Source organism: Polymorphum gilvum SL003B-26A1 (assembly GCF_000192745.1).
Lineage (GTDB): Bacteria > Pseudomonadota > Alphaproteobacteria > Rhizobiales > Stappiaceae > Polymorphum > Polymorphum gilvum.
In genome coordinates this window covers 551,013-607,349 of the sequence record NC_015259.1, presented here as the reverse complement: position 1 = coordinate 607,349, position 56,337 = coordinate 551,013, and the positions used below count along the sequence as shown (strand labels likewise).

The following is a 56,337-nucleotide window of genomic DNA, read 5'->3' as shown; positions in this document are numbered from 1 at the left end:
GTCAGGACCGGCTCCGCGTGACAGACGAGCCGGGCGCCGGCGATGCGGGCATCGAGACCGATCGCGACCAGCACGTCAAGCGGCCGACCCGAATAGCCGACCGCGCCGGCGATCTCCCAGGTCGAGCCGATGTACCCGACGACGCGGCCGTCCCGGCGCACGGTCCAGCCGGGAACGCCGTCCTCGTCGCGAGAGATGGCCACCGGCCCGGGCACCCCAACGAGGACCGCAGCGAGGGCCGCATCGGGTCCCGCGGACTCCGGCATGGCCGCGTCGCTCGCCACGCAGGGCGAGGCCGACAGCAGTAGGCAGAAGGCGGCGAGACGCAGGAAGAGCATGGTCCGGACCCTGCGGCGCAGAGCCTCCGGCTGCCTTAACGAAAGTCAAGGAGATGCAGGCCCTCAGGGCGCATCGTCCGGATCGCCTCACCAGCGGAACGGAGACCCCGTCATGAAACGCCAGCCGAATTCAGTCAGGAGCGGACTGCTTGCCAGCGCGGCCCTGGCCATCGTTCTCGCCACGGGCCCTGCCCTGGCGCAGGACAAGCCCGCCGGGCACGGCGATACGCCTGCTGCAGCATACGAGCCCAGCATGACCACCCTCGGCCAGATCAAGGTCGAGATTCCTGGCCGCAGGGCAGACGACCCGGTGATGACCGCGGACGAATTCCAGCGCGGCGCACAGATCTATTTCGAGCGCTGCGCCGGTTGCCACGGCGTGTTGCGCAAGGGTGCCACCGGCAAGGCACTGACCCCCGACATAACCCGCCCGCTCGGCTACGAGCACCTGCACAACTTCATCACCTACGGCTCGCCGGCCGGCATGCCCAACTGGGGCACCTCCGGTGAACTGAGCGAGGCCGACATCGATTTGATGGCCCGCTACGTGCTGATGGAGCCGCCGGCGCCGCCGGAGTTCGGCATGCCGGAAATGAAGGCGAGCTGGAAAGTGCTCGTCAAGCCGGAAGACCGGCCGACCAGCAAGATGAACGACATCGACATCGACAACATCTTCTCGGTCACCCTGCGCGATTCCGGCCAGGTCGCGCTCATCGACGGCAAGACCTACGACATCCACGCCATCATCGACACCGGTTATGCGGTTCACATCTCGCGCATTTCGGCTTCCGGCCGCTACCTGCTGGTGATCGGTCGCGACGCAAAAGTCAACATGATCGACCTGTGGATGGAAACGCCAGGGACCGTTGCCGAGATCAAGATCGGCTCCGAGGCACGTTCGGTCGAGACCTCGAAGTTCGAGGGTTACGAAGACCGGTATGCCATCGCCGGCGCCTATTGGCCGCCGCAATACGTGATCATGGACGGCGACACCCTGGAGCCGCTGAAGATCGTGTCGACCCGCGGCAACATCTACGACGAGCAGACCTACCATCCGGAGCCCCGTGTCGCCTCGATCCTGGCGTCGCACTACAATCCGGAGTTCATCGTCAACGTCAAGGAAACCGGCAAGATCCTGCTGGTCGACTACTCCGACCTGAAGAACCTCAAGACCACGGAGATCGAGGCCGAACGCTTCCTACATGACGGCGGGCTGGATTCGACCCACCGCTACTTCCTCGTTGCCGCAAACGCGCGCAACAAGATCGCGGTGGTCGACACCAAGGAAGGCAAGCTGACCGCCCTGATCGACACCGAGGGCCAGACGCCGCACCCTGGTCGCGGCGCGAACTTCACCCATCCGGTGTTCGGCCCCGTCTGGGCGACGTCGCATCTCGGCGACGAAAGCGTCGCACTGATCGGCACGGATCCGGAAGGCCATCCGGACAATGCCTGGAAGCTGCTCGACAGCTTCTATGCGCTCGGCGGCGGCTCGCTGTTCATCAAGACGCACCCGAACTCCAACCATCTCTACGTCGACGCGACGCTGAACCCGGACGCCGAGACCTCCGCTTCGGTCGCCGTGTTCAAGATCGATGAGATGACGGCTGATGCGGATCCCGACTACGTGACCCTGCCGATCGGCGAATGGGCGGGTATCGCGGATGGCCAGCCGCGCGTCGTCCAGCCCGAATTCAATAAGGAAGGCACCGAAGTCTGGTTCTCCGTCTGGAATGCCAAGGACAAGGAATCCGCTCTCGTCGTCGTCGACGACAAGACGCTGGAACTCAAGAAGGTCATCAAGGACCCACGCCTGATCACTCCGACGGGCAAGTTCAACGTCTACAACACGCGTGGCGACGTCTACTGAGCCCGTGCGGCGACGACCCCTCGGGGGAGGGCCCGCGCCCTCCCCCTCTCAGCCATCCCTTCGGAAAGCGAGAGAACCCATGATCGGCAAAGTCCTTCTCGTCGGCGCAGGTCCCGGAGATCCGGAGCTCCTGACACTTAGGGCCGTGAAGGCGATCCAGAGTGCGGACGCGGTGGTCTTCGACCGGCTCGTCTCGCCGGAAATCCTGGCGCTTGCCCCCACGCGCAGCCGCAAGATCAGTGTCGGCAAGACGGCGAAGGCACACAGCGTGCCGCAGGAGCAGATCAACGAGTTGCTGATCGATCTGGCGCGCGACGGCCTCGCCGTGACCCGTCTGAAAGGCGGCGATCCTCTGATCTTCGGACGCGGCAGCGAAGAAGCCGCCGCGCTCGCCGAAGCGGGCATTCCGGTCGAATACGTCCCGGGCATCACCGCCGCGCAGGGCGCCGCTTCGTCGACCGGCATCCCGCTGACGCATCGCGGCCTTGCGACCGGCGTGCGCTACGTTACCGGTCACCGTGCGAAGGACCAGCCCCTCGATCTCGACTGGTCGAGCCTTGCCAACGAGGAAACGACGCTGGTCGTCTACATGGGCGTCGCCAGCATCGCCGAGATCGCCGCCGCCCTCATCGCCCACGGCATGCCCAGGCACCTGCCGGTGATGGCTGTGGCCGATGCGACGACCCCGCGCGAACGGCGCCTGATATCGCGCCTGGACGAGATTTCGCAGGCCCTCGCCAAGGCCGGCCTCACGGCTCCGGTGCTGTTCATCATCGGACATGTCGTCACGCTTTACCGCGAGCTGCCCGTCTGCCTGCCGGCCGGCCTGTTCCTCGATGACACGCGGATACGGGTCCATGCTTAGGCTGCTGCTCGTGCTCACGCTTGCCGCCGGGCCGGCCGCGGCCGACGGCCTGACGGCCGACCATGCCCGGCGCCTTGAGCATCTGGTCGTTCAGGACTGCGGCTCCTGCCACGGGCTTACCCGCAAGGGCGGCCTCGGCAGTCCGCTGACCGCCGAGGCGCTGGCGCATTTCGAGCCCGAGGGCATCGCCATGGTCATCCTCGACGGCGTCCCGGGTACGGCCATGCCGCCCTGGCGACCGCTGCTGAGCGATGAGGAAGCGCTGTGGATCGCCGAATACCTGTTGAAGGACGACGACAAATGACCCGACTCGCCGCGCTGCTGCTCACCCTAGTCCTCGCCGCTCCCGCCGTGGCCGAACCGTCCTACCGTGCGACCGGCGACCTCGGCCTGATCGTCGAGCGCGCCAGCGGATCGCTGCTTGTGATCGACCAGTCGGAGCGCGCGGCGATCGGACGCATCGAAGGCCTCGGCGACCTGTCGCACGCAAGCCTGGTCTATTCTCCTGACGAGCACTTCGCCTTTGTGTTCGGGCGCGACGGCGCCCTGACCAAGGTCGACATCCTGAGCCGCGAGATCGCCGGCCGGGTGATCCAGGCCGGCAATTCCATCGGCGGCGCGATCTCCGACGACGGCCGTCTCGTTGCCGTGGCGAACTACGAACCCGGCGGCGTCCGCGTGTTCGACGCCGACACGCTGGAGATGGTCGCCGACATCCCGACCGGTTCGAAGACCATCGGCCTGGTCGACATCCCGGGCCGGCGCTTCGTCTTCAGCCTGTGGGATGCCGGAGAAACCTGGATCGCCGACCTGTCCTCGGAGGAGCCGCGCATCACAAGGATCGCCGGAATCGGCAAGAACCCCTACGACGCCCTCGTCACCGGCGACGGGCGGACCTACATCGCCGGCCTGTTCGGCGAGGACGGCCTGACGGCGCTCGACCTTTGGGACGACCAACCGGCTCCGCGCCGGATCCTGCCGGAATACGGTCGGGGGCAGGAGGATCTGCCGGTCTACAAGATGCCGCACCTGGAAGGCTGGGCTCTCGCCGGCGACCAGTTCGTGCTGCCGGCCGTCGGGCAGCACGAGGTGCTGTGGGTCGATGCCGGGACACTCGACGAGGCGGGGCGCACCCGGACACATGGCCAGCCCGTGTTCGCCATGGCGCGACCCGGCGGACGCCACGTCTGGGTCAATTTCGCCCCGCCATTCAACGACACGCTGCAGGTGATCGACACCCGGACCCATGCGGTGATCCATCAGATGACCCCGGGGCCGGCGGTCCTGCACATGGAATTCACCGCGCGCGGCACGGAAGTGTGGGTGTCGGTGCGCGACGCCAACCGGGTCGACATCTACGACACGGCCACGTTCGAGAAGCTTGGCGAGATCGCCGCGCAAAGCCCCTCGGGGATCTTCTTCACCGCGCGTGCCCACAGGATGGGACTGTGACCATGGACTCCCGGCTCGATTCGCTCGACCAGCGCCTGCTGAACGACTTCCAGCGCGACCTGCCCCTGGTGCCGGCGCCCTTCGCAGCCATCGCCGAACGTCTGGGCGTTGCGGAAGCCGCAGTGCTGGAGCGCCTGCAGGCGTTGCGCGCGCTCGGCACCGTCGCCCGGGTCGGCGCCACCTGCCGGCCGAACACGGTCGGCGTCTCGACGCTCGCCGCGCTGCGCGTCCCCGAGGACCAGGACCTGGACCGGATCGCAGCGATCGTCGGCGCCGAGCCGGGCGTCAACCACTCCTATCTGCGCGAGCACGAGTGGAATCTGTGGTTCGTCGCCACTGCGCCCGACGCCGCGGCGCTTCGCGACAGCCTGGCGCGGATCGAACGGCTGACCGGGCTGGCGGTCCTCGACCTGCCGCTGATGCGCGCGTTCAACATCGACCTGGGCTTCCGTCTCAACGGGCCGCGCCACACGCTGCCGGACGACCGGCCGGCCGACATTGCCGCGCTGCAACCGGGCGACGCGCCGATCATGCAGGCGATGGCGGACGGGCTAGACCTGGTTCCCCGTCCGTTCGCCGCACTCGCGGCACGGCTGGGGCGTCGCGAGGATGATGTGCTCGCCCGCGTCGCCGCGCTGCTGGACGCCCGCCTGTTGACGCGGGCCGGCGTCATCGTCCGCCACCGGGCGCTCGGCTGGCTGTCCAATGCCATGGTCGTCTGGGACGTCCCTGCGGACCGCGTCGAGGCGGCCGGCCGCGCCCTGGCCGCCCTGCCGGGCGTGACCCTGTGCTACCAGCGCCGGACGGTGCCCGGGCTCTGGCCCTATGCGCTGTTTTCCATGATCCACGCCCGCAGCCGGCCGGAAGCCCACGAGGTGCTGGCGGCGGCAGCGTCTCTACCCGAACTTGCCGGCGCTGACCACGCGGCGCTGTTCTCGCTGCGCTGTTTCAAACAGACCGGCGCGCTCGTTCACCGGGAGGCGACGGAATGAGACGCGCACCCCTGCCTGCCGACGCCCTGGACGAGACCGACCGGCGTATCCTCGCCGCCCTACAGGAAGGATTTCCGATCACCCCGCGGCCCTTCGCCGACGCGGGCGCAACACTCGGCATGGGCGAGACAGACCTGCTGGAGCGCGTCGCGCGGCTGCGGGAGATCGGCGCGATCACCCGCTTCGGCCCGTTCTTCGACGTGGCCGCGATGGGCGGCGACTTCTGCCTGTGCGCCATGGCCGTGCCGGCCGGGCGCTTCGAGGCCGTCTTGTCGTTGGTCAATGCGCATACGGAGGTGGCGCACAACTATGAGCGCGCGCACCGGCTGAACATGTGGTTCGTGCTCGCAGCCGAGAACCCTGTCGACATCGAGCGGACCGCAGCCGCCATCGAGGCGGAAACCGGACTGTCTGTCCTGCGCTTTCCGAAGCTCAGGGAATTCTACATCGGATTTCGGGTGCCACTATGAGCATCGACGCGATCGACCGGCAGATCATCTCGGCAACGCAGGCCGGCCTGCCGCTGACGCCAGCGCCCTATGCCGAGGTCGCCAGCTGGCTGAACCTCGACGAGGCGACGGTCATCGCGCGGCTGGCGGCGATGAAGGAGCGTGGCATCGTCCGTCGCATCGCCCTGGCTCCCAACCACTACGCCCTCGGCCTTGTAGCGAACGGCATGAGCGTGTGGGACGTCGAGGACGGCGAGGCCGAGCGGCTCGGCGCCCTGGTCGGCGCCCTCGACTTCGTCAGCCACTGCTATCTGCGTCCACGCGCCCTGCCCGACTGGCCCTACAACCTGTTCGCCATGGTCCACGGCCACAGCCGCGACGAGGTGGAAGCCAAGCGCCGGGAAATCGCGCGGCTGCTCGGCCCTGCCTGCCGCGCGCAGGACATTCTCTATTCCACCCGCATCCTGAAGAAGACCGGACTGCGGCTGAAGAACGCGGAGGGCTGAGCCATGTTCCGCCTGACCCAGTACATGCACGAACTGGTCGCTCCGACGCCGGTGCGCCTGCGCCGCGGCGACGGGCCGGTGAAGCCGGTGGTGATCTGGAACCTGACCAGGCGCTGCAACCTGCGCTGCCGGCATTGTTACACGACCTCGGCGGACGTGCCGTTTCCCGGCGAACTGAGCCACGACGAGGCGATGGCTGTCCTCGACGACTTGAAGGCGTTCGGCATCCCCGCGCTGATCCTGTCGGGCGGCGAGCCGCTGTCGCGCTTCGACTTCTTCGAACTGGCCGAGCGCGCGCGCGATCTGAAGTTCCGCCACCTCGCGCTGTCGACCAACGGCACCAGACTGGCCGGAGCGAATGCCGACCGGGTCGCCGGCCTCGGTTTCGACTATGTCGGTATCTCGCTCGACGGGATCGGCGCGACCAACGACTGGTTCCGTGGCATCGACGGCGCCTTCGCCGAGGCGCTGGCCGGCGTGCGCGCCTGCAAGGAGCGGGGCATCAAGGTCGGCCTGCGCTTCACCATCACCGCCGATAACGCTGACCAGCTTCCCGCCATGCTCGACCTGTGCGAGGCGGAGGGCGTCGACAAGTTCTACCTGTCCCATCTGGTCTATGCCGGTCGCGGCGACAAGCACCGCGGCGAGGACACCGAGCACGACCGCACCCGCCGGGCCATGGGCCTGCTGATCGAACGCGCCTGGTCCGCGGTCCGCCACGGCCGCCCCCTGGAGATCGTCACCGGCAACAACGACGCCGACGCGGTCTACTTCCTGCGCTGGGTCGACGAAACCTTCACGCCGGAGCAGGCCGGGCACGTGCGCAGGCATCTGGAAGCCTGGGGCGGCAATTCCTCCGGACTCGGCGTTGCCAACATCGACACCCAGGGCAGGGTCCATCCGGACACCTACTGGTCGGACTACACCGTCGGCAGCGTCAGGCAGGCGCCGTTCTCGGCGCTGTGGACCGGCGACGACCCGATGCTGGCAACGCTGCGCCGACGCCCGCGGCCGCTCAAGGGCCGTTGCGGCGCCTGCGCCTACAAGGACGTGTGCGGCGGCAACACGCGCATCCGCGCCCTTCAGCTGACGGGCGACCCCTGGGCGGAGGATCCCGCCTGCTACCTGACGGCCGCCGAGATCGGCCTCGCCGCCGACGCAGAGCGGCTGACCGTCACGCCATTCCGGGGAAAGAGCCATGATCCGGTCCATCGTTTCCTGTAGCCTTCTCGCCCTTGCCGCCGCCCTGCCCGCGCGCGCCGAGCCGGATGCGCCGGCGCTCTACGCCGAGCATTGCGCCGCCTGCCATGCCGAGAGCCGTCTCGGCGGCACCGGCCCGGCGCTCATTCCCGAGACGCTCGGCCGCATGCGCGGACTGGTGCTGGAGGATGTCATCGCGCACGGGCGCCCGGCGACCCAGATGCCCGCCTTCGACGGCCTCCTCGCGCCGGACGAGATCGCCGCCCTCGCAGCCTTCGTGAACACGCCGCTGGCGACGGTCCCCGCCTGGGGGCCGCAGGACATCGCCGCGAGCCGCGAGATGGTCGCAGACTATACGCCCGCCGCCGCGCCGACTTTCGATGCGGATCCGATGAACATCACCCTGGTGGTGGAGACCGGCGACCATCACGTCAGCGTGCTGGACGGCGACACCTTCGAGACCCTCGACCGCTTCGCGACGCCCTTTGCCGTCCACGGCGGCCCGAAATACAGCCCGGACGGACGCTTCGTGTTCGTCATGTCGCGCGACGGCTGGGTGCAGAAATACGATGTCTGGTCGCTCACGGAGGTCGGCCGCGTGCGCGCGGGCCTGAACTCCCGAAACATCGCCATGAGCCACGACGGCAAGTGGCTGGCGGTAGCCAACTATCTTCCAATGACCTTGACCATCCTGTCGACCGACGACCTGAGCGTGGCAAGGGTGATAGACATCGTCGGCCGCAACGGCACGGCCTCGCGCGTGTCCGCCGTCTACCAGGCGCCGCAGCGGCGCAGCTTCATCCTCGCGCTGAAGGATGCTCCCGAGATCTGGGAGATCGCGACCAGCGAGGACGCCGGACCGTTCCACGACGGCTTCGTGCACAGCCACGAGGCGGGCATGAAGGAGGCGCTCGGCGCCGAGCAGGGCCTGTTCGCGCGCCGGCGCATCATCGTCGCCGAACCGCTCGACGATTTCTTCTTCACCCCGGACTACCGCAACCTCATCGGCGCCAGCCGCGACGGGGAACGCGGCGTCGTGGTCAATCTCGTCGTCGGCCGCGAGATCGCCGATCTTCCCTTGCCCGGCATGCCGCATCTCGGATCCGGCATCACCTGGACCAGCCAGGGGCGGCGCGTGATGGCAACGCCGCACCTGAAGGAGGGCAAGCTTTCGGTGATCGACATCGACAGCTGGCAACTGGTGAAGACCATCGAGACGGCCGGCCCCGGCTTCTTCCTGCGCAGCCACGAGACCTCGCCCTACGTGTGGGCGGATGTGTTCTTCGGCCCAAACAGGGACGTCATGCATGTCATCGACAAGGAAAGCTTGGAGATCGTCGCGACACTGCGGCCACAGGACGGTGCCACCGTCGCCCATACCGAGTTCACCCGCGACGGCCGCCACGCACTGGTCTCGATCTGGGAGGAGGACGGCGCCGTGATCGTCTACGACGCCGCAACGCTCCAGGAAGTCCGCCGCCTGCCGATGCGCAAGCCGTCCGGCAAGTACAACGTCTGGAACAAGATCAGCTTCTCCGATGGCACGAGTCACTGACCCCCGCCCGGCGGCGCTGATCGTCGCCCACGGCTCGCCCAGCGATCCCGCCCCGCAGGAGCGCGCATTGAAGGCGCTGGCCGTGCGGGTGGCGGAACGGCTTGCGGGCTGGACCGTCCGCGGTGCGACGCTGGCCGCCGACAGTGCCCTGGAGACGGCGCTCGACGGCCTCAACGCGCCGCTCATCTATCCCTTCTTCATGGCCGATGGCTGGTTCACGCGCATCAACCTCCCCCAGCGGCTGATGCGTGCGGGGGCCGGATCCACCCGTTGTCTTGCTGCCTTCGGCGCGGATCCGGTCCTGCCCGCCTTGCTTTCCCGCGCTGCGCTGGACGGTGCGGCGGCCGCCGGCCTGCGACCGCAGGACACGGCTTTGCTGCTGGCCGCCCACGGTTCCCGCCGGTGTCCGGGGTCGGACGCAACCACTTGGGCAGCCGTGCGCAGGCTGCAAACGCTCACACCGTTCCGGACGGTGACGGCCGGCTTCGTCGAACAGGCGCCGGCTCTCGACGACGCGGCAAGAGACCTCTGGCCGGCACTCTGCCTGCCGTTCTTCAGCCTGCAGGCCGGCCATGTCCTCGACGACGTCCCGCTGGCGCTGGAAGCGGCCGGCTTCGCCGGCCCGCTCCTGCCGCCGATCGGCCTTCATTCCTCGGTCCCCGGCCTAATCGCCATGGCGCTGGCCAAAGCCATCCAAAAGGAGCCCGCATGACCCGTTCCTCGACCGTTTCGGCCAACACCGACCGCAGGCCGCAGTGGAAACTCGCCGTCCTGCTCTATCCCTTCACCGCGGCAGCCGTGGCCGTCAACCTGTTCATGCTCGCCCTGATGGGGCAGGCGGTCGGCCTGAATGCGCTTTCCCCGCACGCCGCGCTGGCGCTGTCGGTTGTGCTCGGCGTGCCCGCCACCTGGGCAGCGGCGCGGTGGGTGCGGCATCTGCTTGACCAGGCGGAAGAGCGCCCTCCCCGGCGAAACCTCTGACGGGCTGCGACAATCGCGGATCGGCTTACGAAGATAGATTTCAATCGTGCAATCACCTATTAATTGATTGTTTTAAATTCATGAGTTCATTCAAACCATTGATATAGCTTGCAATAAAAATTTTTTGATTGATTATTATCAATGCAAAGGCAGACCTTAGCGACCAGTCTCGCGAAAAGCAGAAACGCATCAAAGCCGGAGCCGAGTGTTGGTCGTTAAATTCGCGGAACCCTTCCTGAAAGCAGCCTTGCTGGTCCTGCTGCTTGCCGTTGCGCCGGCAAGAGCACAGACTCCCGCACAGCTGGCGCAGTTCCTCGACCGGGTTCCGGCCGGAGACATCGTGCCCGGAGCCACCGCTTATGGTCCGATCCGCGGCGACCTCCCGGTGGCACCCGCCGTCAAGGGCAACGAGACGCTCGGCTGGGTGTTCCTGACCTCCGATTTCGTTTCCACCACCGGCTATTCCGGCAAGCCGATCCACACCCTGGTCGGCGTCGACGGTGCGGCAGTCGTCACCGGGGTGCGGCTGGTCAAGCACTCGGAGCCCATCGTCCTCATCGGCATTCCCGACAGCGCCATCCAGGCGGTGACGGAGAAATATGCCGGACTCGACCTGAAGGCGGAGGCCGCGCGCGGCGGCTCGGCCCACGATCTCGACATCATCTCCGGGGCGACGGTGACGATCATGGTGATCGACGATTCCATCGTGCGCGCCGGATTGAAGGTCGCCCGTCTGCTCGGGCTTGGCGGGCTTTCGCCAGAAGCCGCGGCAAGCGGACCACGCAAGATCATCGACCAGGAGCAGCGCGAGACACGCGACTGGACGGAACTCACCGGCGACGGCTCGGTGCGCCGCCTGTCGCTCGACATCGGCCAGATCAACGCCGCCTTCGCCGCCCAGGGCGATGCCAAGGCGATCGCCCGACCGGAGCCGGGTCCCGAGACGGACACCTACATCGATATGTATGCCGCCCTTGCCGACGTGCCGACCATCGGCTTGTCGCTGCTCGGCGAGGCGGACTATGCCAACCTGCGCGCCCGCCTGAAGGACGGCGAGCACGCCCTCGTCGTGATGGGCCGCGGACGATATTCCTTCAAGGGCTCAGGCTATGTGCGCGGCGGCATCTTCGACCGCATCCAGCTGATCCAGGACGACATTTCGGTTCGTTTCCGCGACCGTCAGCATGCCCGCGTCGGCACCATCGCCGCGCAGGGCGCGCCGGCCTTCACCGAGATGGATATCTTCATCATCCCGGCCGACGCCGGGTTCGATCCGGCCAAGGACTTCCGCCTCCAGCTCCTCGCCCAGCGCGCCATCGGCGCGATCGACAAGGTGTTCCTCACCTTCGACCTCGGGTACCGGCTGCCGAACTCGTATCTGGCGGTGGATCCGGACGCCCCGGGTTCACAAGCTGAGACTGCCGTCATGGCGGCTGTGGGCGCAGACCGGCAGCAGACCTTGTGGAAACGGATCTGGCAGGACCGGACAACGGACATTGCTGTCCTCGGCGTCGCCCTGGCTGTTCTGACCGGCGTGTTCTTCTTTCAGATGCAGGTGACGCGCAGCGAACGCTTCACCTTCTGGTTCCGCATCGCCTTCCTGACCTTCACGCTGGTCTGGCTGGGTTGGACGGAAAACGCCCAACTCTCCGTGGTCAACGTGCTCGCCTTCTTCTCGGCGCTGACCACAGAGTTCAGCTGGGATGCCTTCCTGATGGATCCCCTGGTGTTTCTGCTGTGGTTCTCCGTTGCCGCAGCGCTGATCTTCTGGGGCCGCGGCGCCTATTGCGGCTGGCTGTGCCCCTTCGGCGCCCTGCAGGAGCTGACCAACCGGATCGCCAAGGTCTGTCGCATCCCGCAGTTCGAAGTTCCCTGGGGCCTGCACGAACGGCTTTGGCCGATCAAGTACATGATTTTCCTCGGCCTGTTCGGTCTATCCATGTACTCGCTCGAAGCGGCCGAACACTATGCGGAGGTCGAGCCGTTCAAGACGGCCATCATCCTGAAGTTCCAGCGCGCCTGGCCCTTCGTCGCCTTCGCCGTCGGCCTGCTGCTGGTCGGCCTGTTCATCGAACGGTTCTACTGCCGCTACCTCTGTCCGCTCGGCGCCGCACTGGCGATTCCAGCCCGCCTGCGGATGTTCGACTGGCTGAAGCGCTACCGCGAGTGCGGCAATCCCTGCCAACGCTGCGCCAAGGAATGCATGGTCCAGGCCATCCATCCCGAAGGCAACATCAACCCCAACGAGTGCCTGAACTGCCTGCATTGCCAGGTTCTGTACCAGCACGACCAGAAATGCCCGGTCTGCATCAAGAAGCTGGCGAAACGCCAGCGCTTCGAAGCCCGAGCGGGATCCCCGAAGCCGGAAGCGGACTGGGCCAATGCGGCCGAACGAGCGCCGGCGAAATGACTCCGAAGACAAACCAAGGAGACTGTCATGACGGAGAAGACTGAAGACATGGGCCTGTCGCGCCGCGACCTCTTGGGCGGGACCGCCAAGACCGCGGTTGTTGCCGGCATGGGCGCAGTTGCCTTCGCCGGCGCCCAGGCGATGACCGGCGCGCGTGCCGCAGAAGGCGGCGGGAAGTTCGAACTCGCTCCCGGAGAGCTCGACGAATATTACGGCTTCTGGTCGTCCGGCCAGACCGGCGAATTGCGCATCATGGGCATCCCCTCAATGCGCGAACTGATGCGCGTGCCGGTGTTCAATCGCTGCTCGGCGACAGGCTGGGGCCAGACCAACGAGTCGCTCAAGATCCTGACCGAGGGGCTGCTCCCCGAAACCAAGGCCTATCTCGCCGCCCAGGGCAAGGTGACCTACGACAACGGCGACCTGCACCACCCGCACATGTCGTTCACCGACGGCACCTATGACGGCCGCTACCTGTTCATGCAGGACAAGGCGAACACCCGCGTCGCCCGCATCCGCTGCGACGTCATGAAGTGCGACAAGATCATCGAGATCCCTAACGCGCACGACATCCACGGCATGCGGCCGCAGAAGTACCCGCGCACCGGCTACATCTTCGCCAACGGCGAGCACGAGGCGCCGCTGATCAACGACGGCAAGATCCTCGACGATCCATCGCAATACGTGAACATCTTCACCGCCATCGACGGCGACACGATGGAAATCGCCTGGCAGGTGATCGTCAGCGGCAACCTCGACAACACCGACTGCGACTACCAGGGCAAGTATGCCTTCTCGACCAGCTACAATTCGGAAATGGGCACCAACCTCGCCGAGATGACGGCGAACGAACTGGACCATGTCGTCGTCTTCAACATCAAGGAGATCGAGGCCGGCGTTGCGGCAGGCGACTACCAGGAACTGAACGGCGTCAAGGTGATCGACGGCCGCAAGGGCCAAAACAAGAACTACACCCGCTACATCCCGATCCCGAACAGCCCGCATGGCTGCAACACGGCGCCGGACAAGAAGCACGTCGTCATCAACGGCAAGCTGTCGCCGACCGTCTCGGTCATCGACGTGACCAAGGTCGACGCCCTGTTCGACAGCGACGCCGATCCGAGGTCCTGCATCGTCGCCGAGCCGCAGCTCGGCCTCGGCCCGCTCCACACCGCCTTCGACGGCAAGGGCTACGCCTACACGACGCTGTTTCTCGACAGCCAGGTAGTCAAGTGGGACATCGAGAAGGCGATCCGCGCCTTTGCCGGCGAGGATGTCGACCCGATCGTTTCCAAGGTCGACGTCCACTACCAGCCGGGCCACAACTCGACGACCATGGGCGAGACCGCCGAGGCCGATGGCAAGTGGCTGATCTCGATGAACAAGTTCTCCAAGGACCGGTTCCTCAACGTCGGTCCGCTGAAGCCCGAGAACGAGCAGCTGATCGACATCTCCAGCGACGAGATGAAGGTCGTGCACGATGGCCCGACCTTCGCCGAGCCGCACGATTCGATCCTCGTCCACCGCTCCAAGGTGAACCCCGTCAACGTCTGGAACCGGGACGATCCGATGTGGGAGGACGCACGGCGCCAGGCCGAGGCCGATGGCGTCGATCTCGACTGGGGCGCCGACGTGATCCGTGACGGCAACAAGGTTCGCGTCTACATGCACTCTGTGGCGCCGACCTTCAGCCTCGAGAAGTTCACGGTCAGGCAGGGCGACGAGGTGACTGTCTATATCACCAACATGGACGACATCGACGACCTCACCCATGGCTTCTGTCTGTCCAACTTCGGCGTCGCCATGGAGGTCGCACCGCAGGCGACCGCCTCGGTGACCTTCGTCGCGGAACGCCCCGGCGTGCACTGGTACTATTGCCAGTGGTTCTGCCATGCGCTGCACATGGAGATGCGCGGTCGCATGTTCGTCGAACCGCGCGAGGCCTGATCATGCGCCGCACCCGGATCCCGGCCGTCCTCTCGTTGACGCTCGCCCTCATGGCCGCACTTCCGGCCGGGGCTGCGGAGCGGGAGGTCGTGCCGGCTCCGGGCGCGCTCGCAACAGCGATCGCCGAAGCGCGCGCCGGGGACGTTCTCCGGCTCGCGCCCGGCACCCATGACGGACCGGTGCTCATCGACAAGCCGCTGACGCTCGACGGCAACGGCAAGGCCATCGTCAAGGGCCCCGGAACCGGCAGCGTCATCACCGTCGACGCTCCCGAGACGATCGTGGCCGGACTGACTGCGACCGGCTCCGGCCTGTCCCATGAAACCATCGACGCCGGCATCAAGCTGACCCGAAACGCCCGCGGCGCCCGGATCGTCGGCAACCGGATCCTGGACAATCTCGTCGGGGTCGACGTCCGCGGCGCCTCCGACGCCGTCGTGACGGACAACCTGATCGAGGGCCGCCGCGACCTGCGCCTAAACGAGCGCGGCAACGGCATCTATGCGTGGAATGCCTCCGGCCTGATCGCCGAACGCAACACCATCCGCTATGGCCGCGACGGCGTGTTCGTCAACGCCAGTCACAACAACGCCTTCCGCCACAACCTCTTCGAGGAGGTGCGCTTCGCCGTGCATTACATGTACGGCAACCAGGGCCAGATCACCGGCAACGTCTCGATCGGCAACGACGTCGGCTATGCGCTGATGTTCTCCAACCGGCTCACCGTGACCGACAACGCCTCCCTCGGTGACCGCAATCACGGACTGATGCTGAACTATGCCAACAGCGCGACCATTTCCGGCAACCTGGTGCGCGGCGGCGGCGAGAAATGCCTGTTCATGTACAACGCCAACAAGAACGCCGTCGAAGGCAACCGCTTCGAAGGTTGCCCGATCGGCATCCACTTCACCGCCGGCTCCGAGCAGAACGCCTTCAGCGGCAATGCCTTTGTCGGCAATAAGACCCAGGTCAAGTATGTCGGCAGCCGGAATCTCGAATGGAGCAAGGACGGACGTGGCAACTTCTGGAGTGACCACGCCGCGTTCGATACCGACGGCAACGGCATCGCAGACGCGGTCTACCGGCCGAACGACATGATCGACCAGATCCTGTGGACGCAACCGGCGGCCAAGTTGCTGATCGGCAGCCCGGCGGTGCAGCTGTTGCGCTGGACCCAGACGCAGTTTCCAGCCCTGCTGCCCGGCGGCATCGTCGACAGCGCACCGCTGATGCACGCCCCGGCGCCGACCCCATCCAGCGCGGGAGCAAAGGAATGACCCCTGCCGTCCTGACCCTCGACAAGGTCACCAAATGCTTCGACCGGCGCCCGGCCGTCGACGCCGTCAGCTTCGCCCTGGCCGAAGGCGAGCGCATCGCCCTGCTCGGTCACAACGGCGCCGGCAAGACGACGCTGTTCAAGATGATCCTCGGCTTCCTGAGGCCGGACACCGGCGCCCTCGCCGTCTTCGGCGCGCGTCCGGGAACGGCCGCCGCCCGGACCGCAATCGCCTATCTTCCCGAGGCCGTCGCCTTCCACAAGTCCCTGACCGGCGAGGAGGTGCTGCGCTACTATGCCAGGCTGAAGGGCGAGGATGCGACACGGGCCGTGTCCCTGCTCGATCGCGTCGGTCTCGCCGAAGCCGGACGACGTCGGGTCGGCACCTATTCGAAGGGCATGCGTCAGCGGCTCGGTCTCGCCCAGGCGCTGATCGGCCGGCCGCGGCTGGTGCTGCTCGACGAACCGACCAGCGGCCTCGACCCGATCTCGCGGCAGAATTTCTACGAGATCGTCGAGGAGGTCGCCGCTCGCGGCGCGACCGTGCTGCTGTCCTCCCACGCTCTTACCGAGGTGGAGGCGAAGACCGACCGGATCCTCATCCTGTCGCACGGCCGGCTGGTCGCCGACGACACGCTGAGCCGCCTGCGCGCGCAGGCCAGGTTGCCGATCCGCCTCAAGGTTCAGGGCACCGAGGAGACGGCGGCGGAGATCGCCGAGCGGCTTGGCGGGCGGCGGCTCAACGGCCGCTCGGTGGAACTGCTCTGTGACCCGTCCGACAAGGTCGCGCGCCTGGCTGCGATCACCGCGCTCGGGTCGATGGTCGCCGATGTCGACGTCACTCTGCCGAGCCTCGACGACATCTACCGGCATTTCTCCGGCGTCGCGCCGAAGGAGGATTGACCCATGCCGACCCGCATCCTTACCGTGGCCGCCCAGGAGCTGCGCATCGGCCTGCGCAACCGCTGGATCGTACTTGCCACGCTCATCCTGGCCAGCTTCTCGCTGGCCCTCGCCCTGCTCGGCTCGGCCCCGGCCGGCACGCTCGGCGTCGACCGCCTGACCATAACCGTCGCCTCACTGGCGACCCTATCGGTCTATCTGGTGCCCCTCATCGCGCTGCTGCTCGCCTTCGACGCGATCGCCGGCGAGATTGACCGCGGCACCCTGCTGCTGGTCTTCTCCTGCCCGATCTCGCGGGCGGAGTTTCTGTTCGGCAAGGCGCTCGGACATCTCTGCGTCCTGACCCTTGCCCTGATCACCGGCTACGGCGTCACGGCAGCCCTGCTGATCGCGTCAGGAGCCGGATCGGTTGCCGGCCTGACCGACTTCGCCCGGCTGATTGCGACCTCCGCCCTGCTCGGCCTCGCCTTCCTGGCGATCGGCTATATCCTGAGTTCGCTGACCCGTCAGACCAGCACGGCCGCAGCGCTTGCGATCGGCGCCTGGCTTGTACTCGTCGTCATCTACGACCTCGCGCTCCTCGGCGCGCTTGTCGCCGACACCGGCGGACGCTTCGCCACGCAGGTCTTTCCCTACGCTATCCTGGCCAATCCGGCGGACGCCTTCCGGCTGTTCAACCTCGCCGCCCTCGATGCCTCCGACCTCGTCGGCGGCATGGCCGGGGTGTCCGACAGCCTGCCGTTCGCCCCACGTGCCACCCTGATCGCCATGTTCGTCTTCGTCGGCGTCGCCCTGTCGCTCGCCGTCGCCCTCGTAAGGAGGATCGCACCATGATCCGGCTTGCCGTTCCCTTCGCAACCCTAGCCCTCGCCCTTGCTGCCTGCCAGGACGAGACGGCGCAGACCAGGCCGCTGCCGGTCGAACTGACCCAGGAAGCCGCCGGTCACTATTGCCAGATGACCGTGCTGGAGCACGGCGGGCCGAAGGCGCAAATCCATTTCGCCGGCAACCCGCATCCGATCTGGTTCACCCAGGTCCGCGACGCGGTCGCCTTCACCCGGCTGCCGGAGGAGCCGAAGGACTATGTCGCCATCTACGTCAACGACATGGCCAGGGCCGAGAGCTGGGACGAGCCCGGCGTATCCAATTGGATCGATGTCGCGGACGCCTGGTTCGTGATCGGCAGCGCGACCGTGGGCGGCATGGGTGCTCCCGAGGCCATACCCTTCGGCTCAAGGGCCGACGCGGAAGCCTTCGCCGCCGCCAAGGGCGGCGCGGTCCTGCGTTTCGATGCCATTCCGACCGAATATGTCCTGGCCCCGATCGCAGGCGAACCGTCGGCGCCGGAAACCGCGCTCCCGCGCGCGCCTGTCCAACTTGCGGAGAACGATCGATGACCGGATCGCAGACTTCCCGTCGCCGCTTCCTGGCGATCTCCGCGGCCGCCATCGCATCGGCCACGCTGCCCGTTGCGACCCGCGCAGAGGCACATGTCTACCGCTGGCAAGGCATCGCACTCGGCGCAGCTGCCGAGATTCGCCTGCTCCACACCGACAGTGTCCGGGCGCATGCCCTGCTCGCCGCCGCGGAGACGGAAATACGGCGCCTGGAAGCGATCTTCAACCTGTATCGCACCGACAGCGCTCTGGTCCGTCTCAACCGCGACGGACGCCTCGACGAACCGCCGCTCGACCTCGTCGAACTGCTCGGCCTTGCGGCGCGCATCCATCGCGCGACCGACGGCGCCTTCGATCCGTCCATCCAGCCGTTGTGGGCGCTGCATGCGGACTGCCACGCCGACAAGGGACGCCCTCCCTCGACAGCGGAGATCGACGCGGTCCGCGACAACGTCGGCTTCGATGCGGTCACGATCGAGGCCGGCGAGATCCGTCTCGGCCGCAAGGGCATGGCGCTGACGCTGAACGGCATCGCCCAAGGCTTCGTCACCGATCGGATCGCCACGTTGCTGCGCGCCGGCGGCATGACCGATCTCCTGGTCGACATGGGCGAGATCCGCGCGAGCGGCAACGACGGCCGCAAAGACGGCTGGCGGGTACGCCTCGATCCGGAGCGGTCCGCCGATCCGGCTACGGAAAGCCTGACGCTCGTCGACCGCGCTGTGGCGAGTTCCGCTCGCCATGGCACAACCTTCGACGCAGATGGCACGGCAGGCCACATCCTCGATCCGCGCACCGGCAGGCCGGCAACCGAAGGCGCACACGGCGCCAGCGTCGTTGCCGCAACCGCGGCTGTGGCGGACGGCCTTTCGACAGCAGCCCTGATTTGCGGCGAACACGTCTTTGACGCCGCGCTGAAGTCCTTCCCTGGCGCGCGCGCCCGACTGAGTGGATCGGACGGCACCGCCCGCTGGCTCGACGGCTGACACCCAGACCGGCGTTCCGGATCCGGAAAACCGGGCGAACGCAGGTAGCATCGCGCACAGCCCATTCCGCGACCCTGTGGGCGCTTGCCTTTCTCGTCTGGCTGAAGGCCTACTGGCCGCTCCTGTCCGATCCGGTGACGCTCGGCGACAGGAGGTGCTAGCCGGCGCCGGTCGTCGTAGCGTCCATGCCGGCCCAGCGCTGCAGGTGCGGTCCGGGGTCGAGGCCGGCGGAGGCGACCGCGCGGGCCGCGATCTGGCGCACCATGTCGTCGAGACCGGTCATCCGCGCATAGAACGTCGGTACCGGCGGCGACACGATCGCCCCCATCCGCGTGACCGCGACCATCGCTTCCAGATGACCGAGGTGCAGCGGCGCCTCGCGGGCAAGCAGCACCAGCCGGCGTCGCTCCTTCAGCGTCACGTCGGCCGCGCGGGCGAGCAGACTGTCGCCGGTGCCGTGGGCGATGCTCGACAGCGTGCGCATGGAACACGGCGCGACGATCATGGCATCGACGGCAAAGGACCCGCTGGCGATCGGAGCGCCGAGGTCATCGGAGCGATGGCTCATCGTCGCCAGGACCTCGATGCTCCGGCGTCCGTCCGGCCCGAGTTCATGCGCGATGGTCCGCTCGGCGCCGGCGCTGATCACCAGGTGGGTCTGCGCCCCGATGGCACGCAGGATCTCCAGGACCGCCTGCCCGAGACATGCGCCTGACGCCCCCGACACGCCGACGACGACGCGGGCGGTCATGCCGGTTCCTCCTGCGCTCTCAACACCGCGCTCTCGGTGAACAACTCGTCCCAGCGCCGATCGACGCGTGCGACGACGTCTCGGGGCATCGCCAGCCGCTGCGCATAGGCCCGGGCCGTTTCCGTGCCGATCTTGACGGTCGCGTCGATGCCGAGCTTGCCGCCGAGCCCGACGAGCGGGCTGGCGAAATCGAGCTGATCGACCGGCGTGCGCGCCAGCACGACGAGATCCCGCTCCGGGTCCGCCCGCGTCGCCACCGCCCACATGACGTCAGGCCAGGAGCGGATGTCGATGTCGCGATCGACGACGATGACGTACTTGGTCATCGAGAATTGCGGCAGCAGCGACCAGAAGGCCAGCATCGCGCGTCGTGCCTGGCCCGGATAGCGCTTGTCGACCTGCAGCACCGCCATTCGGTAGGAGCAGGTCTCCGGCGGCAGGTGGACATCAAGGATTTCGGGCACCGCCTGGCGCAGCAGAGGCGCGAAGACATCGGTCATCGCCGCGCCGATGACCGACGGCTCGTCCGGCGCGCGGCCGGTGAAGGTTGACAGGTAGGCCGCGCCGTCACGGATGTCGATCGCCGACAGCCGGAGCACGGGATAGAGATCCGGATCGTTGTAATAGCCGGTGTGATCGCCGAACGGCCCTTCCAGCGCGACCAGACCGGGCTGCACCAGGCCTTCGAGCACGATCTCCGCGCTGTCCGGCACATGCAGACCGATCGTGCGGCAGGGCATAACGCGGCTGCGCCGGCCATTGACAATGCCGGCAAGCGCCAGTTCGCCGACGCCTTCTGGCGCCGGAATCACGGCCGACAGGAGGGTCGCCGGATCGCAACCGATGACCACCGCAACAGGCATCGGCTCACCCAGGGCCGCCCACTCGCGATGGTGCTGCGCGCCGCCCCGCATCGGCAGCCAGCGCAGGATGGCGCGGTCGGGACCGAGCACCTGCATGCGGTAGATGCCGAGATTGTAGCGTCTCGGGTCATCCGGCCCAGGCGGACGGGTGACGACCATGCCCCAGGTGATCAGAGGACCGGCATCGCCCGGCCAGCAGGTCTGCACCGGCAGCGCGGACAGGTCGACCGGTGCGGCGCGCAGATCGGGCGGACGGACAACCGTCTTCGGTCGGGCCGCCAGCCCGGCCCGGGCGACCGGCAGCAGCGCCTTCAGATCGCCGAGGGATGCCGGCGGCTCGGGCGCGCGCAGCGCGGCAAGAAAGGTGCCGAACCGCCCCAGATCGCCGGGCTCGATACCGAGCCCGGCAGCCACACGCGTGCGCGTGCCGAACAGGTTGGCCAGCAGCGGCATGGCGAACGCCTTGCCGGCGGCATCGACGGGCCGTTCAAAATGCAGGACCGGACCGGCGGACGCGATCACCCGACGGTGTATCTCCGTCGCCTCAAGACGGACAGAGACCTGCGCTGCGATCCGCGTCACCTCGCCGCGCCCGTCGAGGTGGGCGAGATAGGCCGGCAGGTCCGGAAAGGCTGGCAGGGAGCGCAGATGCATCGGCAGACGGCTTTACAGGCAGGATCGGCCACACGCGATGCTGGGTCCCGTGTGGACAGGAGTGTCCAGAGTGGGACAATTTGCCCACCTTGCCTTGACCTTCATCAAGGGGTGCGCGCCCGGCCGTCGACTAGACTCTGCCACGCTAGCGAAGAGGCCGACATGATACGCCACAGATCCCGCGGAGAACTCCCGCCGCTCGTCGCCCTGTTGATGAAACCCCTGCCACACTGGCCGCTGGAACTGGCCCTGACCCGCCTCGTGCGGCAATTCGTCCAGCGCCGTCCGGATCTCATCGCGCGACTGGGGGCGACCGCGCAGGTGCCGATCGCCGTGTCTCCTTCCGATCTTCCGGTCGCCTTCGTCGTCCGCCTCGGCGGCCGGCAGTCGCGCATAGACGTCGTCAACAGAGACCGGATCGAAGGAGCGGCGGCCCGCATCGAAGGCCCGTTGCTCATCCTGCTCGGCCTGTTCGACGGCAGCTACGACGGCGACGCCGCCTTCTTCGCCCGCGACATCACCATCGAGGGCCAGACCGAGCACGTTCTGGCGCTGCGCAACACGCTGGAGGAAGCGGACCTGACGCCCGCCGAATTCGTTGGCCTGAACGGCCCCGTGGCCGAGATCGTGAACCGGCGGACGGCGCAGGCGCTCGACCTCGCCCGCCGGCTGGTCGGGGCGCCCGCCGTCGAGCAGCGCTCGCGCGCAGGGGCCGTGCGATGAACGCCGCGACACGCTCCGCTCCCGCCCAACGGCATCCCCTCGAGCTGGTCTGCCCCGCCGGCACGCCGGCGGCCCTGCGGGCTGCCGTCGATGCGGGCGCCCATGCCATTTATTGCGGCTTCAACGACGAGACCAACGCCCGCAACTTCCCCGGCCTCAATTTCTCGGGCCCGGAACTCGCCGCCGGCATAGACTACGCCCACCGGCACGGCGCGAAGGTGCTGGTCGCCATCAACACATTCGCCCGGCCCGGAGCCCTGGACATCTGGCAGAAGGCCGTCGACACCGCCGCCGGCGCCGGTGCGGATGCGGTCATCGCCGCCGACCTCGCAGTGCTCGACCATGCGGCACGCCGCCATCCCGGCCTGCGGCTGCACCTGTCGGTTCAGGCGGCTGCCAATACGCCCGAAGCGATCCGTTTCTACGCCGAGGCCTTCGGCGTCCGGCGCGTGGTGCTGCCGCGGGTGCTGTCGGTGGAGGAGATCGCCCGGCTGAACCGCGAGATCGACGTCGAGACCGAGGTCTTCGTCTTCGGCGGGCTGTGCGTCATGACGGAAGGCCGCTGCGCGCTGTCCTCCTATGCCACCGGAAAGTCGCCTAACCTGACCGGCGTCTGTTCGCCGCCCAGCCACGTCGCCTATGAGGAGGCCGCGGACGGATCCCTGCTTGCCCACCTCGGCGGCTTCACCATCGACCGCTTCGCCGCCGGCGAGCCGGCCGGCTATCCGACCCTGTGCAAGGGCCAGTTCGCCGCCACGGGCAAGACGGGCTACCTGTTCGAGGACCCGGTCAGCCTGAACGCCGCCACCCTGCTGCCGGCCCTGCAGGCGGCTGGCGTCACCGCCCTGAAGATCGAGGGCCGCCAGCGCGGCAAGGCCTACGTTGCCAGCGTCGTGCGCGCCTTCCGCCGAGCCGTCGATGCGCTGGCGCAGGGAAACCAGGTGACGGACCTTTCGGCCGAACTCGCTGCACTCGCCGAAGGCGGCCGGCAGACCACCGGCGCCTACCGGAAGACCTGGCGCTGAGAAAGGACCCATGGATGGCTGCCATCGAACTGGCCCTCGGGCCATGCCTGTTCAACTGGCCGGCGGATCGTCTCGCCGATTTCTATGCCCGCATCGCCGACGAGGCGCCGGTCGAGCGCGTCTATGTCGGCGAGGTCGTCTGCGGCAAGCGCATGCCCTTCACCGACCCGCTGTGGCCGCAGGTGATCGAGCGGCTGCAGCGGGCCGGCAAGACGGTGGTCCTGTCCGCGCTCGCGCTGCCGGCGACGGTACGCGAACGCAAGACCCTTAAGGACCTTGCCGCATCCGGCCTGACGCTCGAACTCAACGACTTCTCCCTGCTCGCCGATCCGCTTGAGCGAGCGTTCGTCGCCGGCCCGTTCCTCAATGTCTACAATGAGGCTGCCCTTGGCTTCCTCGCTGCGCGCGGGGCCAGCGACTGGTGCCCGCCGGTCGAGGTGCCGCTGGACTCGATCCGCAAAGCCGGCGCCGCGCATCCGCAGATCACGGTTGAACTGTTCGCCTTCGGGCGCCTGCCGCTCGCCCTGTCGAGCCGCTGCTATCACGCCCGTGCTCACGGCCTCGCCAAGGATTCCTGCCAGTTCGTCTGCGACCGCGACCCCGACGGCATGGCGGTGAGGACCCTCGACAACAGGCGCTTCCTGGCGGTCAACGGCATCCAGACCCTGTCGGATGCCTGCCAGGCGGTCACGCTCGACGCGGACCGGCTCGCGGCCAACGGCATCGGCCGCCTGCGCCTGTCGCTGCACACGGTCGACATGGTCGCCGTTGCCCGGACCTACCGGGCCTTGCTCGACGGCGACATGTCTCCGGCCGACGCGGAATCGGCGCTCACGGCGATGGATCTTCCCGGACCGGTGTGCAACGCCTACCTTGCCGGAGAAGCCGGATGGCGACACGTGACCCTGTAGACATCGACACGCCGGCGCAGGATCTCCTCGGTGCGACCGCAGTCGCCGAGCGGATGGCGATCGCCCGCATACGCCGCATTCTCGCCGACTTGCACATGCCGTGCCGCTGCCAGGACGAGATCGACCGGACCATGGAAGCGCTCGTCGCCTGGGAGAGCCGCCGGATCCGGCACCATCTGCTGAAGGATATCCGCAAGTCCGCCGGACGCCTGCGCGCCGGCATCGCCTTCCTGGACGATCTCGCGGACCTGCCGGACGGCGAATTCGACGCGCAGACCTGCGCCGATCACGCCGAAACGCTCACCGTGCTCGCCGATAGCGCCCGGCTGTGCGCGCAAGCCCTCACACGCCTCGCCGCGCTCGACCAGGGCGACGACACGCCGTCGACCTAGGACTTCGGGGGTGCTGGATCACCGCCGGAAGACCACCGGAACCCTGCCGGACTTCTGTCGACTTCTGTCGGACTAGATGATCCACGCCGTCTTGCCGGCGGCGTTGTCGCAGAAGTCGCGGGCGCTGCGGCGCGCCTGCTCGACCACCACCTGGATGACGTCCTGGTGCGTGGACGACTGGTAGGTGCCGATGATCGGCATCGGCGGGAATCGCTTCGACACGTCGATCGGCCGCAGCAGGCCCATTTCGAGCTCGCGCTGGATCGTGATGCTCGGGATCGCGCTGATCCCGAAGCCGGCGATCAGGAGGTTGATGATCGCGAACAGCGAGTTCGAGCTGGTCATCTTGGACGCCAGCACGCTCTCGTCCTGGAAATAGGGCGCGATCTGGCGGTAGGGCGGCGTGTTTTTGGGAAACGTGATGATCGGCATCTGCGCCAGTTCGTCGACGTCGTAGGTACGGGCCTCGTCGATCAGCTTCGGCGAGCCGGCCCAGATCATTTCCCAGACGCAGACGTTGAAGCTGCGGAAGCCGTCGCCGATCGCCGGGTCGAGGCAGAAGATCAGGTCGAACTCGCCGTTGACCATTTCCGCGACCAGGCGCTGGGTGCCCTCGACGATCAGTTCGACCCTGAGATTGGGGGCGATCTGCTGCAGCGATTCCATCAGGTGCGGCATCCAGGTGGAGGCGACGGAATCGATCGCGCCGATGCGCACGACGTCGGGCACGTGGCCGTCCGGGCTCTTGACGCTGTCCTTGAGCCGGTCGATCAGGCCGAGGATCTCCTTGAACACCACCAGCACGCGCTCGCCCTCCAGCGTCAGCTGGAACTCGCGGTCGCCGCGATGCACGAGCCGGCAGCCGAATTCGGCCTCCAGTGCGGCCAGCCGCGAGGAGATCGCCGGCTGGGTGGTGTTCAGCTGCTCCGCAGTCCGCCCGAAGTGCCGGTTGCGGGCGAGGACCACGAAAGTGACCATGTCGAGATCGCGCATCGTGTCCTCTCTATCATAAAAGGCGCGGGCGCACAGGCCGCCGACTCCCGCGCTATCGCGGCAGCACGCGCACGCGGGCCGGGTCGATGCCGAGCGACACCATGTCGCCGGAACCGAACGCAAGCTCGTTCGAGGTCAGCGCTCGCACCGGCGCTCCGGCAAGGGTCAGGACATAACGGTTGCGCGCGCCGAGATAGACGCGCGTGCGCACCTGCGCCCTCAACCCCGCCGGCTGCCCGGCGGAACCGATGCTCAGGTCCTCCTGGCGCAGCGCCAGGGTGACCGCGCCGCGCAGGCTGGTTGCCGCCGGCAGCGCAAGGCGCTGGCCGTCGGCGAGTTCGGCGACCGGCTGGCCGTTCTCCTCGCCGACGGTTGCCTCAACCAGGTTCGCCGAGCCGAGGAAGCTGGAGGCGAACCGGGTGGCCGGGCTGGCATAGATCTGCGCGGGCGTGCCCTCCTGTTCGACCCGTCCGCGGTTGAGCAGGACGATGCGGTCGGACAGGCTGAGGGCCTCTTCCTGGTCGTGGGTGACGAACAGTGTGGTCAGGCCCAGCCGCTTGTGGATCTCGATCAGTTCCACCTGCATGTCCTCGCGCAGGCGCGCGTCGAGGTTGGACAGCGGCTCGTCGAGCAGCAGCACCTTGGGATTGGACACCACTGCGCGAGCGAGCGCGACGCGCTGCTGCTGGCCGCCGGACAGCTGGCGTGGCCGGCGTTCGCCGAGTGCGCCGAGCTGCACGGTTTCCAGCGCCGCCCTGACCCGGGCGTCCTGCTCCTCGCGGTTGCCGATGCGGCGCATGCGCAGCGGAAAGCGGACGTTTTCGTAGACGGACAGATGCGGCAGCAGGGCGTAGGACTGGAACATCATCGAGATGTCGCGCCGCTCGGGCGGCAGCGCGGTGACGTCCTGGCCGTCGATCTCGACCCGGCCGGAGGTGACGCTTTCGAGACCGGCGACAATGCGCAGCAGCGTGGTTTTTCCGCAGCCCGAGGCGCCGAGCAGACTGACGAACTCGCCGGACGTGATGTCGACCGAGATGCCGTGCAGGACATCCACGGGACCGAAGGACTTGCGGATGGATTCAAGCTTCACATTGGACATGGATCAGACACTCGCAACACGCTTCAGCCCGAGCATGCGGTCGATCACCAGGATCAGGACCACGGTGATGGCAATCATGAGGCTCGAAACCGCAGCAACGGACGGGTCGGGGCTGAACTCGAGCTGACCGTAGATCTGGACCGGCAGCGTGGTCAGGCCCGGCTTGCGCAGGAACAGCGACAGAACAGCCTCGTCAAAGGAAATGTTGAAGGCGAAGAAGGCGCCCGCAGCGAGGCCCGGCAGGCACTGCGGCACCACCACCAGCCACAGCCGCTGCAAGCGGTTGGCGCCCATCGTGCGGGCGGCCTCCTCAAGCGCCGGATCGGATTCGCTCAGAACGGCGAGCGTCGTGCGCACCACATAGGGCAGGGCGATGACCGAATGGCCGAGCCACAGCACGACCGGCGACACCGGACCGAAGGTCGCGCTCCAGAACATCAGCATGCCGATCGCATAGATGATCGTCGGCAGAACCAGCGGCGAGAGGAACAGCGTCGCCAGAACCTCACTGCCCGGCAACTGCCGGCGGTGCAGGGCGATGGCGGCCGCACCGCCGACGAGCGTCGCGGTGACCGTGACCGCAAGGGCGATCTGGAGGCTGATCAGGGCCGCCGACAGATAGGCGCTGGACGACAGCACCGCGGCATACCAGCGCAGCGAGAAATTCTGCGGCGGAAACGAGATGAACTGGCTTTCGGACACCGACGCGCCGATCACCACGATCAGCGGCGCCAGCAGCACGATTAGCGTCGCGGCGATGAAGACAATGGCCGCAACGCGCAGCCAGCCGGGAACCGACCTAACCATGGCGCGCCCCCGACAGCCGGATATAGGGTACCAGCACCAGAAGGATACCGACGAACAGAATGACCGCCTGGGCTGCGGCGAACGGCCATTCGAGGCTTTGCGTCACCGACTTGTAGATCGAGGAGGCCAGCACCTGGATGCGGGCACCGCCCAGGAGGTTCGGCGTCACGAAGGAACTCGCTGACAGGGTGAACACCAGCAGCGAGCCGGCGACGATGCCGGGCAGCGACAGCGGCAGCACCACGGCGCGCATCGTCTGCAGGAAGCTGCAGCCCATGGTGCGGGCGGCTTCCTCCAGGCGGATCTCGATGCGGGTGACGACGCCGAGGATCGACAGGGTCATGAACGGCAGCAGAACCTGGACCATGCCGATGACGATCGCGGTCTCGGTCTGCATGAGCCCGAAGCTGCGGCCGACCAGCCCCATGTCGCGCAGCAGCTCGGGCACTAGGCCGGAGCGCGACAGCAGCACCATCCAGCCGAAGGTGCGCACGACGACGCTGGTCATCAGCGGCAGGATGACCGCGATCACCAGCCACATCCGCAGCCGCGGGCCAACCCTGGCCATGATGTAGGCGAGCGGAAAGCCGATGACGGCACAGATCGCGGTGATGATCAGGGACAGGCGCACGGTGCGCCAGAGGATGCCGAGATAATAGCTGTCGCCGAGGAAGCGGGCGAAATGCTCGAGTGTGGGACCGTCAGGGCCCGACAGGCTCAGGAGCATCATCTGGCCTATGGGGAGGAAGAAGGCCAGCGCCAGAAGCAGAAGGCCCGGAAGCGCGAGCAGCAGGTTTTCCGCGCGATCTGACATCGGTAAGGACACTCCGTCGGTTCCTGGGCAGGTTCATGTTCTGACAGAAGATGTGAACCGGTCCAAGCGTCTGCGTCTGCGGCCGCGATCGCCGATGGGCGAGCGATCGCGGCCTGCCAGCGTCCGCGTCAGCGGGCGATGGTCTTGTTCCAGGCCTCGACCCACTTGGCGCGGTTGGCTTCGATCACCTTCGGATCAAAGCGCAGGAGACCCTTGACCCCGTCCTCGCCGTAGGCGACATCCGCCGCGACCTCAGCAGAAAGCTCGGCCTTGGCGTTCGTCGGCGAGTAACGCAGGGCTTCGGCGAAGCAGGCCTGGGCTTCCGGCGAGATCGTCTTGTCGATGAACTTGAGCGCCAGGTCCTGGTTCGGGCGGCCGGAGACCAGGTTGGTCGTGATGTAGCTCGCCGGCGTGCCTTCGGAACCTTGCACGAACTTGGCCGGCAGGCCGGCCTTGCGCAGGGTGAAGGCATAGTCGGACGCGTAGGGCGCAACCCAGGCGTCGTTCTGGGCGAATTCCTGCTGAATCTCGGGCGAGGTCGACACGACGATCGCGCCGTTGCCAAGCAGTTCGGTCACGGCATCGAGACCCGGCTGGATGTTGTCCAGATCGCCGCCGCTCACCTGGTTGAGCATCAGGAAGCCGAGCATGCCGTAGCCGTTCGAGATATCGGTCAGCACCAGGTGGTCGGCGAAGGCCGGATCCTTCAGGTCGGCCCAGGACGACGGCGCCTTGGGAGCGGTTTCCGAGTTGTAGATCAGGCCGATGGCCGCGATCGAGTAGGCCGGCCCCTCGCCGCCGGCGAGGTTGGCCTTGGCGAACGGATAGAGGTCGGCGGCGTTGCTCAGCTTGGCCTCGTCGATGGGCGACAGTAGCCCCTCGGCCGCACCCACGATCTCCTGGCCGCCGGAGAAGTGGATGACATCGAACTGCGGCGCGTCCTTCTGCGCGCGCAGCTGCGCGAAGGCGTCGGCCGAATAGGCCGTCACGATCTGCACGGTCGCACCGTTTTCCTGTTCGAACGGCGTGATGATGCACTTGCGGTGCGCTTCCTCGTAGGCACCGCCGAACGAGTTGATGGTGAGCGTCCTGTCCTGCGCCAGTGCGGTGCCCGCCATCAGGGAGAGCGCCGAAAGGCCGAGGAACGTGCTAGCAAGCTTCGATGTCATCATACTTCCCCTTCTGTTGACTGCGGTAGGATGCGCCTCAGGCGACCCGTCCAATCTCGACCACCTTGGCTCCTTCCGTGCGGATCAGCCGGCACTGTTCGGCCACGGCGTCGAGATTGTGGGTCATGCGACCGAAATAGGTGCAGGGAATCCAGCCGGTCGGCCCGAACGTGCGACCGCCGACGCCGTAGAACAGGCCGATCTCCCAGAACTCGCTGGGGTCGATCTTGAAGAAGTTCTTCGGCTGGTAGAACCAGAGCACCTCGCCGACTTCCGGCAGCACGGTCTGGTTTTCCGGCGGCAGGGCGGTCGGGTCGAAATTGCGGGCTTCCTCCGGCAGGCCCATCATGATCTCGGGGCCGGAGAACATGGCATGCGTGGCCGGCCAGCGGATCGGCTTTTCAAGCGCACCCCAGATCGCCTTGCAGGTCTCAGGCGCGTTGTCCCAATAAAGGCTTATGATGCCCTGGACGTCCGCTTCGACGAATTTGAGGTACAGATTTCTTTCGGTCATGGGAACCTCTTGGGTCGATAACCCCACTATTCCCACCGATCCAGGCGCCCCTGTCCAATTCCGATTGAAAATTCTAATATAGATTATTTTTATCGTCGGAACCCTATCGCCGCCGCACAGACTCGCGGCCGCCGACGCCGGCCGTGTGCCTTCGCAGCCTCCGCTCTCCCCTCATGCGCATTCGGAAAAAAGACCCTCACGCGCTTGCATATTTTTGCATACAATTGTATACAGAAGCTGTCCGATTCCCGACGAGCCCCGCTTCCCAGGGCCTCGCCACATCCGGCTGACCCGACGTGTCCAAATTCCTCACCCGTGCCCGACTGCTTACCATCCTGTATGCCGCTGCGGGCGTGGCGGCGTTCAAGATCCTCGGTCTGCCACTGCCGTTCCTGTTCGGGCCGATGGCCGCCTGCCTGATTGCCGCCCTGCTCGGCGCCAGGATGCAGGGCATGGGCGAGGTCGGCGTCGGCGCCCGCACCATTCTCGGCGTCGCCGTCGGTGCCTCGATCACCCCGGCCGTCGCCGCCGCCCTGCCGGCGATGGCCCTGTCGCTCGCCCTGATGCCGCTCTACATCGCGCTCATCGGCCTGATCGGCGTGCCGTTCTTCCGCTATTTCTGCAAGCTCGACCCGGTGACCTCCTTCTATGCGGCGATGCCCGGCGGGCTTCAGGACATGATCATCTTCGGCCAGGAGGCCGGTGGCGACGTGCGCACCCTGTCGCTCATCCACGCCACCCGCGTCCTGGTCATCGTCACCATCGCGCCGATCCTGCTGACGACGCTGTACGGCGTCTCGCTCGACAACCCGATCGGCCGGCCGATGGCCGAGGTGCCGTGGCACGAACTGGTCCTGCTCGCCCTTGCCGCCCTGGTCGGCTGGAAGCTGTTCGAGAGGCTCAACCTGTTCGGTGCCTCGATCATCGGTCCGCTGGTCGTCACCGCCATCCTGTCGCTGACCGACCTGGTGCACACCCGCCCGCCGGCGGAGGCGATCGTCGTCGCCCAGTTCTTCATCGGCCTCGGCATCGGCGTGTCCTATGTCGGCGTGACGCTGAACGAGTTGCGGCGGACCGTCCTCTACGGCGTCGCCTTCGTCCTCGTGCTCGCCGCGCTGGCCGCGGTCTTCACCGAAATCGCCGTCCTGTCCGGCCTTGCCGCGCCGCTGGAGGCCTTCCTGGCCTTCGCGCCCGGCGGTCAGGCCGAGATGACCGTGCTGGCGATCATCGCCGGCGCCGACCTCGGCTTCGTCGTCACGCATCACCTGACCCGGCTGATCCTGGTGATCACCCTTGCGCCGATCGCCGCCAGGCTGGCGGGCGCCCGCAAGAAGACCGGGCCGGACTGACCGGCTCGGGGACGCAACCGGCTTCGAACCTCGCGTCTCAGCGCGCTCCGAAGGCGTCCGGATTGATCATGTGGATCGGGGCGCCGGCTGCATAGGCGTTGATCTGCGCATAGATGTCGGCGAACTGGCCGTCGAGTTCGTCCTCGGTCACGAAGCCGATATGCGGGGTGGCGATGACGCGCGGATGGGTCAGCAGCGGATCGCGTGGGTCGGTGAGCGGTTCCTTGTCGAAGACGTCGACCGCGACGGTCCCGGGCCGGCCGGCGTCGAGCGCCGCAAGCAGCGCCCCCGGCGCGACCAGCGCCGAGCGCGAGGTGTTGACGAAGATCGCGCCCGGCTGCATCGCCAGCAGGTCGTCGAGGGTGATCAGGCCCTTGGTCTCCGGCTTCAGCCGGACATGGACGCTGACCGCATCGGACGTCGCGAAGAAGGCTTCGCGGCTTGGCGCCACGCTCTCCTCGGCGGCGGCAGCACGCGCCCGGCCGTCCTCCGAGCCCCACCACTGCACCACCATGCCGAAGGCCCTGGCATAGCCCGCCACGGCCTTGCCGATGCGGCCGTAGCCGTACAGGCCGAGCGTGCGCCCGCGCAGGCTCTTGCCGACGCCGCACTGCCAGGTGCCGGCCTTCAGCGAGGTGATCTGGGCCGGCAACTGGCGCGCGGCGGCCAGGAGCAGCGCGAAGGTCAGTTCCGCCGCCGCGTAGGACGGCGCGTCGGCCTGCATGTTGGACGACAGCAGCACGCCGTGGCGGGTGCAGGCGGGAACGTCGACATGCGGATAGACGCTGCGCTGGCTGATCAGCTTCAGCTTCGGCAGGCGCGCCAGCAGCGGCCCGGTGATCGCCGTGCGCTCGCGGAACAGCACCAGCGCCTCCGCCTCGGCGAGGCGGTCGGCGAGGACATCGACATCTTCCACATGGTCGGTCCACACGGTGACGTCGTGGCCGTCGAGCAGGCGGAAGCTCGGCAGGGTCTTCAGCGTATCGAACCAGTCGTCGAGGATATGCACCTTCATGGCGGTCTGCATCCTGGCTAGCGGGGCGGATCAGGGCTTTGCGGAATGGGAGCGACGGATCACCGGCGACACCACCGCGTCGGAGACGTGGAAGTCCCAGAGCGCGGCGGAACGGGTACGTCCGGCGGCAAGGGCGATCTCGCCGACCGCGTCGAGGTCGTCGATCCGCCGCCCGTCCAGGCCGAAGCCGCGCGCCAGCGTGGCGAGATCGGTGTAGCCGAACACCGCGCCGGCATCCGACAGCCCCTCGAAACGCAGCTTGTGGATCTCCGAACCGTAGGCGCCGTCGTTGAGCACGCAGATCAGGATGTCGAGCCCGTGCCTGTGGATCGTCTCCAGTTCCTGCACGTGCATCAGCAGGCTGCCGTCGCCGTCGAACAGCACGACCTTGGTGTCGGGCCGCGCGGCGGCGACGCCGATCGCATAGGCGAGACCGTTGCCGATGGCACCGAACTCGCGGATCGTATGGAACCGCTCGGCCGGGCGCCCGCGCATGTGCGCCGTGAAATAGGAGCAGTGCCCCGACGAGTTGACCGATTCCCACTCGCGCGGCAGCACGGCGTCGAGCGCCCTGACCACGTCGCGCGGGTCGAGCGTGCCGGGCCTGGCCGGGAAGACGGTGCTGTCGGCGGGCCGTTCGCGGATCGCCCGGGCGAGGTCGTCCGAGCGCCACCGCTCCGGCCGCGCCGGCGGCAGCGCGGACGTCAGCGCCTCGATGCCGAGGCGGGCGTCGGCGCGCAGGTGATGGGTCGCGGCCAGGCGGCCCTGGCTGATCGCCCGCGGCCGGGTGTCGACATGCAGGACGGCGGCCCTGGGATACAGCCGGCCGGCATCGGCGGCATGGGCGGCCAGGCTCATGCCCACGGCGATGACCAGATCGGCCTCGGCGAAGGCCTCGCGGGCGACGTCCGAGGAAAAGCCGCCGGCGATGCCGACGCTGAAGGGATCGTCGTCGAACAGGCCGCGCGCCGGCAGCGTGTTGGCGAGCAGCCCGCCGCAGGCCTCGGCCAGCGCCCGGCAGGCCGGTGCGGCGTCGGCCAGCAGCGCGCCGCGGCCGCCGATGACGACGATCCTGCGCGATCCGGCCACGAGCTCCGCGGCCCGACGGACATCATCGGGATGCGGCGGCATCGGCGAGGCCTTGGGCAGGACGGCGCCGGACGGCGCCGGCATCGCCGCCTCCGTCCACGGCTGGTCCTGCAGGTCGAATGGCACGCCGACCACCACCGGGCGGTTTTCCGTCTTCGCCTGCAGGAAGGCATCACGCACGCCGACCGCAAGGCGCGCCGGATGATGCAGGGCGACATAGGCCGCGCCGCAGGCGGTGACGAACGGCGCCTGGTCGATGCCCTGGTTGTACCAGGCGGTCGAGATCGGCGCCTCGCCCGCGAACACGACCAGCGGAATGCCGGCGCGCGCCGCGGCGGCGAGCGCCGTCATGGTCTGCGTCAGGCCCGGACCGCAGGTGACGGTGGCGACCCCGACCTCGCCGGTCGCCCGGGCATAGGACATCGCCGCCGACACGGTCGTGTGCTCGTGGCGCACGTAGATCATCCGGCAGCCGCCATCCGACAGCCGGGTGGCAAAGTTCATGTTGGCGTCGCCGAGCAGGGCGAAGCAGGCGCGCACGCCCTCGTTCAGGAACGCCCGCGCCAGGGCGTCGTAGCAGTGCAGTCCGCTCATGCGCCTGCCGTCTTCGCCGTCTTGGCCGTGAAGGCGCGCTCCGGCACCAGCACCTCGCCGCGCGCAAGCAGGCGCGCCGTGCGCACAAGGCCGGCGGAGCGCAGCTCGAAGCCGTTGGGGCCGTTCTCGTAGTCGACGGTGACGTCGATCTGCCCCATCGGATGCTCGATCAGCACCAGCGCCGGCACGCCCTCCGGCGTGGCGACGAGGCCGTCTGCCACCGTGCCGGGCGTCAAAGCGCAGGAGGCGAGGCACTGAGAGCCGGTCACGGCCATGGTCGGATGGCAGTTCCACGGCATGAAGTAGCGCGCCGCGAAGGTGCCGCCGTCGCGCGCCGGTGCGATCAGGCCGAACTTCGGCGTTACCGACTTGGCAACGTCGCCCATGCCCATGCGCCGACCCGCCTCGAGGCGGACGGCCTCGATGCGCGCCATCAGCTCGCGGTCGGCATCGAGGTCGGCCGCCGTCTCGTAGCCGGTTATGCCGAAGTCGGCGGCGCGCCCGATCACCATCGGCATGGCGACATCCATGCAGGTGACTTCATAGCCGTCGATCGTGTCGCGCAGGTTGCCGGTCGGCAGCAGCGCGCCGCAGCTGGAGCCGACGACATCGAGGAAGTTGAGGAACACCGGCGCGGCGGTACCGGGCACGCCGTCGATGGCGGTGTCGCCCTCGTAGTTCACCTTGCCGTCCGGCGTGTCGACGATCGCCTCGACGCGGGCCCCGGTGTTGACGGCGCGGATGCGCACGCGCGTCTTGTCGCCCTGCGGTTCGACCAGGCCCATCTCGATGGCCGCCGGGCCGACGCCCGACAGGATGTTGCCGCAGGTCGGCTTGAAGTCGACCAGCGGCTCCTCGACCGACACCTGGGCAAAGAAATAGTCGACGTCCGCATCCGGCGTTTCGGAGCGGCTGAGCATGGCGACCTTGGTGGTCACCGCCGTGCCGCCGCCGATGCCGTCGATGTTGTGCGGGTGGCCGGCGCCGACGACGGCGACCAGCACGTTCGCCAGCGTGTCGAGATCCTGCGGCAGATCCGCCCGGTTGAAATAGGGGCCGCGCGAGCTGCCGCCGCGCAGGAAGTGATAGGGAATGGCGATCTGGGTCATGGTGCAATGTCCTCGATGAGGCGGGAGACCGTATCGGCAAAGGCGGCGGTGCCGAGGGCGCCGCCGAGGTCGCGGGTGCGGGTTTCGGGGTGAGCAAGGGCGGCGTCGATCGCAGCCTCGATCGCGTCGGCAGCCGCGGTGGCGCCGAGGTGGCGCAGCAGCATGGCCGACGAAACGATCAAAGAGGTCGGGTTGGCGAGGTCCTTTCCCGCGATGTCCGGCGCCGAGCCGTGCTGGGCCTGCGCTACGGCATGATCGGCGCCGAGGTTCAACGATGCGGCAAGGCCGAGACCGCCCGCCAGTTCGGAGGCCAGATCCGACAGGATGTCGCCGAACATGTTGGTCGTCACCAGCACATCGAAGCGCTCCGGCGCGCGCACCAGCAGCGCGGCGGCGGAATCGACCAGGACTTCCTCGTAGGCGATGTCCGGATACGCCTTGGCGACGGCCCGCACCTCGTCCAGGAACAGGCCGTCGGACATGCGCATGACGTTCTGCTTGTGGATCGCGGCCACCCGTCGCGCCGGCCGCGTGGCAGCAAGGGCGAAGGCCGCCTCGGCAATGCGGCGCGATCCATCGGCCGTGATCTTGCGCATGGCCAGCGCGACGCCGGGTACCGGCATGAACTCGCCGCCGCCGGCGAACATGGTGCGGTCGGCGTAGAAGCCTTCCAGGTTCTCGCGCATGACGACGAGATCGACCGGCCGGGCGATCGGCGTCGGCAGCCCCGGCCGCGACCGGGCCGGGCGGATGTTGGCGTAAAGCTGCATCTGCTTGCGCAGGGCGCCCGACGGATTGATGCCGCCCTGCGCGACCGGCGGATATTCATTGTGCGAGACCGGTCCCAGCACCACGCCATCGGCCGCCAGCGCGCGCTCGCGCACGCGCTCCGGCAGGGTGGTGCCTTCGGCCTTCAGCGCTGCAAGGCCGATCCGGTCCTCCGACAGGCTGAGGCCCAGCCGGAAGCGCGTGTCGGCCGTGCGCAGCACGCGGACCGTGGCATCGGTGATTTCCGGGCCGATGCCGTCGCCCGGGAGAACGAGAAGGTCCATGATCGGCTCACCGGAACGGCCAGGGCAGGTCGTAGGCATCCTGCAGCAGGCCGCGCGGGAAGTTCAGCGACAGGGCGTTGGCCAGCACCAGGATGAAGACGGCGATGCCGATGGTGAGGATCGCGGTCTTGAGCCAGCTCGCCCTGGCCCGAACGCGCAGGAACAGCGGGAAGAACGCCAGCATCGCCAGGTAGAAGCCGACCAGCGCCGACAGCGCGACCAGGCCGGTGATCCACAACAGCCCCTCCCACAATCCGCGTCGTCCCGTGCCCCTCTCGGCCTCGGTATCGAACAGCGAGGCGTGGCCCTGCTGGCTGACGACCAGCGTGACGACGAGGATGAGGGTCAGCGCGAGACCGATGATCGACGAGCCCATCGTGAAGATGCCGCCGAGGAACGAATGCTCCATCGAGTCGATCAGGGCGGTGAGGAAGAGGCCTGCGACGAACAGCGCGAACAGGATCTGCGGCATCCGCCTGGACAGGTTGCCGCCGGCATGGGCCGCGACCGAGTCGGACCCGCTGTCGTCGACCCGGTTGCGCAGGCCGATGGCGACGGAGATGATCGTCAGGATGCCGATGACGATGACGCCCGGCCTGCTGATGAAGTCGAAGCCGTAGAACTGAACGGCCTGATAGAAGTAGTTTTCCGCCTGCGGCGCCAGCACGAAGCCGATCAGCAGCGCCGGCCGCGGCCAGCCGAACCGCTTCATCAGGATACCGATCATTCCCAGCAGCAGCAGCGCGATCAGGTCTTCAAGCGCCCGGGTCGCCTGGAAGGCGGCAAAGCACACCACCACGATCATAAACGGGGCAAGCAACTGGAACGGGATCAGCGTCAGCCGCGAGATCGGCTGCGCCAGCATGATGCACAAGCCCGCGCCCATGATGTTGGCGATGGCCAGCGACCAGATGACCGCATAGGTGACGTTGAGATCGGCGCCGACCATCGATGGACCGGGCTCGAGGCCGACCAGGGCCATGCCGCCGAGGAACACCGCCATCGCGCCCGAGCCGGGGATGCCGAACATCAGCGTCGGCAGCATGGCGCCGCCCTGCATGGCGTTGTTGGAGCTTTCCGGCGCGATCACGCCGCGGATGTCGCCCTTGCCGAACCTGGAGGTGTCCTTCGTCGTCTGCACCGCATGGCCGTAGGCGATCCAGTCGACCACCGAACCGCCGAGGCCGGGAATGGCGCCGATAAGGCAGCCGAGCCCCGCGCAGCGGACGCTGAGGAACAGGTTCGCCCACCAGTCGCGGATGCCCTTGAACCAGCCCGTGCCGATGCGCGCGCCCTGAGCGATCGAGCGGTCGGCGCGCAGCAAGTCGACGATCTCGGGGATGGCGAACAGGCCGAGGCCGACGATCACCAGCGGAATGCCGTCGTAGAGATAGTGGATGTCGTAGACCATGCGGAATTCGCCGGTCGCCGGCGCACCGCCGAGCGATCCGATGCCGAGGCCGAGCGCGCAGGCGGCCAGCCCCTTCGGCAGGCTGCGGCCGGCAAGCACGGCGACCATCGACAGGCCGAACAGCGACAGCATGAACAGTTCGGCGGATCCGAACATAAGGATCAGCGGGCGGGCGATCAGCACGAAGCCGGTCAGGATGATGGCCCCGACGACGCCGCCGAACAGCGACGAGATGAAGGCCGCGGACAGCGCCCGGGCAGCCTCGCCGTTCTTGGCCAGCGGGAAACCGTCGAGCACGGTCGCCTGCGAGGCGGACGATCCGGGAATGCCCATGAGGACGGAGGAGAACGTGTCAGATGTCGGGATGACGGCGACCAGGCCGATCAGCATGGCGAGTGCGGAAACGTTGTCCAGGCCGAACAGGAACGGCACCAGCAGCGACAGGCCGGCAATGCCGCCAAGACCCGGAAAGATGCCGACACACAGGCCGACGAGGACGCCGACGAGCATGTAAAGCAGGTGCTGCACGGACAACAGGTCTGCGAGCGCGGCAAAGAAGACTTCGACCACGGTTACATCCGATCGTTTTCGTTCGTCAGGATATCGGGTGGGGACGGCTCGAAAGCCGTCCCCATGTCAGTCACTGGGTGCAGGTGCCTGGGTTAAAGCCACCTGGCGCGGAGCATCATTCGCCCAGCTTGACGCCGTATTCGCTGGTCAGCATGTCGACCACCTGCTTGCGCAGTTCGGGCGCGATCACGGTGCCCTTCTCGAACAGCGCGTCCGCGGCCTTGCCGGTGACGTGGCCGTATTCGCCCACGGCCGACGCGGCGTTCGCCTGGAACTCCGGATCGTCCTTCATGGCCTCGAAGGCGGCCTGGTAGGCGTCGACGATCTCCTGCGGCGTGCCCTTGGGCAGGAACACCATCTTCTGGGCCGGGAAGCCGGCGGTGAAGAAGGCGAAGTAGGCGTCGTATTCCGGTCCGGACGGCGTCTTGCCGGTCAGCTTTTCGTAGGCCTCGGCGAAGTGCGGGATGTCCGGGAAGTTCGGGTCGCGGATCGGGTTGCCGTCCTCGTCGAGCACGCCCCAGGAGAACAGCGGGATCGCCTTACCCTCGGCAACCAGCGGCTGGACGTTCTTCAGGTAGGCCGACGAGGTCTGGTAGTCGATGTTGGTCTCGCCGCGCTCGAAGGCGAGGCGACCGTCGGCGCGGCCCTTGAAGCCGAACACGTGCTGCACATCGAGGCCCATCAGGCGGAAGCCCATCAGCGGCACGAGGTCGAGCGAGGTGGCGCCCTGGCTGGCGTAGACGAGCTTCTGCCCGACGAGCTTGCCGATGTCGTCGGGCGAGGTCACGCCGGTCGACGGGCTGGTGTAGACGACGCCGCCGGTCGGACCGGCCATCGCGATGTGCCAGTCGGCATATTCGTAGCGCACGCGCGGATCGCCGAGCAGATACGGGAACTGGGTCGAGCCGGAGGTGACCAGGATCGTCAGTCCGTCCGGCTTGGCGACGGCCGCGAACATGTTCGAGCCCTTGATCGAGCCGCCGCCCGGCTCGTAGACCAGGGTCACGGTCGGATTACCCGGCAGGTACTTGGTCAGGAATGGCGCCATGAAGGCAGCCATCGTGCCCGACCCGCCGCCCGGCGAGAACGGTACGATCCATTCGATCGTCTTGCCGGCAAAGGAAACGTCAGCCGAGGCGGGCGCGCTGACGAGCACGCCCGCAATACCGGCGGCAACGACGCCGAGCGCACTGCGGCGCGTCATGTTGAGGTAAGTTTTCATAAAGTAGTCCTCCCAAACCCCTTATACTCTGTTGCCAGCCGGACGTGAACACTCATTCCGGCAGGAGCAGAGTGGATGGAACGCAGGCTCACAGAACCGCCGAGGCGGTTTCAAGGGGTGCGACTTTATTGTAGTTTTCTGTCCGGAACCTGTCAGAGGAAGAAAATGCGGATCGCCCTGGTCGAAGACAACCGGAATCTCTGCCGCGGAATTGAGAATGCGCTTTTGGATCAAGGGCATGCCGTCGACGTACTGAACAACGGCGAGGATGCCGACCGCTTCCTCGCAACCCAGGGCGCGGATCTCGCGATCGTCGATGTCAACCTGCCGGGGATGAGCGGCCTGCAGGTCGTCCGCAATCTGAGGTTGCGGAAAAGCGCGATGCCGGTGCTGATTCTCACCGCCCGCGGCGACACCGGCGACAAGGTCGCCGGCCTGGACGCGGGAGCGGACGACTACCTCGTCAAGCCGTTCGACATGGCCGAGCTGCTGGCCCGCATCCGGGCGCTGTCGCGGCGCCGACAGACTCTCAAGCCGGTCGAGGAAGTGATCGGATCGCTGACCTACAACCGCGCCGCCCGCAAGCTGTGCGGCACGCGTGGCACGCTCGACCTGCCGCGCCGCGAAATGGCGCTGTTCGAGTGCCTCCTGGACAACGCCGGCCGGGTGGTGACCAAGGAAACCATCGCCGAGACGCTCTACGGCAGCGGCTCGGACATCGAGCCGAACGCGGTCGAGCTCCTGGTCTCGCGCCTGCGCCGCAAGCTGCACGACACTGGCGTCGAGATCCGCACCGCGCGCGGCCTCGGCTATCTCCTCGACGACAGCCGCGCATGAGGATCCTGTCGCTTCGCAAGCGCCTGTTCCTGCTGATCATCATTCCGCTGATCGTGGTCGCAGGGATCGCCGCCGTGGTCCGCTTCGTCATGGCCGAGCAACTGGCTAGGACCGTCTACGACAACACCCTGCTGACGGTGGCGTTGACCATCTCGCGTGATGTGGTCATGAACGAAGGCGACATCCTGGCCGAGCAACTGCTGGATTCCCTCACCAAGGCGCTCGGCGATCCGGTCTACTATCAGGTCTCCGGCCCGGGCGGCCGCTTCTTCACCGGCTATTCGGATCCGCCGCCGGTGCCGCCCGGTGTCGAGGTCGGCGGCGGCCAGCCGGTGTTCTACGATTCCGTGACGGACGAGCGGCCGGTGCGCGCGGTCGTGCTGCGCGAGTTCCTCGCCGAACCGCGCTTCGGCGGCTGGGTGACGGTCAAGGTCTGGCAAACCGTCAGGCAGCGCGAGGCACTCACCCGCTCGCTGCTCGCCCAGTCGCTGACCCTGATGGCCCTGCTGATCGCGACGGCGGCGCTGCTGGTCTCGGTCGCCATCTCGCGCGGCCTCCGGCCGCTGGACGATCTGCGCGAGGCGGTCAACCGGCGCAGCCCCGACGACCTCAGCCCGATCCGGCGCCCGGTGCCCACCGAGGTCCGTAGCCTCGTCGCCGCGATGAATTCCCTGTTCTCCCGCCTCGCCGAAGCCTTCGCGCTGCGCGAGCGGTTCATTTCCGACGCCGCCCATCAGCTGCGCAATCCGGTCGCCGCCATCCAGGCGCAGGCGGAGGCTGCGACGACGGCGCCCGACGAGGCGTCGCTGCGCGCCCGCGTCGAGGTGCTGGCGACGACCGCGCGCCAGACCGGCCGGCTGACCCAGCAACTGCTGTCGATCGAACGCATCAGGGGCCGTTCGCTGCTGGCGAAAAGCGATCCGGTCGACCTGGAAGCTTTGGTCAAGACGGTGGCGGGTCGGCATTTCGAGCGCTCGGTCCGGCGGGACATCGGCATCGCCCTGGACGTGCGGGGCGCGCCGCGCCCCATACGCGGCGACGACCTGCTGCTGGAGGAGGCTCTGGAAAACCTGATCGACAACGCCGTCGTCCACGGCTCGTCGCCCGGGGACGAGGTGCTGGTCGTGATGGATTTCCGCGACCAGGCAGCCTTCATCACCGTATGCGACCAGGGACCGGGGATCCCGGCGGAAGACGCGCCCAGGATCTTCGAGCGCTTCTACCGCAGCTCCGTTACCGCAAGCCGGGGCTGCGGCCTCGGCCTGGCGATCGCGCGCGAGGCGGCCGAAGCCCATGGCGGCGACCTGACCCTTGCCCCGAGCACCAGGGGCGCCTGTTTTGAACTGCGCCTGCCCTACCCGGATCCCGCCTAGCGCAGGCCCCATCGCCCGGCAGCTTCACCCGGCAGCATCGCCCAGCGTCCTCGCCGCGTCGCGCAGGACGAACTTCTGGATCTTGCCGGTCGACGTCTTCGGCAACGCCCCGAAGACCACCGTCCTGGGCGCCTTGAAATGCGCCATATGCGCGCGGCAGAAGGCGATGATGTCACTCTCGCTGGCCGCCCTGCCCGGCTTCAGCTCGACGAAGGCGCAGGGGCTTTCGCCCCATTTGGGGTCCGGCCGTGCCACAACGGCGGCCTCCAGCACCGCCGGATGGCGGTAGAGCACGTCCTCGACCTCGACCGAAGAGATATTCTCGCCACCGGAGATGATGATGTCCTTGGAGCGGTCCTTCAGCTCGACATAGCCATCAGGGTGCATGACGCCCAGGTCGCCCGAGGCGAACCAGCCGCCGCGGAAGGCTTCTGCCGTGGCCGCGGGGTTTTTCAGGTAGCCGCGCATGACATTGTTGCCGCGCATGAAGATCTCGCCGATGGTTCGCCCGTCCGGCGGCACCGGCTTCAGGGTCCCGGGATCGGCGACCATAAGTTCGGCCAGCGCCGTGTTCTTGACCCCCTGCCGCGCCTTGAGCCGCGCCCGGCGATCGGCGGGCAACGCGTCCCATTCCGATTTCCAGGCGCAGACGACCGCGGGGCCGAACACCTCGGTCAGTCCGTAGACGTGGGTCACCTCGACGCCCATCGCCTCCATCGCCTCGATCACGGCGGCGGGCGGCGAGGCGCCGGCCGTCATCACCTTGACGTCGTGGTCGAAAGTCTTCAGGGCGGCATTCTGCGCCAGCATGTTGAGGACGATCGGCGCGCCGCAGAAGTGGGTGACCCGTTCCGCCGCGATCAGCTCGAAGATCGGTTCCGCCCTGACCGCGCGCAGACACACCGAGGTTCCCGCATTGGCGGCGATCGCCCAGGGAAAGCACCAGCCGTTGCAATGGAACATCGGCAGGGTCCAGAGATAGACGGAATGCGCCGGCATGTTCCAGGTCTGGATCTGGGACAGGGCGTTCAGATGTGCGCCGCGGTGATGGTAGACCACGCCCTTGGGATTGCCCGTTGTTCCCGACGTGTAGTTGAGCGTGATCGCGTCCCATTCCGAGCTCGGGCAGGTCCAGGCGAAGTCCGGATCGCCCTCGGCCAGCAGCGCCTCGTAGGTCAGCGCTCCTGCCCTGGGCCGGCTGCCGCCCTCGACCATGACATCCTCTATATCGACCACCAGCCGGTCCGGATCGCTTGTCAGTTCCAGCGCGGCGCGGGCGAGGTCCGCGAATTCCGGATCGACCAGCACCGCCTTGGCCTCGCCATGGTCGAGGATGAAGGCGATCGCCGCAGCGTCGAGACGCGTGTTGATGGTGTTGAGCACGGCACCGATCATCGGCACGCCGAAATGGGCCTCGAACATCTCCGGAATGTTGGCCGCGATCACGGCAACGGTATCGCCGCGCCCCAGGCCACGCGCGGCCAGCGCGCTGGCCAGCCGCCGGGTGCGGGCATAGGTCTCGGCCCAGGTGCGGCGCACCGGCCCATGTACGACCGCCACGTGGTCGGGGTAGATCGCGGCGGTCCGCGCGATGAAGCTCAGCGGCGTCAGCGCGACGTGATTGGCCGCGCACGCGTCGAGATCGCGATCGAAGATGGATGAATCGATGGTCATTTCGCTCCTCGCATTGTCATGACCAGTCACGAAAGACGGGCGTGCGCCAGCAGGCAGGCCAGGATCATCCGGTCCCGCCTGGCAGCGAGCTCCTGCGGGGACGTCTCGCCCACCATGGCCTGCACGCCTTCGGCCAGGACATCGACGACGTCCGGGGTCAACCGCGGCTCGCCCAGATCCTCCCACCAGCTCTGGAACGCGCCGCCAAGATGCGCGCAGAAGGCGCGGATGCCGCCGGCCCCGCCGCCCAGATGCAGCAGCGTGTTCGGTCCCATCGCCGCCCAGCGAAGGCCTGGGCCGAAGGCAACCGCCTTGTCGATATCTTCCACACTTGCCACGCCCTCGACCGCGAGATGGATCGCCTCGCGCCAGAGCGCGGCCTGCAGCCGGTTCGCGATGTGCCCGGGAACTTCCTTGCGCAGCCGGACGCAGACCTTGCCCATGCCCTCGTAAAAGGCCTGCGCCGTGTCGACCACGCCCGGGTCCGTGCGATCGTTTGCCATCAGTTCGACCAGCGGCACCAGATGCGGCGGGTTGAACGGGTGAGCGAGGACGAGGCGGCCGGGATCGGAAAAGCCGTCCTGCAGGTCGGACAGCCTCAGTCCCGATGTCGAACTGCCGACGATGGCATCGGCACCGAGCACCGGTTCGATCCGGGCATAGAGGCCGTGCTTCAGGTCCAGGCGTTCCGGCACGTTCTCCTGGACGAAGCCGGCGCCCTCGACCGCAGCGGCGGCGTCCGCGGTGAAGCGGACCCTGTCCGCCTCGCCGGCATGAGAGAACCCAAGGGCGCGCAGCGTGTCGGCGACCTCCTCGATCGTCGACAGGACGCGGCGTTCGGCGTTCGGCGAGGGATCGAATACCGCGACCTCGCGGCCCGTTGCCGCGAACAGCGCCGCCCAGCTCATGCCGATCGTGCCCGCCCCCAGGACGGCGGTCTTGTCAAAGCGCATGGCGTCCGTCCTGGTCCAGTCCCGCGTAGACGGCTTTCCTGAAACCGATCCGGTGCTGCGCCCGGTGTTCCGGAGCGTGGGTCAGGAACACGGCGGTCAGGGCATTCTCGGGATCGACCCAGAAATTGGCCCCCGACACGCCCGGCCACAGGAACTCGCCCAAACCGCCGGGCAGGTCCGCGCTCCTGCGCGTCCTGACCGCAAGGCCGAGGCCGAAGCCGAGCCCCGTCCCGGACCAGGGCGCCGTGATGCCGAGAGCGCCGGTATAGGCACCGTAGCCGATGCCTGCGGGCAGATGATTCTGGAGCATGAGGCCCACCGTTTCGCGGCGCAGGATCCGGGTACCGCCCAGCGCTCCGCCGAGGCGCAGCATCTCGGCAAAGCACATGTAGTCGGACACCGTCGAGGTGAGGCCTCCGCCGCCCGAAAACCAGGTCTGATCGGCCGAGAACGGCGGCGCCAGGGCCCGTTGCGTCGGTGACGGCGGGAGCTCCGCGATCGTTCCCAGTACGGGGATGAACCGTGTTCTGTGCATGCCGAGCGGTGCAAGGACGAGTTCCTGCAGAGCGCAGTCCAGGGTCGTTCCGGTCACGACCTCGATCACCCGGCCGAGCAGATCGGTCGACATGCCGTATTCGAACACCGTGCCGGGCTGGTGGAGGAGCGGCAGTTCGGCCAACCGGTCCGCCATCCGCTCGTTGTCGGAGAAAAAGTCGTAGACCCCTTGTTCCAGGTAGCGGGCGTGGATGTCGGCATCGCCGAACTGGCCGTAGGTGACGCCCGAAACATGGGTCAGCAGGTCGAGGATCACGGGCGGCCTGAGCGCCTCCATGATCGCGCCGTCGCGGCACAGGACGCCGCGCCGTCCGAAGCCGGGAATGAAGGACTGCACCTCGTCGCCGAGCGCGAGAACCCCGCGTTCGACCAGAGCCATCGCCGCCACCGACACGATCGGCTTGGTCATCGAGGCAATCCAGTAGACGGTCTCCCACTTGGCGTCAGACCCGGTCGAATCCTTCGCCCCGAAAGCCCGGAGACAGACCGGTTTGCCGGCCTGGCGCACTTCCAGCACGGCGCCGGCGAGCCGGCCGGCTTCCCGTTCCGCCGACAGCCAGTCTTCGAGCGGCCGACTGGTTGCGAACGTCGCACCGGCCCCGGTCATCGCACCAGCTCCGGCAGGAAGGTGACCAGTTCCGGCATGGCGAAGAACAGGAGAGCCATGGCGAGGAAGGCGCCGACGAAGGGCAGGGTTCCGACCGAAATCCGGCCGAGCGAGACCTTCTGGTCCGACACCCCGGCGAGCACATAGAGGATCATGCCGACCGGAGGGGTGATCAGGCCGATCTCGACCAGCATCACCAGCACGATCCCGAACCAGAGCGGGTCCCAGCCCGCAGCCGTGATCACCGGCAGCAGGATCGGCAGGGTCATGAGCACCATGCTGATCGGCTCGACGAACATGCCGAGGATCAGGAACAGGATGACGATCGCCACGAACAGGCCGATGTCCGACAGGTTCAGCCACGTGATGAGGCGTACCAGTTCCTGGGGCATCGACAGGAAATCGACCGCAAAGCTCATCACCGCCGATCCCACCGCGATCATCAGTAGGAATGACGTGGCAAGCGCCGCTTCCTCGAGCGCGCCGACGACACTGCGCAGGGTCAGCGTGCCGCGGGCAAGGCTGATGCCGAGCGCGCCGACGACGCCCACGGCGCCGGCCTCGGTCGGCGTGGCGATGCCGGCGTAGAGAGAGCCAAGGACCAGGATCATCAGCGCCAGGAAAGGCGCGACGCCCCTGAGCGCGAGGAGCTTTTCGCGCAGGGCGTATCCTTGTCCGGCCGGCGCAGCCGTGCCGTCGAGCGCCGTCCAGAGCAACACGACCAGGGCAAAGGCCGCGATCATCAGCAGGCCGGGAACGATGCCGGCCATGAACAGCTCGGTGACCGGCACCCCTGCCATCGGACCGTAGACGATCATCGCGATGCTCGGCGGGATCAGGATGCCCAGCGTCCCGCCGGCGGCAAGGACGCCGTAGGCCAGTTCCGCGCGGTATCTCTCGGCCAGCATTTCCGGCCCGGCGACCCGTCCCATCGTGGCGGCCGTCGCCAAGCTGGAGCCGGAAACGGCGGCGAAGATTCCCGAGGCGAGGATCGAGGCATAGGCCAGCCCGCCCTTCAGCCGACCCATCGCGAGCCGAGTGGCCGCGAACATCTCGCCCGAGGCGTTGCTGCGCACGAGAACGGCCCCCATCATGACGAACATCGGAATCGCCGCGAACTCGAACGTGTTGACCGCTTCCCAGGTCCGCTCGCCGATAACGTTGAGACTGACCGGCGGCAGCCAGAACAGCATGGCGAAGAGCCCGACGGCAAACAGGCAGAAGACGACCGGCAGGCCGCTGAACAGAAGGACGAACAGCGCCGCGACCATGGCGGCGGATCGGGAGGCGAGGGCCATGTCCGCCGTCGCCACGAACAGGCCGACCGCCGGCCCCGTCACGCAAGCGGCGACGATCACGGCCCGGCCGCCCGAGGCGAGGTAGGCGGAAAGCCCGGTCAGGCCGGCCAGTACCAGCACCCACAGGTGCGGCGACAGGCCGGCGGACACCAGGCCGGTCCCGCCCAGAATGGCGAACAGCAGCGCGGCGGCGAGCGGACCGTATCCAGCCAGGCCGGATCGGGACGCGGCGGATCCAGCTAGCGCGATCACGACGCCGGTCAGACCGACGACGACGGCACTCTGGGGGATCCAGAGCGGCGTGTTGAGCAGGCTCCAGCTGCGGGTCCCGCTCTTGAGGTTTTCCGCCCACAAGCCCGTGACCTTCCACAGCACCGTGAGCGCAACGAACACCGAAAGCCACGACAGGGCCTTGAGCACGGCATCGCGACGTTCCGGCGACAGGCGGTCGAGCACGAGATCGACCCGCACGTTGGCGTTCCGGCTGACGACGAAGGGCGCGCCGACGAAGGTGATGGCAACGACCAGATAGGTCGTGACCTCCGTCACCCAGATGGTGGCATGACCGAGGAAGCTGCGGCCGACCACCTCGATGATCACGCTGGCGAGCATCGCCAGCACGCCGAGCAGGCCGAGGAGGCGCGAGCCGGCGGTGACCAGGGCCGGCAGTGTCGAGGGCGCGCGGGCCCTCGACAGGCTGTCCGCTGCAAGGTTCATCGCGTGGCCCCGACCGCTGCCCTCGCCACCTGCAGGACCGCGTCGGCATCGAGGCCGGCGCGCTCCATGTCCGCCTTCCATACAGCCAGGACGGGCGCCTGCACGGCGTCGGCATAGACCCGCGCCATCTCCGCATCGGAGATCTCGGCATAGGCGATGCCGGCCGCACGCCACAGCGCAGGCATCTCCGCCGTGCGCTGCCGCCACCGGGCTTCGAAATCGGCCTCGATCTTCCCGAACTCCGCCGCCACGAGAGCGCGGACATCCTCGGGCAGCGCCGCCCAGGCCTCGTTGTTGACCAGCACGGGCGAAGGCGCCACGCTGCCCAGGCGCCAGTCGGAGGCGTGCGAGATCACCGAACCGAAGCCGGCGCCATGAGCCCAGCAGGTGTCGGTGATGACGCCGTCGATGACGCCGCGTTCGAGCGCCGGCAGCACCTCGCCCGCCGACAGCGACACGCTGATGGCGCCGAGCTCGGCACCGACCAGGCCGGTGCCGCGGTTGTTGACCCGCAGCTTCTTGCCCGACCATTCCTCGACCGTCGTGATCGGCTTGGTGGAAAACAGCGTCTGCGGGCAGAACGCCGTCTCCATCAGCTGGGTGGCGTTGTAGGTGTCGTGATAGAGGACACGGATCCGGGCGCCGTAGTCGGACGCCGACAGCGCCTTCAGGTCATCGTAGCTCTCGGAAATGCCCGGCAGGCTCGGCACGGTGAACATCGGCTGCGTGCCGCTGTAGTAGCCCGGAAGCGGCAGGGCGATCGCGACCAGCCCGTCGCGCACGCTTTCCAGCAGTCGGTCGCCCTTTACCAGCGACGAATTCGCGGTGATCTTCAGCCGCCCTCCGGTCGCCGTCTCGATCCGCTCGGGAATGGCCAGGGCGACCTCCTCGTAGATGGTGCCCTTCACCGACAAATAGGCCAGCGTCCACTCGGTCGTCTGCGCATGGGCGCAGGCCGACCAGGCCGCGACGCTCGCGGCCAGGGCAAAGACGACGGAACGGTTCATGCAATCCTCCATTTGCATCCTGCGCTCGCCCGGCGGGCGCACTTTGGTCTTCCTGCGGAGAACGGATCGAACGGCCAGGCCTTGTCCTGCGGCCTTTTGCCGGGGCGGGCAGGCGATGCGTCGGCACGGCGGCGGCGCCGGCCGCCCGGCTTTCTATCCTCCCGTATCTCCTCACCCTGGACGATAGGGGCGGAGCGACGCAGGGGCTTGCGCTCAAGACCACTTTCTCTTGTGATAGCGTCCACTTCGGAGGCAATCGGATGAGCGACGGCGTGGCGGATCTCAAGGCGGACCTGCTGCCCCTGGTGGGGGCGACGGACACGGTCGGCGACCGGCACCAGGCCGACCACTGGCGGACGGTGTTCGGCGCCCTGTGGGGTGCGGAGAACCTGCGCGCCGTGCGCGGCAACCGGATCACCGGCAGCCTGCACAGCCGCAAGGTCGGCGAACTGACCTTCAACCGGATCGTCTTCGGCAACCAGCAGTTCGAGCGCGCACGGGCGCGGCGCGGGCGCGACCCGGAACCGTTCTACTCGCTGTCTTTCCCCGAAAGCGGCCATGCCGAGATCGAGATCGGCGAGGCGGGGACCCGGCTGATGCCCCGCAACGTCTATCTGCTCAACAACGGGCTCGCCGCCAGGCTCAAGGTCGCCGAGGAATATTCGACCTTCAACATCAAGATCCCGCTGTCAGCGCTCGAGCACCGGCTCGGCCGGAAGACCGACATCCTGGCGCGCGCGATCGTCCAGCCGGACGCGATCTACCACATGATGCAGCGTCTCATCGTCGAGCTGCTGCGTCACGTCGACGACCTCGACGAGCGCTCGGTCCAGTTCATGACCAGCCAGATGCTCGATACCGTGGCCTTCTTCCTGGTCTCAGGCGGCACGTCGTCCGACGACAGCCTGGCCGTGCAGTCCGTGCGCGCCCGCGTCATCGCTTATCTGGACGCCCATTTCCGCGACGCCGCGCTGACCCCGGAGCGGATCGCGGCGGCCTGCGGCATCTCCCGCAGCTATCTCTACAAGGTGTTTTCGAACGGTGAGACCGTGATGGAGCGGTTGCGCAATCGCCGGCTCGAGGCGGCGCGCGGCATGATCGAAACCAACCCTGCCAACCAGCCGCTGACCCGCATCGCCTATGCCTGCGGCTTTACCAGCTCAAGCGAGTTCTCGCGCCAGTTCAAGGCCGCCTTCGGCGTCGCCCCGAGCCGCTTGTAAGGTTCCGGTCGAGGCCCAGCAGTCAAAGCTCTGGCACGATCCGCCTCAGCGGAATTCCGCCGTCATGGTGATGCGCCCGTCCGGCGCTTCGATCAGGACCGTGCCGTCCTCCGGACCGTCCGCGATGCGCAGCGGTTCGTCGACGAAACACGGTGCAAGGCCGCGATAGGAAAAGACCACGGGGCTGCGGCCGAGGATCTGGGCCGCCCGGTTCATCAGCAATGTCGCCTGCAGCGGGCCATGGACCACACAGGCCGGATAGGCTTCCTCCTTCCGGCAATAGTCCGCGTCGTAGTGGATCCGATGTCCGTTGAAGGTCAGGGCCGAGTAGCGGAACAGCGTAACCGGCCCGAGACGGATGCCGTCTCGGGGCATCTGGGCGTCCGGGGCATAGGCTGGCGTGTTGCCCGGCGCGGGCGCCGCCTTGTAGACGATGTCCTGGCGCTCGCTGATCAGCGCTTCGCCGCCGGCATCGAACACGTGGTCGACGGCGACGAACACGAGCGGCCCGGTTCGCCCCTCCTTCGACGAGATGCCGGCGATGCGGGACCGCCGCACGATCCTCGCCCCGATCGGCACCGGCGCGAGAAAACGGATTTCCCCACCCGCCCACATGCGCGCGGGCAGCGGGATCGGCGGCAGGAAGCTGCCGGGGCCGCTGTCGCGCCTGGGATGACCGTCGCGGGCGAGTAGCTCGGGTGCAACGGCCGGCGGCGCAAGACACCAGTGGATGCCGAGTGGCGCTCCCTCGCCCGCCTCCCACAGGGTGCCGGCGAGCATCGCCCTGAAGCGCTCGACCAGCCCCTCGCCGAGCACTTCTTCGGCCTGTTCCGAGCGACCGATCCAGTCGGCATAGGCGTTCATGCCAGTTCCTCCCATTGTGCAACCAGTTCCCGCGCCCGGATCAGCACGGGTTCGTCGACCATTTCGCCATCAACCGCAAGCGCACCGCCAGCCCCGGCCTGCCGGAGAATCCTGCGCGCCGCTTCGACCTCGGATTCGCTCGGCCGGAAGCCGGCGCGGGCCGGTTCGATCTGGCGCGGGTGAACCAGAAGCTTGCCGCCGAACCCGAGCGCCCGGGCGTGGGCGGCATCGTCGGAGACCTGCCGCGGGTCGTCGAGCGCGGTCGTCACCCCGTCGAGGGGAGCGGCCCTGCCGGCGAGACGGGCGGCCAGGACCAACTCGGCGCGGAACGGCAGCAGGATGTCGCGGCGATGGGCCATGCCGAGATCGGCGCAGAAGTCGACGCTGCCGAAGACGATCCGGTCCGCCGCCAGGGCAAGGTGCCGCGCATTCGCCATGCCCCGGGCCGTCTCGATCAGCGCCCATGTCGCGCGGCCCGGGCCGAGACCATCGGCTAGCGCGCGCAAGCGGTCCGGATCCTCCGCCTTGGCAAGCAGCAGCCCCGCGCGATGCAGGCCGGCAACGGCGGCGACGTCGGCGTCGTGCCACGGCGTGCCGGCGCCGTTGATGCGCACCAGCACCTGCGCCCCGGCAAGCATGTCGGCTTCATGCAGCACGGCGTCGCGCGCTGCCGCCTTGGCCGGCCCCGCCACCGCGTCTTCGAGATCCAGGATCACCATGCCCGACCCCGCAGCCGCAGCCTTGGCGAACCGCTCTGGCCTGTTGCCGGGAACGAACAGGGGCAGGCACACTCCGGCACCCATCGTCAGAACGACCTCGGCAGGCCGAGCACGTGCTCGGCGACATAGGACAGGATGAGATTGGTCGATATCGGCGCGACCTGGTAAAGCCTCGTCTCGCGGAACTTGCGTTCGACGTCGTACTCGTCGGCAAAACCGAAGCCACCATGGACCTGCAGGCACTCGTTGGCCGCCTGCCAGGACGCGTCGGCGGCAAGCAGCTTCGCCATGTTGGCCTGCGCGCCGCACTCCTCGTGAGCGTCGAAGCGGCGACAGGCCTCGAACCGCATCAGGTTTGCTGCCTCGACGTTGACATAGGCGCGCGCCAGCGGGAACTGGATGCCCTGGTTCTGGCCGATCGGCCGGTCGAAGACGACCCGCTCATTGGCATAGGCGCATGCCTTGTCCAGGAACCAGTAGCCGTCGCCGATGCATTCGGCGGCGATCAGCGTGCGCTCGGCGTTGAGCCCGTCGAGGATGTAGCGGAAGCCGCTGCCTTCCTCGCCGATCAGGTTTTCCGCCGGGATCTCCAGATTGTCGAAGAACACCTCGTTGGTCTCGTGTCCGACCATGTTCTCGATCGGCCGCACCTCCATGCCCTTGCCGATCGCGTCCTTCAGCTCGACCAGGAAGACCGACAGGCCCTGCGACTTGCGCTTGACCTCGGCGAGCGGCGTCGTGCGCGCCAGGAGGATCATCAGATCGGAATGCTGGATCCGGCTGATCCAGACCTTCTGGCCGCTGACGACGTAGCGGTCGCCCTTCCTGACCGCCGTGGTCTTGAGCCTGGTCGTGTCCGTGCCGGTGGTCGGCTCGGTCACCGCCATGGACTGCAGGCGCAGAGCACCGGATGCGATCTTCGGCAGGTAGAGCCGCTTCTGCGCCTCCGACCCGTGCCGGAGCAGCGTACCCATGTTGTACATCTGGCCGTGGCAATGGCCGGCATTGCCGCCCGATCGGTTGATCTCCTCCATGACGATGGAGGCCTCGGTCAGGCCGAGCCCCGATCCGCCGTAGTCCTCCGGGATCATGGCGGCGAGCCAGCCGGCCCGGGTCAGCGCGCCGATGAAGTCTTCCGGATGGGTTCCCGCAGCGCCGTGCCTGCGGTGATAGTCGGCGGGGAATTCGGCGCACAGCGCGCGCAGCGCCTGTCTCAGGTCGTCGTGATCGGTAGGTGCGGAGGTTTTCATCGTCGTCTCCTGATCGGACGGTCGCACCGTCTTAGGTGCCGTGTTCGGCGTCGAATTCGGCCCTGATCGCGTCGCTGTGCTCGCCGAGCGCGGGAACCGGGTCCATGCGCGCGCGCCAGCCGTCGCCCGACGGCGGCAGGAAGGCGGGAACGACGCCCGCTGCGGTCGCGACGCTGGCCCAGCGATGGCGGGCCGCCAGTTGCGGATGCGCCCACAGCCCGGCCATGTCGCGCACTTCCGCCGTGCCGATGCCGGCCCTGTCGAGCCGGTCCAGAGCTTCCGCGCTGGACAGTTCGGCCAGGCTCTCCCGGATCACCGGATCGATCTCGTTCTTGTGGGTCGCCCTTCCGTCGTTGCCGCGATAGCGCGGTTCGTCCGCCCAGTCCGATCGCCTGAGCACATGCTCGCAGAACGCCGCCCATTCTCGGTCATTCTGCAGGCCGAACAGCACGGTGCCGTCGGCGGTCGGAAACGGGCCGTAGGGGTAGATCGTCGCGTGGCCGGCGCCGGCGCGTTCCGGCGGCGGCGCGCCCGCGTGGGTGTAGTGCAGCGGATAGCCCATCCACTCGGTCATGGCTTCCAGCATCGACAACTCAATGTGGTCGCCCCGTCCGCTCCGCTGCCGTTTCATAAGGGCGGCCAGGATCAGGTGATAGGCAGTCACGCCGGTGCAGATGTCGACGATCGAGATGCCGACCTTGCTCGGCGTCTCCTTGGTTCCGGTGATCGACAGGAGGCCAGATTCCGCCTGGATCAGCAGGTCGTAGGCCTTGCGCCCGCCGCAGGGCCCGCCGGGGCCGAAGCCGGAAATCGCGCAGCTGATCAGCTTCGGATTCCTCTCCGCAAGCGCCTCCTTCGTGAGCCCGAGCTTGTCGACGGCTCCTGGCGCCAGGTTCTGGATGAACACGTCCGCCTTTTCGATGAGCCGCCAGAGCAGCGCCAGGTCTCCCGGATCCTTCAGGTCCAGGCACAGGCTTTCCTTGGAGCGGTTCAGCCAGACGAAATAACTCGCCTCGCCATTGACACGGCGGTCGTAGCGGCGTCCGAAATCGCCGCCGTCCGGTCGCTCGACCTTGATCACACGGGCGCCCTGGTCGGCGAGCAGCCGCCCGCAATAGGGGCCGGCCACCGCCTGCTCGATGCTGACGACCAGCGTGCCCGAGAGCGGCAAGTCCTCCTCGTTGATCATCGTCTTCCCTACCGGATCGCAGGCCGGATCGGCGGCCCGACCCGCAGCCGAAGCGTCGAAGGATACCGGCCTGCGGATTTCCTTGTGGTAGTCGGTCGCTCCGCTTTCGGCAAGCGGAGCGGAGGCGAAGATGTTTGCCCAGTCCGTGCCCCGGTGCGGCCCGCTTCAACCCTTTCGCACTCGCGTACCGTGCTTGTGAAGCACCTCGGACGCGAAGCCGGCCAGTTCGCGGATGAAGAAGTCGAGGATCGTCGACGGCTTTTCCGCCGATCGCGTGGCGATCACGAAGGTTGACTGGATGCGGGTCGTGGCAGCCATCAAGGGGCGGAAGATGCCTTTTTGAATCCAATCCTCGGCGTAGTGATCCGGCAGGTAGCCGAGATAATGGCCGGACATGACGAACATCGCCTGTGAATAGCCCCTAGATTTCTGGACGCCTTCTTCCCTAATTTTGAGGCAAGGAGGCCATGATGGGGACCGGCAGTTTCAGTGACGATTTCAAGCGCGATGCAGTGGCGCAGATCACCGAGCGGGGTTACCCGGTTGCGGAGGTGTCGAAGCGGCTGGGTGTGAGCCAGCACTCGCTCTACGCATGGAAGAGGAAGTTCTCGAAGCCATCCGGTTCAACTGATGGCGATCAGGCGGCAGAGATCCGTCGCCTGAAGAAGGAGCTGGCGCGCGTCACCGAGGAGCGTGACATCCTAAAAAAAGCCACCGCGTATTTCGCCAGGGATGCAAAGTGAGATACGCGTTCGTTGCCGAGCATCGCCAGCAGTTCACGGTTCGGGCGATGTGTCGTTGCCTGTGCATCCAGCCCAGCGGTTTCTACGCCTGGCTGAAGACCCCCCTGAGCAGGCGAACTCGGGAAGACGCACGTCAGACCGAGCTTCTCAGCAAGGCCTGGAAGGAGAGCGGCAGGGTCTACGGCTATCGCAAGCTGCACGACGACCTTCTCGATCAGGGAGAGACCAGTTGCGCCAACCGCATCGCTCGTCTGGCAAAACTGGCCGGGATCAAGGCGCAGATCGGCTACAAGCGCCGGCCTGGCTCCTATGGCGGCAAGCCGTCGGTCGTCGTCGACAACACCCTTGCCCGGCAGTTCGATGTCGAAGCGCCGGACAGGGCGTGGGTGACTGACATCACCTACATCCGGACCCAGGAGGGCTTTGCCTATCTGGCGGTGGTGATCGATCTGTTTTCACGCCGCGTCATCGGCTGGTCACTGCAGAGCCGCCAGACCACCGATGTCGTGTTGCAGGCATTGCTGATGGCGGTGTGGCGTCGAAAGCCCAAGAGCAGGGTTCTGGTCCATTCCGATCAGGGATCGCAGTTCACCAGCATGGACTGGGCAGCGTTCCTGAAGCACCACAATCTTGAGCACTCGATGAGCCGTCGCGGCAACTGCCACGACAATGCCGTGGCGGAGAGCTTCTTCAATCTCCTCAAGCGCGAGCGGATACGGCGCAGGACCTACCGAACACGCGAGGAGGCAAGGCAGGACGTGTTCGACTACATCGAGATGTTCTACAATCCAAAGCGAAAGCACGTCAGGAACGGGATGCTGTCACCCGTCGAGTTCGAACGGCAGCACGAAATGTAACCCGAGGGTGTCCACAAAACTCGGGGCTATTCAATCCCGGCAAGATGGCTAATCGTACCGGAGCCCGAGACGGCGACACCGAAATCGTAATCGCTATCGGTGTGGTTGAACACAAGGCTGCCAATTCCAGCACCGAAAACCAGACTGCTTGCGTTCAGCGTACCGGCCGCCGCCGCTGCGTCACCCGCGGCCGCGCCGATGTTGAGTACGCCCGTCGTGGATGTGCTTCGAGCGACGGTCACCGTTCCATTATTGGCATCCACCGTGCCGCCGTCGGATATGGTCAGGCTGCCATCACCGTAATAGCCGACGAATAGCTCGAGGTTGGTTTTCCAGACAGAGCCTGCGCCGGTGACTGAAACCGCTCCCCTGGAGCCGTAATTGAGTCCGATCGTGCCGAACCCGTTGGTGACATATCCACCTTCGGAAATGCTCAGCGTGCCATTCCCGAAAAAGCCGACAAAGAGATCCGAACTGTTATCCCAGCTTGACCCTGTGCCCGTCACGGTAACCGCGCCGGTCGAGCCCGGGATGATGCCGATCAAGCTGCTTCTGTTATAAACAGTCCCGCCGTCGGAAATGGCCAATGTGCCATTTCCCTGAAAGCCGACCCGAAGGTCCGCGGCGATCGACCAGTTCGCGTCTGCGCCGGTAACAGCTACGGTGCCGGAAGAACCGGCGCTATGGCCGATTATGGCGCCTTCGCCTTCCGCACCGCCGGTCACGGTGGTGCCAAGCTCACCCGTTATGGTAAGTGTACCGCCATTGACGATGGTCTCACCGGTAAAGCCGGAACTGTCGGCGGAAAAAGTGGTGTTACCGGCAAGGTGGTTGATCGTGCCACCGCCGCTGATGGCGGTGCCGAATACATAGTCCGTATCGGTGTGGTTGAACACCAGCGTGCCGGCCCCGGCGCCGAATGCGAGCGAAGCGGCATCGAGTATGCCCGCTCCAGCCGCGGTTCCGCCCGCCGCCGCGCCGATGTTCAGTGTGCCCGTCGACCCTGTATCCCGCGCAATGGTCATCATCCCGTCGACATGGACCGTGCCGCCATCGGAGATCGTCAGCGCGCCGTCGCCGGAATAACCGACATAGAGGTCCGAACTGTTTGCCCAACTCGACCCCGCGCCCGTCACCGCAACCGCGCCGGTCGAGCCGGGACCATACCCGACATAGCCGCGCACATTACTGACCATACCGCCACCAGAGATCGCCAGC

At 67.4% G+C, this 56,337-nt stretch carries 53 protein-coding genes (2 of these 53 running past the window's edge); 27 read left to right on the top strand and 26 right to left on the bottom strand.

The genetic code is table 11. The features are described 5' to 3' along the window. Positions 1-338, bottom strand: partial view of a NosR/NirI family protein gene (locus SL003B_RS02925; protein ID WP_013651334.1) — the beginning only. The gene continues 1,714 nt to the left of window position 1, outside the view; only the first 338 of its 2,052 coding nucleotides appear in the window; the start codon lies at positions 336-338; its stop codon lies beyond the left edge, outside the window. Positions 339-450: 112 nt separating this feature from the next. On the opposite strand from SL003B_RS02925, the gene SL003B_RS02920 reads away from it, so the two are divergent. The 18 genes from SL003B_RS02920 to SL003B_RS02835 all read left to right on the top strand — a co-directional run bounded on the left by SL003B_RS02920 (position 451) and on the right by SL003B_RS02835 (position 19,127). Further along, positions 451-2,208 carry a nitrite reductase gene (locus SL003B_RS02920; RefSeq protein ID WP_013651333.1) on the top strand — a complete coding sequence of 586 codons (1,758 nt, stop codon included), beginning with the start codon at positions 451-453 and terminating at the stop codon, positions 2,206-2,208. A 79-nt stretch (positions 2,209-2,287) separates the two neighbouring features. Beyond that, positions 2,288-3,073, top strand: a complete 786-nt coding sequence (gene cobA / locus SL003B_RS02915; protein WP_013651332.1) for a uroporphyrinogen-III C-methyltransferase — start codon at positions 2,288-2,290, stop codon at positions 3,071-3,073. After that, positions 3,066-3,377 (top strand): c-type cytochrome, encoded by a 312-nt coding sequence (locus SL003B_RS02910; protein ID WP_013651331.1) that lies wholly within the window; start codon positions 3,066-3,068, stop codon positions 3,375-3,377. Before cobA ends, SL003B_RS02910 begins: the two co-directional genes overlap by 8 nt. After that, positions 3,374-4,525: a cytochrome D1 domain-containing protein gene (locus tag SL003B_RS02905; protein ID WP_013651330.1), complete on the top strand. Its 1,152-nt coding sequence runs from the start codon at positions 3,374-3,376 to the stop codon at positions 4,523-4,525. Before SL003B_RS02910 ends, SL003B_RS02905 begins: the two co-directional genes overlap by 4 nt. A 2-nt stretch (positions 4,526-4,527) precedes the next feature. Beyond that, positions 4,528-5,517 carry a siroheme decarboxylase subunit beta gene (gene ahbB / locus SL003B_RS02900; protein ID WP_013651329.1) on the top strand — a complete coding sequence of 330 codons (990 nt, stop codon included), beginning with the start codon at positions 4,528-4,530 and terminating at the stop codon, positions 5,515-5,517. Continuing rightward, on the top strand, positions 5,514-5,987 hold the full coding sequence (locus SL003B_RS02895; RefSeq protein ID WP_013651328.1) for an Lrp/AsnC family transcriptional regulator: 474 nt from the start codon (positions 5,514-5,516) through the stop codon (positions 5,985-5,987). Before ahbB (SL003B_RS02900) ends, SL003B_RS02895 begins: the two co-directional genes overlap by 4 nt. Then, positions 5,984-6,472 carry a siroheme decarboxylase subunit beta gene (ahbB, locus tag SL003B_RS02890; RefSeq protein WP_013651327.1) on the top strand — a complete coding sequence of 163 codons (489 nt, stop codon included), beginning with the start codon at positions 5,984-5,986 and terminating at the stop codon, positions 6,470-6,472. The genes SL003B_RS02895 and ahbB (SL003B_RS02890) overlap by 4 nt, the downstream gene beginning before the upstream one ends. A 3-nt stretch (positions 6,473-6,475) precedes the next feature. Next, the gene (gene nirJ / locus SL003B_RS02885; RefSeq protein WP_013651326.1) at positions 6,476-7,696 is read left to right on the top strand and encodes a heme d1 biosynthesis radical SAM protein NirJ; all 1,221 of its coding nucleotides are present in this window, start codon (positions 6,476-6,478) and stop codon (positions 7,694-7,696) included. Further along, positions 7,671-9,227 (top strand): nitrite reductase, encoded by a 1,557-nt coding sequence (locus SL003B_RS02880; protein WP_013651325.1) that lies wholly within the window; start codon positions 7,671-7,673, stop codon positions 9,225-9,227. The genes nirJ and SL003B_RS02880 overlap by 26 nt, the downstream gene beginning before the upstream one ends. Beyond that, the gene (locus SL003B_RS02875) at positions 9,211-9,939 is read left to right on the top strand and encodes a CbiX/SirB N-terminal domain-containing protein (RefSeq protein WP_013651324.1); all 729 of its coding nucleotides are present in this window, start codon (positions 9,211-9,213) and stop codon (positions 9,937-9,939) included. Before SL003B_RS02880 ends, SL003B_RS02875 begins: the two co-directional genes overlap by 17 nt. After that, positions 9,936-10,208, top strand: a complete 273-nt coding sequence (locus SL003B_RS02870; RefSeq protein WP_013651323.1) for a hypothetical protein — start codon at positions 9,936-9,938, stop codon at positions 10,206-10,208. Before SL003B_RS02875 ends, SL003B_RS02870 begins: the two co-directional genes overlap by 4 nt. Before the next feature lie 208 nt (positions 10,209-10,416). Then, positions 10,417-12,618 (top strand): NosR/NirI family protein, encoded by a 2,202-nt coding sequence (locus tag SL003B_RS02865; protein ID WP_193371720.1) that lies wholly within the window; start codon positions 10,417-10,419, stop codon positions 12,616-12,618. 27 nt (positions 12,619-12,645) lie between these two features. Further along, positions 12,646-14,565 carry a TAT-dependent nitrous-oxide reductase gene (gene nosZ / locus SL003B_RS02860; protein WP_041375337.1) on the top strand — a complete coding sequence of 640 codons (1,920 nt, stop codon included), beginning with the start codon at positions 12,646-12,648 and terminating at the stop codon, positions 14,563-14,565. A gap of 2 nt (positions 14,566-14,567) precedes the next feature. Beyond that, positions 14,568-15,842 carry a nitrous oxide reductase family maturation protein NosD gene (locus tag SL003B_RS02855; protein ID WP_013651320.1) on the top strand — a complete coding sequence of 425 codons (1,275 nt, stop codon included), beginning with the start codon at positions 14,568-14,570 and terminating at the stop codon, positions 15,840-15,842. Then, on the top strand, positions 15,839-16,744 hold the full coding sequence (locus tag SL003B_RS02850) for an ABC transporter ATP-binding protein (protein ID WP_013651319.1): 906 nt from the start codon (positions 15,839-15,841) through the stop codon (positions 16,742-16,744). The genes SL003B_RS02855 and SL003B_RS02850 overlap by 4 nt, the downstream gene beginning before the upstream one ends. A gap of 3 nt (positions 16,745-16,747) precedes the next feature. Further along, entirely contained in the window at positions 16,748-17,578 is an 831-nt protein-coding gene (locus SL003B_RS02845) for an ABC transporter permease (protein WP_013651318.1), read from the top strand. Beyond that, complete coding sequence (locus tag SL003B_RS02840; RefSeq protein WP_013651317.1) at positions 17,575-18,141, top strand: nitrous oxide reductase accessory protein NosL; 567 nt, start codon at positions 17,575-17,577, stop codon at positions 18,139-18,141. The genes SL003B_RS02845 and SL003B_RS02840 overlap by 4 nt, the downstream gene beginning before the upstream one ends. After that, entirely contained in the window at positions 18,138-19,127 is a 990-nt protein-coding gene (locus tag SL003B_RS02835) for an FAD:protein FMN transferase (protein WP_013651316.1), read from the top strand. The genes SL003B_RS02840 and SL003B_RS02835 overlap by 4 nt, the downstream gene beginning before the upstream one ends. 157 nt (positions 19,128-19,284) lie before the next feature. On the opposite strand, the gene SL003B_RS02830 is transcribed toward SL003B_RS02835, so the two are convergent. Then, positions 19,285-19,878 carry a UbiX family flavin prenyltransferase gene (locus SL003B_RS02830; RefSeq protein WP_013651315.1) on the bottom strand — a complete coding sequence of 198 codons (594 nt, stop codon included), beginning with the start codon at positions 19,876-19,878 and terminating at the stop codon, positions 19,285-19,287. After that, positions 19,875-21,395 carry a UbiD family decarboxylase gene (locus SL003B_RS02825; RefSeq protein WP_013651314.1) on the bottom strand — a complete coding sequence of 507 codons (1,521 nt, stop codon included), beginning with the start codon at positions 21,393-21,395 and terminating at the stop codon, positions 19,875-19,877. Before SL003B_RS02825 ends, SL003B_RS02830 begins: the two co-directional genes overlap by 4 nt. Before the next feature lie 162 nt (positions 21,396-21,557). Here SL003B_RS02825 and ubiT point away from each other — a divergent pair, with 162 nt between their 5' ends. From ubiT to SL003B_RS02805, 4 genes are read left to right on the top strand one after another with little or no spacing between them, the layout of a single operon-like run. After that, on the top strand, positions 21,558-22,118 hold the full coding sequence (gene ubiT / locus SL003B_RS02820) for a ubiquinone anaerobic biosynthesis accessory factor UbiT (RefSeq protein WP_158306623.1): 561 nt from the start codon (positions 21,558-21,560) through the stop codon (positions 22,116-22,118). Next, positions 22,115-23,143, top strand: a complete 1,029-nt coding sequence (gene ubiU / locus SL003B_RS02815) for a ubiquinone anaerobic biosynthesis protein UbiU (RefSeq protein WP_013651312.1) — start codon at positions 22,115-22,117, stop codon at positions 23,141-23,143. The genes ubiT and ubiU overlap by 4 nt, the downstream gene beginning before the upstream one ends. Before the next feature lie 14 nt (positions 23,144-23,157). Then, positions 23,158-24,054: a ubiquinone anaerobic biosynthesis protein UbiV gene (gene ubiV / locus SL003B_RS02810; RefSeq protein WP_013651311.1), complete on the top strand. Its 897-nt coding sequence runs from the start codon at positions 23,158-23,160 to the stop codon at positions 24,052-24,054. After that, positions 24,033-24,446, top strand: a complete 414-nt coding sequence (locus SL003B_RS02805; RefSeq protein ID WP_013651310.1) for a hypothetical protein — start codon at positions 24,033-24,035, stop codon at positions 24,444-24,446. The genes ubiV and SL003B_RS02805 overlap by 22 nt, the downstream gene beginning before the upstream one ends. A gap of 72 nt (positions 24,447-24,518) precedes the next feature. Here the strand turns inward: SL003B_RS02805 and SL003B_RS02800 are convergent, their stop codons facing one another. The 6 genes from SL003B_RS02800 to SL003B_RS02775 all read right to left on the bottom strand — a co-directional run bounded on the left by SL003B_RS02800 (position 24,519) and on the right by SL003B_RS02775 (position 29,845). After that, a complete protein-coding gene (locus SL003B_RS02800) occupies positions 24,519-25,439 on the bottom strand; it encodes a LysR family transcriptional regulator (protein WP_013651309.1) in 921 nt (306 codons plus the stop codon). Positions 25,440-25,491: 52 nt separating this feature from the next. After that, positions 25,492-26,541 (bottom strand): ABC transporter ATP-binding protein, encoded by a 1,050-nt coding sequence (locus SL003B_RS02795; RefSeq protein ID WP_013651308.1) that lies wholly within the window; start codon positions 26,539-26,541, stop codon positions 25,492-25,494. A 3-nt stretch (positions 26,542-26,544) separates the two neighbouring features. After that, on the bottom strand, positions 26,545-27,348 hold the full coding sequence (locus SL003B_RS02790) for an ABC transporter permease (protein WP_013651307.1): 804 nt from the start codon (positions 27,346-27,348) through the stop codon (positions 26,545-26,547). Continuing rightward, complete coding sequence (locus SL003B_RS02785) at positions 27,341-28,162, bottom strand: ABC transporter permease (protein ID WP_013651306.1); 822 nt, start codon at positions 28,160-28,162, stop codon at positions 27,341-27,343. Before SL003B_RS02785 ends, SL003B_RS02790 begins: the two co-directional genes overlap by 8 nt. A 128-nt stretch (positions 28,163-28,290) precedes the next feature. Beyond that, entirely contained in the window at positions 28,291-29,334 is a 1,044-nt protein-coding gene (locus tag SL003B_RS02780; RefSeq protein ID WP_206771953.1) for an ABC transporter substrate-binding protein, read from the bottom strand. A 34-nt stretch (positions 29,335-29,368) separates the two neighbouring features. Next, positions 29,369-29,845 (bottom strand): DUF3830 family protein, encoded by a 477-nt coding sequence (locus tag SL003B_RS02775; protein WP_013651304.1) that lies wholly within the window; start codon positions 29,843-29,845, stop codon positions 29,369-29,371. A gap of 296 nt (positions 29,846-30,141) precedes the next feature. Here SL003B_RS02775 and SL003B_RS02770 point away from each other — a divergent pair, with 296 nt between their 5' ends. After that, the gene (locus SL003B_RS02770) at positions 30,142-31,194 is read left to right on the top strand and encodes an AbrB family transcriptional regulator (protein ID WP_013651303.1); all 1,053 of its coding nucleotides are present in this window, start codon (positions 30,142-30,144) and stop codon (positions 31,192-31,194) included. 37 nt (positions 31,195-31,231) lie between these two features. Here the strand turns inward: SL003B_RS02770 and SL003B_RS02765 are convergent, their stop codons facing one another. From SL003B_RS02765 to SL003B_RS02740, 6 genes are all read right to left on the bottom strand, one after another. Then, positions 31,232-32,209, bottom strand: a complete 978-nt coding sequence (locus SL003B_RS02765) for a D-2-hydroxyacid dehydrogenase family protein (protein ID WP_013651302.1) — start codon at positions 32,207-32,209, stop codon at positions 31,232-31,234. 30 nt (positions 32,210-32,239) lie between these two features. Continuing rightward, a complete protein-coding gene (locus SL003B_RS02760; RefSeq protein WP_013651301.1) occupies positions 32,240-33,892 on the bottom strand; it encodes a thiamine pyrophosphate-binding protein in 1,653 nt (550 codons plus the stop codon). Further along, the gene (locus tag SL003B_RS02755) at positions 33,889-35,001 is read right to left on the bottom strand and encodes a 4-oxalomesaconate tautomerase (protein WP_013651300.1); all 1,113 of its coding nucleotides are present in this window, start codon (positions 34,999-35,001) and stop codon (positions 33,889-33,891) included. Before SL003B_RS02755 ends, SL003B_RS02760 begins: the two co-directional genes overlap by 4 nt. Then, positions 34,998-36,053, bottom strand: coding sequence for an isocitrate/isopropylmalate dehydrogenase family protein (locus SL003B_RS02750; RefSeq protein ID WP_013651299.1), 1,056 nt, complete (start codon positions 36,051-36,053; stop codon positions 34,998-35,000). Before SL003B_RS02750 ends, SL003B_RS02755 begins: the two co-directional genes overlap by 4 nt. Positions 36,054-36,060: 7 nt before the next feature. After that, positions 36,061-38,034: a tripartite tricarboxylate transporter permease gene (locus tag SL003B_RS02745; RefSeq protein ID WP_013651298.1), complete on the bottom strand. Its 1,974-nt coding sequence runs from the start codon at positions 38,032-38,034 to the stop codon at positions 36,061-36,063. 115 nt (positions 38,035-38,149) lie between these two features. Beyond that, on the bottom strand, positions 38,150-39,256 hold the full coding sequence (locus SL003B_RS02740; RefSeq protein ID WP_013651297.1) for a Bug family tripartite tricarboxylate transporter substrate binding protein: 1,107 nt from the start codon (positions 39,254-39,256) through the stop codon (positions 38,150-38,152). 165 nt (positions 39,257-39,421) lie between these two features. Here SL003B_RS02740 and SL003B_RS02735 point away from each other — a divergent pair, with 165 nt between their 5' ends. Then, complete coding sequence (locus SL003B_RS02735; RefSeq protein ID WP_013651296.1) at positions 39,422-40,093, top strand: response regulator transcription factor; 672 nt, start codon at positions 39,422-39,424, stop codon at positions 40,091-40,093. After that, positions 40,090-41,466, top strand: a complete 1,377-nt coding sequence (locus tag SL003B_RS02730; protein ID WP_013651295.1) for a sensor histidine kinase — start codon at positions 40,090-40,092, stop codon at positions 41,464-41,466. Before SL003B_RS02735 ends, SL003B_RS02730 begins: the two co-directional genes overlap by 4 nt. Positions 41,467-41,490: 24 nt before the next feature. On the opposite strand, the gene SL003B_RS02725 is transcribed toward SL003B_RS02730, so the two are convergent. From SL003B_RS02725 to SL003B_RS02705, 5 genes are read right to left on the bottom strand one after another with little or no spacing between them, the layout of a single operon-like run. Then, positions 41,491-43,140 (bottom strand): acyl-CoA synthetase, encoded by a 1,650-nt coding sequence (locus SL003B_RS02725; RefSeq protein ID WP_013651294.1) that lies wholly within the window; start codon positions 43,138-43,140, stop codon positions 41,491-41,493. Between the two features lie 26 nt (positions 43,141-43,166). Next, a complete protein-coding gene (locus tag SL003B_RS02720) occupies positions 43,167-44,093 on the bottom strand; it encodes a 3-hydroxyacyl-CoA dehydrogenase family protein (protein WP_013651293.1) in 927 nt (308 codons plus the stop codon). After that, positions 44,083-45,255: a serine hydrolase domain-containing protein gene (locus SL003B_RS02715; protein ID WP_013651292.1), complete on the bottom strand. Its 1,173-nt coding sequence runs from the start codon at positions 45,253-45,255 to the stop codon at positions 44,083-44,085. Before SL003B_RS02715 ends, SL003B_RS02720 begins: the two co-directional genes overlap by 11 nt. Next, a complete protein-coding gene (locus tag SL003B_RS22215; RefSeq protein ID WP_013651291.1) occupies positions 45,252-47,270 on the bottom strand; it encodes a TRAP transporter large permease subunit in 2,019 nt (672 codons plus the stop codon). Before SL003B_RS22215 ends, SL003B_RS02715 begins: the two co-directional genes overlap by 4 nt. Next, positions 47,267-48,277 carry a TRAP transporter substrate-binding protein gene (locus SL003B_RS02705; protein ID WP_041375336.1) on the bottom strand — a complete coding sequence of 337 codons (1,011 nt, stop codon included), beginning with the start codon at positions 48,275-48,277 and terminating at the stop codon, positions 47,267-47,269. The genes SL003B_RS22215 and SL003B_RS02705 overlap by 4 nt, the downstream gene beginning before the upstream one ends. Before the next feature lie 260 nt (positions 48,278-48,537). Here SL003B_RS02705 and SL003B_RS02700 point away from each other — a divergent pair, with 260 nt between their 5' ends. Beyond that, a complete protein-coding gene (locus SL003B_RS02700) occupies positions 48,538-49,497 on the top strand; it encodes a helix-turn-helix transcriptional regulator (protein ID WP_013651289.1) in 960 nt (319 codons plus the stop codon). Between the two features lie 45 nt (positions 49,498-49,542). Here SL003B_RS02700 and SL003B_RS02695 read toward each other — a convergent pair whose 3' ends face one another. From SL003B_RS02695 to SL003B_RS02675, 5 genes are all read right to left on the bottom strand, one after another. After that, a complete protein-coding gene (locus tag SL003B_RS02695; RefSeq protein ID WP_013651288.1) occupies positions 49,543-50,361 on the bottom strand; it encodes an HTD2 family dehydratase in 819 nt (272 codons plus the stop codon). Further along, entirely contained in the window at positions 50,358-51,164 is an 807-nt protein-coding gene (locus SL003B_RS02690; RefSeq protein WP_041375334.1) for an HpcH/HpaI aldolase/citrate lyase family protein, read from the bottom strand. Before SL003B_RS02690 ends, SL003B_RS02695 begins: the two co-directional genes overlap by 4 nt. A 2-nt stretch (positions 51,165-51,166) precedes the next feature. Then, entirely contained in the window at positions 51,167-52,330 is a 1,164-nt protein-coding gene (locus tag SL003B_RS02685; protein ID WP_013651286.1) for an acyl-CoA dehydrogenase family protein, read from the bottom strand. A gap of 31 nt (positions 52,331-52,361) precedes the next feature. Continuing rightward, on the bottom strand, positions 52,362-53,519 hold the full coding sequence (locus SL003B_RS02680; RefSeq protein WP_013651285.1) for a CaiB/BaiF CoA transferase family protein: 1,158 nt from the start codon (positions 53,517-53,519) through the stop codon (positions 52,362-52,364). Positions 53,520-53,684: 165 nt separating this feature from the next. Next, positions 53,685-53,915: a hypothetical protein gene (locus SL003B_RS02675; RefSeq protein WP_206771952.1), complete on the bottom strand. Its 231-nt coding sequence runs from the start codon at positions 53,913-53,915 to the stop codon at positions 53,685-53,687. A 74-nt stretch (positions 53,916-53,989) separates the two neighbouring features. Here SL003B_RS02675 and SL003B_RS02665 point away from each other — a divergent pair. Continuing rightward, positions 53,990-55,119 (top strand): IS3 family transposase gene (locus SL003B_RS02665; protein ID WP_085997570.1). Its coding sequence is split into 2 segments (ribosomal slippage): positions 53,990-54,233 and positions 54,233-55,119, totalling 1,131 coding nucleotides; the frame shifts between segments, so codons are not numbered across the junction. A gap of 26 nt (positions 55,120-55,145) precedes the next feature. Here the strand turns inward: SL003B_RS02665 and SL003B_RS02660 are convergent. Continuing rightward, positions 55,146-56,337, bottom strand: the 3' portion of a protein-coding gene (locus tag SL003B_RS02660; protein ID WP_158306622.1) for a hypothetical protein. The gene runs 509 nt beyond the window's last position; only the last 1,192 of its 1,701 coding nucleotides appear in the window; its start codon lies off the right edge, out of view; the stop codon is at positions 55,146-55,148.

Excerpts from the sequence above, each read along its gene's own strand:
- SL003B_RS02920 (WP_013651333.1), top strand. The coding sequence starts at position 451 with ATGAAACGCCAGCCGAATTCAGTCAGGAGCGGACTGCTTGCCAGCGCG.
- cobA (WP_013651332.1), top strand. The coding sequence starts at position 2,288 with ATGATCGGCAAAGTCCTTCTCGTCGGCGCAGGTCCCGGAGATCCGGAG.
- SL003B_RS02910 (WP_013651331.1), top strand. The coding sequence starts at position 3,066 with ATGCTTAGGCTGCTGCTCGTGCTCACGCTTGCCGCCGGGCCGGCCGCG.
- SL003B_RS02905 (WP_013651330.1), top strand. The coding sequence starts at position 3,374 with ATGACCCGACTCGCCGCGCTGCTGCTCACCCTAGTCCTCGCCGCTCCC.
- ahbB (WP_013651329.1), top strand. The coding sequence starts at position 4,528 with ATGGACTCCCGGCTCGATTCGCTCGACCAGCGCCTGCTGAACGACTTC.
- SL003B_RS02895 (WP_013651328.1), top strand. The coding sequence starts at position 5,514 with ATGAGACGCGCACCCCTGCCTGCCGACGCCCTGGACGAGACCGACCGG.
- ahbB (WP_013651327.1), top strand. The coding sequence starts at position 5,984 with ATGAGCATCGACGCGATCGACCGGCAGATCATCTCGGCAACGCAGGCC.
- nirJ (WP_013651326.1), top strand. The coding sequence starts at position 6,476 with ATGTTCCGCCTGACCCAGTACATGCACGAACTGGTCGCTCCGACGCCG.
- SL003B_RS02880 (WP_013651325.1), top strand. The coding sequence starts at position 7,671 with ATGATCCGGTCCATCGTTTCCTGTAGCCTTCTCGCCCTTGCCGCCGCC.
- SL003B_RS02875 (WP_013651324.1), top strand. The coding sequence starts at position 9,211 with ATGGCACGAGTCACTGACCCCCGCCCGGCGGCGCTGATCGTCGCCCAC.
- SL003B_RS02870 (WP_013651323.1), top strand. The coding sequence starts at position 9,936 with ATGACCCGTTCCTCGACCGTTTCGGCCAACACCGACCGCAGGCCGCAG.
- nosZ (WP_041375337.1), top strand. The coding sequence starts at position 12,646 with ATGACGGAGAAGACTGAAGACATGGGCCTGTCGCGCCGCGACCTCTTG.
- SL003B_RS02855 (WP_013651320.1), top strand. The coding sequence starts at position 14,568 with ATGCGCCGCACCCGGATCCCGGCCGTCCTCTCGTTGACGCTCGCCCTC.
- SL003B_RS02850 (WP_013651319.1), top strand. The coding sequence starts at position 15,839 with ATGACCCCTGCCGTCCTGACCCTCGACAAGGTCACCAAATGCTTCGAC.
- SL003B_RS02845 (WP_013651318.1), top strand. The coding sequence starts at position 16,748 with ATGCCGACCCGCATCCTTACCGTGGCCGCCCAGGAGCTGCGCATCGGC.
- SL003B_RS02840 (WP_013651317.1), top strand. The coding sequence starts at position 17,575 with ATGATCCGGCTTGCCGTTCCCTTCGCAACCCTAGCCCTCGCCCTTGCT.
- SL003B_RS02835 (WP_013651316.1), top strand. The coding sequence starts at position 18,138 with ATGACCGGATCGCAGACTTCCCGTCGCCGCTTCCTGGCGATCTCCGCG.
- SL003B_RS02830 (WP_013651315.1), bottom strand. The coding sequence starts at position 19,878 with ATGACCGCCCGCGTCGTCGTCGGCGTGTCGGGGGCGTCAGGCGCATGT.
- SL003B_RS02825 (WP_013651314.1), bottom strand. The coding sequence starts at position 21,395 with ATGCATCTGCGCTCCCTGCCAGCCTTTCCGGACCTGCCGGCCTATCTC.
- ubiT (WP_158306623.1), top strand. The coding sequence starts at position 21,558 with ATGATACGCCACAGATCCCGCGGAGAACTCCCGCCGCTCGTCGCCCTG.
- ubiU (WP_013651312.1), top strand. The coding sequence starts at position 22,115 with ATGAACGCCGCGACACGCTCCGCTCCCGCCCAACGGCATCCCCTCGAG.
- ubiV (WP_013651311.1), top strand. The coding sequence starts at position 23,158 with ATGGCTGCCATCGAACTGGCCCTCGGGCCATGCCTGTTCAACTGGCCG.
- SL003B_RS02805 (WP_013651310.1), top strand. The coding sequence starts at position 24,033 with ATGGCGACACGTGACCCTGTAGACATCGACACGCCGGCGCAGGATCTC.
- SL003B_RS02800 (WP_013651309.1), bottom strand. The coding sequence starts at position 25,439 with ATGCGCGATCTCGACATGGTCACTTTCGTGGTCCTCGCCCGCAACCGG.
- SL003B_RS02795 (WP_013651308.1), bottom strand. The coding sequence starts at position 26,541 with ATGTCCAATGTGAAGCTTGAATCCATCCGCAAGTCCTTCGGTCCCGTG.
- SL003B_RS02790 (WP_013651307.1), bottom strand. The coding sequence starts at position 27,348 with ATGGTTAGGTCGGTTCCCGGCTGGCTGCGCGTTGCGGCCATTGTCTTC.
- SL003B_RS02785 (WP_013651306.1), bottom strand. The coding sequence starts at position 28,162 with ATGTCAGATCGCGCGGAAAACCTGCTGCTCGCGCTTCCGGGCCTTCTG.
- SL003B_RS02780 (WP_206771953.1), bottom strand. The coding sequence starts at position 29,334 with ATGATGACATCGAAGCTTGCTAGCACGTTCCTCGGCCTTTCGGCGCTC.
- SL003B_RS02775 (WP_013651304.1), bottom strand. The coding sequence starts at position 29,845 with ATGACCGAAAGAAATCTGTACCTCAAATTCGTCGAAGCGGACGTCCAG.
- SL003B_RS02765 (WP_013651302.1), bottom strand. The coding sequence starts at position 32,209 with ATGAAGGTGCATATCCTCGACGACTGGTTCGATACGCTGAAGACCCTG.
- SL003B_RS02760 (WP_013651301.1), bottom strand. The coding sequence starts at position 33,892 with ATGAGCGGACTGCACTGCTACGACGCCCTGGCGCGGGCGTTCCTGAAC.
- SL003B_RS02755 (WP_013651300.1), bottom strand. The coding sequence starts at position 35,001 with ATGACCCAGATCGCCATTCCCTATCACTTCCTGCGCGGCGGCAGCTCG.
- SL003B_RS02750 (WP_013651299.1), bottom strand. The coding sequence starts at position 36,053 with ATGGACCTTCTCGTTCTCCCGGGCGACGGCATCGGCCCGGAAATCACC.
- SL003B_RS02740 (WP_013651297.1), bottom strand. The coding sequence starts at position 39,256 with ATGAAAACTTACCTCAACATGACGCGCCGCAGTGCGCTCGGCGTCGTT.
- SL003B_RS02735 (WP_013651296.1), top strand. The coding sequence starts at position 39,422 with ATGCGGATCGCCCTGGTCGAAGACAACCGGAATCTCTGCCGCGGAATT.
- SL003B_RS02730 (WP_013651295.1), top strand. The coding sequence starts at position 40,090 with ATGAGGATCCTGTCGCTTCGCAAGCGCCTGTTCCTGCTGATCATCATT.
- SL003B_RS02725 (WP_013651294.1), bottom strand. The coding sequence starts at position 43,140 with ATGACCATCGATTCATCCATCTTCGATCGCGATCTCGACGCGTGCGCG.
- SL003B_RS02720 (WP_013651293.1), bottom strand. The coding sequence starts at position 44,093 with ATGCGCTTTGACAAGACCGCCGTCCTGGGGGCGGGCACGATCGGCATG.
- SL003B_RS02715 (WP_013651292.1), bottom strand. The coding sequence starts at position 45,255 with ATGACCGGGGCCGGTGCGACGTTCGCAACCAGTCGGCCGCTCGAAGAC.
- SL003B_RS22215 (WP_013651291.1), bottom strand. The coding sequence starts at position 47,270 with ATGAACCTTGCAGCGGACAGCCTGTCGAGGGCCCGCGCGCCCTCGACA.
- SL003B_RS02705 (WP_041375336.1), bottom strand. The coding sequence starts at position 48,277 with ATGAACCGTTCCGTCGTCTTTGCCCTGGCCGCGAGCGTCGCGGCCTGG.
- SL003B_RS02700 (WP_013651289.1), top strand. The coding sequence starts at position 48,538 with ATGAGCGACGGCGTGGCGGATCTCAAGGCGGACCTGCTGCCCCTGGTG.
- SL003B_RS02695 (WP_013651288.1), bottom strand. The coding sequence starts at position 50,361 with ATGAACGCCTATGCCGACTGGATCGGTCGCTCGGAACAGGCCGAAGAA.
- SL003B_RS02690 (WP_041375334.1), bottom strand. The coding sequence starts at position 51,164 with ATGGGTGCCGGAGTGTGCCTGCCCCTGTTCGTTCCCGGCAACAGGCCA.
- SL003B_RS02685 (WP_013651286.1), bottom strand. The coding sequence starts at position 52,330 with ATGAAAACCTCCGCACCTACCGATCACGACGACCTGAGACAGGCGCTG.
- SL003B_RS02680 (WP_013651285.1), bottom strand. The coding sequence starts at position 53,519 with ATGATCAACGAGGAGGACTTGCCGCTCTCGGGCACGCTGGTCGTCAGC.
- SL003B_RS02675 (WP_206771952.1), bottom strand. The coding sequence starts at position 53,915 with ATGTCCGGCCATTATCTCGGCTACCTGCCGGATCACTACGCCGAGGAT.